Annotated in this window: 55 protein-coding genes, 2 pseudogenes and 1 riboswitch (1 of these 58 running past the window's edge); of the genes and pseudogenes, 27 read left to right on the forward strand and 30 right to left on the reverse strand. The window is 71.9% G+C overall.

Annotated features, from left to right (window positions below; translation table 11 throughout):
• On the reverse strand, window positions 1–475 hold a 475-nt coding region (locus IH80_RS0124885; protein WP_030963428.1), incomplete at its 3' end, for an AAA family ATPase.
• 41 nt (window positions 476–516) lie between these two features.
• Window positions 517–2,694, reverse strand: coding sequence for a trypsin-like peptidase domain-containing protein (locus IH80_RS0124890; RefSeq protein ID WP_030963430.1), 2,178 nt, complete (start codon window positions 2,692–2,694; stop codon window positions 517–519).
• 152 nt (window positions 2,695–2,846) lie between these two features.
• On the opposite strand from IH80_RS0124890, the gene IH80_RS45420 reads away from it, so the two are divergent.
• On the forward strand, window positions 2,847–3,023 hold the full coding sequence (locus tag IH80_RS45420) for a DUF6104 family protein (protein WP_097878907.1): 177 nt from the start codon (window positions 2,847–2,849) through the stop codon (window positions 3,021–3,023).
• A gap of 113 nt (window positions 3,024–3,136) precedes the next feature.
• Here the strand turns inward: IH80_RS45420 and sodN are convergent, their stop codons facing one another.
• Window positions 3,137–3,532, reverse strand: a complete 396-nt coding sequence (gene sodN / locus IH80_RS0124900; RefSeq protein WP_030036761.1) for a superoxide dismutase, Ni — start codon at window positions 3,530–3,532, stop codon at window positions 3,137–3,139.
• A gap of 172 nt (window positions 3,533–3,704) precedes the next feature.
• On the opposite strand from sodN, the gene sodX reads away from it, so the two are divergent.
• The gene (gene sodX, locus IH80_RS0124905; protein ID WP_030963432.1) at window positions 3,705–4,127 is read left to right on the forward strand and encodes a nickel-type superoxide dismutase maturation protease; all 423 of its coding nucleotides are present in this window, start codon (window positions 3,705–3,707) and stop codon (window positions 4,125–4,127) included.
• Here sodX and IH80_RS0124910 read toward each other — a convergent pair.
• Window positions 4,031–4,660 carry a CGNR zinc finger domain-containing protein gene (locus tag IH80_RS0124910; protein WP_030963433.1) on the reverse strand — a complete coding sequence of 210 codons (630 nt, stop codon included), beginning with the start codon at window positions 4,658–4,660 and terminating at the stop codon, window positions 4,031–4,033. The two genes, sodX and IH80_RS0124910, sit on opposite strands and share 97 nt — an antisense overlap.
• Window positions 4,661–4,742: 82 nt before the next feature.
• Here IH80_RS0124910 and IH80_RS0124915 point away from each other — a divergent pair, with 82 nt between their 5' ends.
• Complete coding sequence (locus IH80_RS0124915; RefSeq protein ID WP_030963434.1) at window positions 4,743–5,537, forward strand: class I SAM-dependent methyltransferase; 795 nt, start codon at window positions 4,743–4,745, stop codon at window positions 5,535–5,537.
• A gap of 105 nt (window positions 5,538–5,642) precedes the next feature.
• Here the strand turns inward: IH80_RS0124915 and IH80_RS0124920 are convergent, their stop codons facing one another.
• The 3 genes from IH80_RS0124920 to IH80_RS0124930 are packed head-to-tail and all read right to left on the reverse strand — an operon-like array spanning window position 5,643 to window position 8,347.
• Window positions 5,643–6,404 carry an amino acid ABC transporter ATP-binding protein gene (locus IH80_RS0124920; protein WP_030963436.1) on the reverse strand — a complete coding sequence of 254 codons (762 nt, stop codon included), beginning with the start codon at window positions 6,402–6,404 and terminating at the stop codon, window positions 5,643–5,645.
• On the reverse strand, window positions 6,404–7,345 hold the full coding sequence (locus tag IH80_RS0124925) for an amino acid ABC transporter permease (RefSeq protein WP_030963437.1): 942 nt from the start codon (window positions 7,343–7,345) through the stop codon (window positions 6,404–6,406). The genes IH80_RS0124920 and IH80_RS0124925 overlap by 1 nt, the downstream gene beginning before the upstream one ends.
• Before the next feature lie 39 nt (window positions 7,346–7,384).
• Window positions 7,385–8,347: an ABC transporter substrate-binding protein gene (locus tag IH80_RS0124930; RefSeq protein ID WP_030963438.1), complete on the reverse strand. Its 963-nt coding sequence runs from the start codon at window positions 8,345–8,347 to the stop codon at window positions 7,385–7,387.
• A gap of 526 nt (window positions 8,348–8,873) precedes the next feature.
• Between IH80_RS0124930 and IH80_RS0124935 the strand changes: the two genes are divergently transcribed.
• The 4 genes from IH80_RS0124935 (at window position 8,874) to IH80_RS0124950 (ending at window position 12,088) form a co-directional block, all read left to right on the forward strand.
• On the forward strand, window positions 8,874–10,076 hold the full coding sequence (locus IH80_RS0124935; protein WP_030963439.1) for an NAD(P)-dependent malic enzyme: 1,203 nt from the start codon (window positions 8,874–8,876) through the stop codon (window positions 10,074–10,076).
• 152 nt (window positions 10,077–10,228) lie between these two features.
• Entirely contained in the window at window positions 10,229–11,191 is a 963-nt protein-coding gene (locus IH80_RS0124940) for a zinc-binding dehydrogenase (RefSeq protein WP_030963441.1), read from the forward strand.
• Between the two features lie 121 nt (window positions 11,192–11,312).
• Window positions 11,313–11,522, forward strand: coding sequence for a helix-turn-helix domain-containing protein (locus IH80_RS0124945; protein WP_030013034.1), 210 nt, complete (start codon window positions 11,313–11,315; stop codon window positions 11,520–11,522).
• Window positions 11,522–12,088 carry a Clp protease N-terminal domain-containing protein gene (locus IH80_RS0124950; RefSeq protein ID WP_030963442.1) on the forward strand — a complete coding sequence of 189 codons (567 nt, stop codon included), beginning with the start codon at window positions 11,522–11,524 and terminating at the stop codon, window positions 12,086–12,088. Before IH80_RS0124945 ends, IH80_RS0124950 begins: the two co-directional genes overlap by 1 nt.
• Before the next feature lie 165 nt (window positions 12,089–12,253).
• Here the strand turns inward: IH80_RS0124950 and IH80_RS0124955 are convergent, their stop codons facing one another.
• Together IH80_RS0124955 and IH80_RS0124960 are read right to left on the reverse strand one after the other, a co-directional pair.
• The gene (locus tag IH80_RS0124955; RefSeq protein WP_030963443.1) at window positions 12,254–13,153 is read right to left on the reverse strand and encodes a helix-turn-helix transcriptional regulator; all 900 of its coding nucleotides are present in this window, start codon (window positions 13,151–13,153) and stop codon (window positions 12,254–12,256) included.
• A 1-nt stretch (window position 13,154) separates the two neighbouring features.
• A complete protein-coding gene (locus IH80_RS0124960) occupies window positions 13,155–14,093 on the reverse strand; it encodes a DUF4097 family beta strand repeat-containing protein (protein ID WP_030963445.1) in 939 nt (312 codons plus the stop codon).
• Between the two features lie 155 nt (window positions 14,094–14,248).
• Between IH80_RS0124960 and IH80_RS0124965 the strand changes: the two genes are divergently transcribed.
• Entirely contained in the window at window positions 14,249–15,055 is an 807-nt protein-coding gene (locus IH80_RS0124965; protein WP_030963447.1) for a hypothetical protein, read from the forward strand.
• Between the two features lie 27 nt (window positions 15,056–15,082).
• On the opposite strand, the gene IH80_RS0124970 is transcribed toward IH80_RS0124965, so the two are convergent.
• Window positions 15,083–16,018, reverse strand: a complete 936-nt coding sequence (locus IH80_RS0124970) for a LysR family transcriptional regulator (RefSeq protein ID WP_030963450.1) — start codon at window positions 16,016–16,018, stop codon at window positions 15,083–15,085.
• A gap of 211 nt (window positions 16,019–16,229) precedes the next feature.
• On the opposite strand from IH80_RS0124970, the gene snpA reads away from it, so the two are divergent.
• The gene (snpA, locus tag IH80_RS0124975) at window positions 16,230–16,898 is read left to right on the forward strand and encodes a snapalysin (protein ID WP_030963452.1); all 669 of its coding nucleotides are present in this window, start codon (window positions 16,230–16,232) and stop codon (window positions 16,896–16,898) included.
• A gap of 1 nt (window position 16,899) precedes the next feature.
• On the opposite strand, the gene IH80_RS0124980 is transcribed toward snpA, so the two are convergent.
• The 5 genes from IH80_RS0124980 to IH80_RS0125000 all read right to left on the reverse strand — a co-directional run bounded on the left by IH80_RS0124980 (window position 16,900) and on the right by IH80_RS0125000 (window position 21,001).
• On the reverse strand, window positions 16,900–17,103 hold the full coding sequence (locus IH80_RS0124980; RefSeq protein WP_030963453.1) for a hypothetical protein: 204 nt from the start codon (window positions 17,101–17,103) through the stop codon (window positions 16,900–16,902).
• Between the two features lie 37 nt (window positions 17,104–17,140).
• Window positions 17,141–17,725, reverse strand: coding sequence for a dihydrofolate reductase family protein (locus IH80_RS0124985; protein ID WP_030963454.1), 585 nt, complete (start codon window positions 17,723–17,725; stop codon window positions 17,141–17,143).
• Window positions 17,726–17,822: 97 nt separating this feature from the next.
• Complete coding sequence (locus IH80_RS0124990; RefSeq protein WP_030963455.1) at window positions 17,823–18,416, reverse strand: GNAT family N-acetyltransferase; 594 nt, start codon at window positions 18,414–18,416, stop codon at window positions 17,823–17,825.
• Window positions 18,417–18,545: 129 nt separating this feature from the next.
• Window positions 18,546–19,604: a family 2 encapsulin nanocompartment cargo protein polyprenyl transferase gene (locus tag IH80_RS0124995; RefSeq protein ID WP_078906739.1), complete on the reverse strand. Its 1,059-nt coding sequence runs from the start codon at window positions 19,602–19,604 to the stop codon at window positions 18,546–18,548.
• Complete coding sequence (locus tag IH80_RS0125000) at window positions 19,595–21,001, reverse strand: family 2B encapsulin nanocompartment shell protein (protein WP_030963460.1); 1,407 nt, start codon at window positions 20,999–21,001, stop codon at window positions 19,595–19,597. The genes IH80_RS0124995 and IH80_RS0125000 overlap by 10 nt, the downstream gene beginning before the upstream one ends.
• 236 nt (window positions 21,002–21,237) lie before the next feature.
• Here IH80_RS0125000 and IH80_RS0125005 point away from each other — a divergent pair, with 236 nt between their 5' ends.
• The 4 genes from IH80_RS0125005 to IH80_RS0125020 all read left to right on the forward strand — a co-directional run bounded on the left by IH80_RS0125005 (window position 21,238) and on the right by IH80_RS0125020 (window position 24,856).
• A complete protein-coding gene (locus tag IH80_RS0125005; RefSeq protein ID WP_030963461.1) occupies window positions 21,238–21,693 on the forward strand; it encodes an RrF2 family transcriptional regulator in 456 nt (151 codons plus the stop codon).
• A 158-nt stretch (window positions 21,694–21,851) separates the two neighbouring features.
• Window positions 21,852–23,045 (forward strand): globin domain-containing protein, encoded by a 1,194-nt coding sequence (locus IH80_RS0125010; RefSeq protein WP_030963462.1) that lies wholly within the window; start codon window positions 21,852–21,854, stop codon window positions 23,043–23,045.
• Window positions 23,046–23,173: 128 nt separating this feature from the next.
• The gene (locus IH80_RS0125015) at window positions 23,174–23,764 is read left to right on the forward strand and encodes an N-acetylmuramoyl-L-alanine amidase (protein ID WP_030963463.1); all 591 of its coding nucleotides are present in this window, start codon (window positions 23,174–23,176) and stop codon (window positions 23,762–23,764) included.
• A 198-nt stretch (window positions 23,765–23,962) separates the two neighbouring features.
• Window positions 23,963–24,856 (forward strand): 1-aminocyclopropane-1-carboxylate deaminase/D-cysteine desulfhydrase, encoded by an 894-nt coding sequence (locus IH80_RS0125020; protein WP_030963465.1) that lies wholly within the window; start codon window positions 23,963–23,965, stop codon window positions 24,854–24,856.
• Between the two features lie 211 nt (window positions 24,857–25,067).
• On the opposite strand, the gene IH80_RS0125025 is transcribed toward IH80_RS0125020, so the two are convergent.
• A complete protein-coding gene (locus IH80_RS0125025) occupies window positions 25,068–26,648 on the reverse strand; it encodes a Na+/H+ antiporter (RefSeq protein WP_030963466.1) in 1,581 nt (526 codons plus the stop codon).
• 55 nt (window positions 26,649–26,703) lie between these two features.
• On the opposite strand from IH80_RS0125025, the gene IH80_RS0125030 reads away from it, so the two are divergent.
• From IH80_RS0125030 to IH80_RS0125040, 3 genes are all read left to right on the forward strand, one after another.
• Complete coding sequence (locus IH80_RS0125030; protein ID WP_030963467.1) at window positions 26,704–26,964, forward strand: UBP-type zinc finger domain-containing protein; 261 nt, start codon at window positions 26,704–26,706, stop codon at window positions 26,962–26,964.
• 205 nt (window positions 26,965–27,169) lie between these two features.
• Window positions 27,170–27,583 (forward strand): anti-sigma regulatory factor, encoded by a 414-nt coding sequence (locus IH80_RS0125035; RefSeq protein ID WP_030963468.1) that lies wholly within the window; start codon window positions 27,170–27,172, stop codon window positions 27,581–27,583.
• An 11-nt stretch (window positions 27,584–27,594) separates the two neighbouring features.
• A complete protein-coding gene (locus tag IH80_RS0125040; RefSeq protein ID WP_078906740.1) occupies window positions 27,595–28,605 on the forward strand; it encodes an RNA polymerase sigma factor SigF in 1,011 nt (336 codons plus the stop codon).
• Between the two features lie 24 nt (window positions 28,606–28,629).
• Here the strand turns inward: IH80_RS0125040 and IH80_RS0125045 are convergent, their stop codons facing one another.
• A complete protein-coding gene (locus tag IH80_RS0125045; RefSeq protein ID WP_051809893.1) occupies window positions 28,630–29,076 on the reverse strand; it encodes a hypothetical protein in 447 nt (148 codons plus the stop codon).
• An 84-nt stretch (window positions 29,077–29,160) separates the two neighbouring features.
• On the opposite strand from IH80_RS0125045, the gene IH80_RS0125050 reads away from it, so the two are divergent.
• Entirely contained in the window at window positions 29,161–30,126 is a 966-nt protein-coding gene (locus tag IH80_RS0125050) for a diacylglycerol/lipid kinase family protein (protein WP_030963472.1), read from the forward strand.
• A 324-nt stretch (window positions 30,127–30,450) separates the two neighbouring features.
• Window positions 30,451–30,708, forward strand: a complete 258-nt coding sequence (locus IH80_RS0125055; RefSeq protein WP_003953983.1) for a WhiB family transcriptional regulator — start codon at window positions 30,451–30,453, stop codon at window positions 30,706–30,708.
• Between the two features lie 171 nt (window positions 30,709–30,879).
• On the opposite strand, the gene IH80_RS0125060 is transcribed toward IH80_RS0125055, so the two are convergent.
• Both IH80_RS0125060 and IH80_RS0125065 read right to left on the reverse strand, forming a co-directional pair.
• Window positions 30,880–32,349: a sensor histidine kinase gene (locus IH80_RS0125060; protein WP_030963473.1), complete on the reverse strand. Its 1,470-nt coding sequence runs from the start codon at window positions 32,347–32,349 to the stop codon at window positions 30,880–30,882.
• A 354-nt stretch (window positions 32,350–32,703) separates the two neighbouring features.
• Window positions 32,704–33,294 (reverse strand): TetR/AcrR family transcriptional regulator, encoded by a 591-nt coding sequence (locus tag IH80_RS0125065; protein ID WP_030963475.1) that lies wholly within the window; start codon window positions 33,292–33,294, stop codon window positions 32,704–32,706.
• Between the two features lie 84 nt (window positions 33,295–33,378).
• On the opposite strand from IH80_RS0125065, the gene IH80_RS0125070 reads away from it, so the two are divergent.
• Both IH80_RS0125070 and nagB read left to right on the forward strand, forming a co-directional pair.
• Window positions 33,379–34,140, forward strand: coding sequence for an SDR family oxidoreductase (locus IH80_RS0125070; protein ID WP_030963477.1), 762 nt, complete (start codon window positions 33,379–33,381; stop codon window positions 34,138–34,140).
• Window positions 34,141–34,359: 219 nt separating this feature from the next.
• Window positions 34,360–35,145 (forward strand): glucosamine-6-phosphate deaminase, encoded by a 786-nt coding sequence (gene nagB / locus IH80_RS0125075; protein ID WP_030963478.1) that lies wholly within the window; start codon window positions 34,360–34,362, stop codon window positions 35,143–35,145.
• 112 nt (window positions 35,146–35,257) lie between these two features.
• On the opposite strand, the gene IH80_RS0125080 is transcribed toward nagB, so the two are convergent.
• The 4 genes from IH80_RS0125080 to IH80_RS0125095 all read right to left on the reverse strand — a co-directional run bounded on the left by IH80_RS0125080 (window position 35,258) and on the right by IH80_RS0125095 (window position 40,091).
• Window positions 35,258–36,763 (reverse strand): glycoside hydrolase family 3 protein, encoded by a 1,506-nt coding sequence (locus tag IH80_RS0125080; RefSeq protein ID WP_030963479.1) that lies wholly within the window; start codon window positions 36,761–36,763, stop codon window positions 35,258–35,260.
• A gap of 7 nt (window positions 36,764–36,770) precedes the next feature.
• Window positions 36,771–37,589 (reverse strand): carbohydrate ABC transporter permease, encoded by an 819-nt coding sequence (locus IH80_RS0125085; protein WP_030963480.1) that lies wholly within the window; start codon window positions 37,587–37,589, stop codon window positions 36,771–36,773.
• 74 nt (window positions 37,590–37,663) lie between these two features.
• Window positions 37,664–38,683: a carbohydrate ABC transporter permease gene (locus IH80_RS0125090; protein WP_030963482.1), complete on the reverse strand. Its 1,020-nt coding sequence runs from the start codon at window positions 38,681–38,683 to the stop codon at window positions 37,664–37,666.
• A gap of 127 nt (window positions 38,684–38,810) precedes the next feature.
• Complete coding sequence (locus IH80_RS0125095) at window positions 38,811–40,091, reverse strand: extracellular solute-binding protein (protein WP_030963483.1); 1,281 nt, start codon at window positions 40,089–40,091, stop codon at window positions 38,811–38,813.
• Between the two features lie 289 nt (window positions 40,092–40,380).
• Between IH80_RS0125095 and IH80_RS0125100 the strand changes: the two genes are divergently transcribed.
• From IH80_RS0125100 to IH80_RS0125110, 3 genes are all read left to right on the forward strand, one after another.
• Window positions 40,381–41,145: a GntR family transcriptional regulator gene (locus tag IH80_RS0125100; RefSeq protein ID WP_030026774.1), complete on the forward strand. Its 765-nt coding sequence runs from the start codon at window positions 40,381–40,383 to the stop codon at window positions 41,143–41,145.
• A gap of 127 nt (window positions 41,146–41,272) precedes the next feature.
• Window positions 41,273–43,495 (forward strand): carbon starvation CstA family protein, encoded by a 2,223-nt coding sequence (locus IH80_RS0125105; RefSeq protein ID WP_078906736.1) that lies wholly within the window; start codon window positions 41,273–41,275, stop codon window positions 43,493–43,495.
• Window positions 43,492–43,689, forward strand: a complete 198-nt coding sequence (locus IH80_RS0125110; RefSeq protein WP_030016682.1) for a YbdD/YjiX family protein — start codon at window positions 43,492–43,494, stop codon at window positions 43,687–43,689. Before IH80_RS0125105 ends, IH80_RS0125110 begins: the two co-directional genes overlap by 4 nt.
• Window positions 43,690–43,800: 111 nt before the next feature.
• Here IH80_RS0125110 and IH80_RS46225 read toward each other — a convergent pair.
• Window positions 43,801–43,914, reverse strand: a pseudogene (locus IH80_RS46225) (Uma2 family endonuclease); the annotation flags it as partial.
• 74 nt (window positions 43,915–43,988) lie between these two features.
• Here IH80_RS46225 and IH80_RS0125115 point away from each other — a divergent pair.
• The 3 genes from IH80_RS0125115 (at window position 43,989) to IH80_RS0125125 (ending at window position 48,199) form a co-directional block, all read left to right on the forward strand.
• Complete coding sequence (locus tag IH80_RS0125115) at window positions 43,989–44,486, forward strand: GNAT family N-acetyltransferase (RefSeq protein WP_030963486.1); 498 nt, start codon at window positions 43,989–43,991, stop codon at window positions 44,484–44,486.
• 44 nt (window positions 44,487–44,530) lie between these two features.
• Window positions 44,531–44,660: riboswitch (cobalamin riboswitch) on the forward strand.
• Window positions 44,661–44,795: 135 nt separating this feature from the next.
• Entirely contained in the window at window positions 44,796–47,183 is a 2,388-nt protein-coding gene (locus IH80_RS0125120; protein ID WP_030963487.1) for a ribonucleoside-diphosphate reductase subunit alpha, read from the forward strand.
• Window positions 47,183–48,199, forward strand: a complete 1,017-nt coding sequence (locus IH80_RS0125125; protein WP_030963488.1) for a ribonucleotide-diphosphate reductase subunit beta — start codon at window positions 47,183–47,185, stop codon at window positions 48,197–48,199. The genes IH80_RS0125120 and IH80_RS0125125 overlap by 1 nt, the downstream gene beginning before the upstream one ends.
• Window positions 48,200–48,284: 85 nt before the next feature.
• Here the strand turns inward: IH80_RS0125125 and IH80_RS44895 are convergent, their stop codons facing one another.
• Window positions 48,285–48,512, reverse strand: coding sequence for a hypothetical protein (locus tag IH80_RS44895; protein WP_051809895.1), 228 nt, complete (start codon window positions 48,510–48,512; stop codon window positions 48,285–48,287).
• An 81-nt stretch (window positions 48,513–48,593) separates the two neighbouring features.
• On the opposite strand from IH80_RS44895, the gene IH80_RS0125135 reads away from it, so the two are divergent.
• Window positions 48,594–49,559: a helix-turn-helix domain-containing protein gene (locus IH80_RS0125135; RefSeq protein WP_030963489.1), complete on the forward strand. Its 966-nt coding sequence runs from the start codon at window positions 48,594–48,596 to the stop codon at window positions 49,557–49,559.
• A 19-nt stretch (window positions 49,560–49,578) separates the two neighbouring features.
• Here IH80_RS0125135 and def read toward each other — a convergent pair whose 3' ends face one another.
• The 5 genes and pseudogenes from def to rsrA all read right to left on the reverse strand — a co-directional run.
• Window positions 49,579–50,223 (reverse strand): peptide deformylase, encoded by a 645-nt coding sequence (gene def, locus IH80_RS0125140; protein WP_030963491.1) that lies wholly within the window; start codon window positions 50,221–50,223, stop codon window positions 49,579–49,581.
• A gap of 83 nt (window positions 50,224–50,306) precedes the next feature.
• Window positions 50,307–51,308: a tetratricopeptide repeat protein gene (locus IH80_RS0125145; RefSeq protein WP_030963492.1), complete on the reverse strand. Its 1,002-nt coding sequence runs from the start codon at window positions 51,306–51,308 to the stop codon at window positions 50,307–50,309.
• A gap of 120 nt (window positions 51,309–51,428) precedes the next feature.
• Window positions 51,429–52,688, reverse strand: a complete 1,260-nt coding sequence (locus tag IH80_RS0125150) for an HD-GYP domain-containing protein (protein ID WP_030963493.1) — start codon at window positions 52,686–52,688, stop codon at window positions 51,429–51,431.
• A 254-nt stretch (window positions 52,689–52,942) separates the two neighbouring features.
• Window positions 52,943–54,337, reverse strand: a pseudogene (locus tag IH80_RS0125155) (HD-GYP domain-containing protein); the annotation flags it as partial.
• A gap of 198 nt (window positions 54,338–54,535) precedes the next feature.
• A protein-coding gene (gene rsrA, locus IH80_RS0125160) for a mycothiol system anti-sigma-R factor (RefSeq protein WP_030963497.1) crosses the window boundary here: on the reverse strand, window positions 54,536–54,716 show its 3' portion. 125 nt of this gene lie beyond the right edge of the window; the window shows 181 of its 306 coding nt (coding positions 126–306); its start codon lies beyond the right edge, outside the window; the stop codon is at window positions 54,536–54,538.

Consider the following 54,716-nt stretch of genomic DNA (forward strand, 5'->3'; position numbering starts at 1 on the left):
CAACCCCGCCTCCCGCCACCCCGCCTGCCGCCACCCCTACCGCCGCCGCGCCGCCCGCCGCGAGCTGCACGTCCTGGAGGCGGGCGAGGGCGTCGTAGCGGTAGAGCCCGTCCTGGAGGACGGTCCGCGACACGACCGGCCAGCGCAGTACGCGCCCGAGCTTCAACTCGTGGGCGACGGAGTGCGCGAGGGTGGACTTCCCCGTGCCGGGGAAGCCGGTCACGAGCAGCGGCCGCCGCAGGTACAGGGCCGCGTTGACGGCCTCCAGCTCCTCCGGCTCCGGCCGGTGCAGTTCGGCGGCCTGCCGGTGGGCGCCGAGCCGCCGGGCCACGTTGCCCTCGGCGGCTGCGGCGGCCGGGCCCGGCTCCACGACGGGCCCGCCGTCGAAGTTCCGCCAGGGCGGCGGGTCGGGCAGGGCGTCGATCCCGTCGTGGGGTTCGCCGACCCCGCGGTAGATGAGCCAGTCGTCGTTCATGCTGCGTGTTCCCTCCCTCGAGTCCGGCGGGCCGGGCTCCGTCACAGGTCGCCGTGGAGCGGCTCGACGTCCGGCAGCGGCCGCGCCGGGTCCTCCCACACCAGCCCCGCTCCGGCCGCCCAGTAGGCGTCGGGGTCCGCCCCGTACGCCCGCCCCCGCAACGTCTGGAGCCGTACCGGCAGTACCTCCGCCCGGCCGGCTTCGGCCAGTTCCTCCCGCAGCCCGCGGTGGAACGGCGCGCACGACACCCCGGGGTCCGGCGGCGGCCTGCGGGTCACGGCGACCCCGTAGCCGGCGTCCCGTACCGCGTGCAGCGATCCGAGCGTGGGCTCCTGGTCGGCGGCCCGGCAGTGCACCGGGACGGTGCTGTCCGGCAGGCCCGACAGCCATGCGGCGGAGGGTGCGCGCGGCCGGCCGCCGGCGCAGTCGGCCCGTTCGTCCTGGAGCGGTCCGGCCTGCACCCGGGCCCACCGTGCGGCGGCCCGGCCCGCCCCGTGGTCCGCCTCATGGTCCGCCGGGTGATCCGCGGGGTGGGCGTCCGGCCCGCCCGGGCCGGTGGCCGGACCGTGGGCGCCGCGGCCGCCGGGGTGGCGCAGCACCACGGGCCGCTGCACGCCGAGCGGTACGCCGCCGGCCACCACCCAGTCCTCCACGGCCAGCCCGAACAGCTCCGGGGCCACGGCCACTTCGAGCAGGGCCGCCGCGACGTGGGTGTCGCACCGCCGGAAGGCCTCGGCGAGCGGGGCCCGCAACCGCTCGGGCAGGGCCCCCACGGTGGCCCGTACGCCCGAGTCGACGGGGGTCAGCCGGCCGGGGTGGGCCGGGCCCGCCAGGACGGAGACCCGCCAGTCGTAGAGGTGTTCCCAGCCGTGCGCCCACACCTCCAGCAGGACCGAGGCGCCGGGCGGCAGGCCCCCGGCGCGCCGGGCCGGGCCGCCGGCCGTGCGTCCGGCCGAGGCCCGGCGGCGGCGCTCCCGCTCCGCGAGGCCGCGCTCGTGGCGCTCGCCCAGTTCCCGGCGCAGGGGCCGCCACAGCCGCTCGGCCGTGGCCCGTACCCAGTCCCAGAGCTCCTCGTCGGCGCCCGGTGTCGGGGGCTCCCGGTACTCGGCCACGCTGACGTCGGTCGCGTAACGGAGCATGGCCGCGGCCTCGCCCGTCCCGCCGGGCGGGTCGTGCAGCAGCCCGAGCCCGTCGCGCCAGCTCAGCGGGGCCGGGGGCTGCGGGTCCGGTTCCTCGCCGCGGGCGGCCTCGACCAGGGCCCGTACGGCCTCGGAGGAGCTCGGCGGGGGCAGTTCGGCCAGGAGTCCGCACAGGGTGGTGCGCTCCCCCGGGGTGAGCCGGCCGCGGCCGCCGTACGGGTCGTGCTCCTGCGGTGGGAGTTCGCCGTGCACGTCGGTCCAGGTGCGGCGGTTGTCGAGGTCGCTGAGGTGCTGGTCGTAGTGGTACAGGTCGTGGGCCTGCATGATCCGCCGGTAGAGCCCGGTCTGGCCGCGGGCGGGCATCGGGAGGGTGCGCAGCTGGACGACGGAGACGGCGAGTCCGCCGCCTCCGGCGTGCCGGCGGGCCTTGACGACGCCGACGACCTCCCCGCGGGCCAGGTCCACGACGGGTCCGCCGGACATGCCGGGGTCGATCTCGTCGTCGTCGGCGAGACGGATGGCGGCGCCGTTCCCGGCGGTGCCGCGCAGTCGGGTGGTGCGGCCGGTGATCTCGGGGGTGCCGAGGTCCTCGGTGCAGCCGAAGTAGGCGACCTCGTCGAAGCGGGGCCTGGAGCGGTCGGTGAGCCAGACGCAGGTGTGCGACACGGGGGCCAGGACCCTGATCAGTGCCAGGTCGGGCAGGTCCCACAGGGCGTGCCGGGCGGGTCGCCGCTCCTCCAGGCGCTCGGGCAGTACGCATTCCACGCGGCCGGTGACGGTGCCGGTGACGGCGCCGGGCGCGCCGGGGCCGCCGTAGCGGGGTCTGCCGGAGTGGAAGGTGATGCCGACCTCGCGGCCCGTCAGACGCACGGCGGCACCCCCTTCGCCGACCACGTGCGCGCACGTCAGGACCCAGCCGGGGGCGATGAAGAAACCGCTCCCCCAGGTGGGACCGGTCCGATGGCTGCCGGGGTTGTCATACCCGCCGGGCGGGGCGTGGACGCGTACCGTCGCCGCTTGGACGAGGGGTTCGAGGAGCTCGAAGGCGCGCGCCGTCCCGGTCGTGCGCCCGTCGGTCATCCGCGCCCCCCGCCCGCTGGTGAGACGTCCAGGCTAGCGTCGGCGGAACCGGCAACGGGAGGTCTCGCGGACGCCGCGGATTATCCTGGCGGGAAACATTCCCTGCACATCGACATCCACATCCCCTTCCACATCACGGCACGGAGCCCGACTTGTACTTCACCGATCGCGGCATCGAGGAGCTGGAGAAGCGGCGCGGCGAGGAGGAGGTCACCTTCGAGTGGCTCGCCGAGCAGCTGCGCACCTTCGTCGACCTGAACCCTGACTTCGAGGTTCCGGTGGAACGCCTGGCCACCTGGCTGGCCCGGCTGGACGACGAGGACGAGTAGTTTGGCCGAATCGGTGACGTCCGCCGGCTGCCGATGGTGAGGGCGCCGGCGGGAGACGCCAGAGGGGCCCGTCCGCTGCTGCGGACGGGCCCCTCTGCGCGGGGCGGCAAGGCTCAGGCGGCCTTGGTCTCCCAGAAGATGCGGTCGATCTCGGCGATGAGGTCGAGGGCCTTCTGGCCGGTCGCCGGGTCGTTCGACGCCTTGGCGGCCGAGAGGGCCTTCAGGGTGTCGTTGACCAGGGTGTGCAGCTGCGGGTACTTCTCGAAGTGCGGCGGCTTGAAGTAGTCGCTCCACAGCACCGAGACGTGGTGCTTGGCGAGCTCGGCGCGCTGCTCCTTGATGGTGATGGCGCGCGCGCGGAAGTCGGCGTCGTCGTTGGCCTGGTACTTCTCCTGCACGGCCTTGACGGACTCGGCCTCGATGCGGGCCTGGGCAGGGTCGTACACGCCGCACGGCAGGTCGCAGTGGGCGGAGACCTTCGCCTTGGGGGCGAAGAGGCGGGAAAGCATGGAGTATGTCCTCCTCGTGATCGTCTTCTCAAGGGGGGACATTACTCGCTGGGGAACCGGATTTCGCGGGCGCCCCCATGGGCTTAGGACAAAAGTCCAGGGTCACGGCCGGACCGGTGAGCGAATGTACGGGGCCGTGCGGCAGCATGCGGGAGTGACGAGGAGGACACGCATGGTGGAGAGCGCCCGCCCGCGCAAGCGGTTCGAGGTGGTGGAGGTGACGGGCCCGTCGATGGTGCCCACGCTGCTGGACGGCGACCGGCTCGTGGTCCGCTACGGGGCCCCCGTCCGGCCGGGTGCCGTCGTGGTGCTGCGCCACCCGTTCCAGCAGGACCTGCTCGTGGTGAAACGCGCGGTCGAGCGGCGCCCCGGCGGCTCGTGGTGGGTGCTCGGCGACAACCCGTACAACGAGACCGGCGACAGCACCGTCTACGGGCCGGTGCCCGGCGAGCTGGTGCTGGCGACGGCGGTGCTGCGCTTCAGGCCGCGCGAGGAGGGTCAGCGCTCGCTGAGGGCCCGGCTGTCCTGGGCGGCGTCGTCGCTGCGCGTGCTGCGCGCCGACTCCTCGGCCTCCAGCCGCTTGCGGGCGCGGTAGGCGGCCACGTTCGCGCGGGTGGCGCAGCGGTCGGAGCAGTAGCGCCGGGAGCGGTTGGTGGAGGTGTCGAGGTAGGCGTTGCGGCAGGGCGCGGCCTGGCACAGGCCGAGGCGGTCGGGGCCGTGCTCGGTGAGGTGGAAGGCCAGGCCGAAGGACGCGATGGCGGCGTAGCCGGCGGAGGCGTTAGAGGGGTGGTCGGCGAGGTGGATGTGCCAGTCGGGGCGTCCGGTCTCGTCGAGGGTCTGATGGCCGGAGACCTGCGGGCTGACCGGGAACTCCATGAGCAGGGAGTTCAGCAGGTCGACGGCGAGGACGTGGTCGCCGCCGTCGGCGGCTTCGAAGACGGCCCGCAGCCGGCCACGCACGTTGCGGAAGCGGGTGACGTCGGTGTCCGTGACGCGGCGGGCCATCTGCTGGCTGGCGCCGAACAGGGCGCGGACGGCGTCCACCGAGGTGAGCGCGTCCTTGTTGCGGGCCGGCTCCTCGGTGTTGACCAGGCGCACGGCGAAGTCCGAGTAATGGGCCAGTTCCACTTGTAGTCCTTACGGCTGCGGATTAGGGTCTCTCGTAACAGCTGAGACGCATTCGAGGGTATTACGTAGGGAGGGGTTCGGGATGGCTGATGCGACGGACACGGCGGACGCGACCGGCGCGGGGCGGGCCGCCGGCACCGACTGGCAGGCCTGGCAGGACAGCTGGGACCGCCAGCAGGAGTGGTACATGCCCGACCGCGAGGAGCGGTTCCGGGTGATGCTGGACATGGTCGAGGCGCTGGTGGGCCCCACCCCCCGGGTGCTGGATCTCGCATGCGGTACGGGAAGTATTACGGACCGCGTCCTCAAGCGGTTCCCGGGAGCCACCAGCACGGGCGTCGATCTCGACCCCGCGCTGCTGACCATCGCCCGGGGCCACTTCTGCGGGGACGCGCGCGTCTCGTTCGTGACCGCCGACCTCAAGGATCCCGACTGGCACGCGGCCCTCCCCCACGGCAGCTACGACGTCATCCTGACCGCCACCGCCCTGCACTGGCTGCACAGCGAGGAGCTGGCCGTGCTGTACGGGCAGCTCGCCCCCCTGCTGGTGCCCGGCGGGGCGTTCATGAACGCCGACCACATGCCCGACCCGGCCACCCCGCGCATCAACGCCGCCGAGCGCGCCCACCGGCACGCCGGCATGGACCGGGCCAGGGCCGCCGGGGCGGTCGACTGGCGCGAGTGGTGGGCCCTGGCCGCCGCCGACCCGGCGCTGGCCGAGCCCACCGCCCGCCGCTTCGAGATCTACGGGGAGCACGCCGACGGCGACACCCCTTCCGCGGCCTGGCACGCCGAGACGCTGCGCGCCGCGGGCTTCGCGGAGGCCCGTACGGTCTGGCGCTCGCCCTCGGACGCTCTGGTCCTAGGTCTGAAGTAGGGAATCCGGAACGCGGGCGCACCCAGGACGCGGACACGGCCGAGGGCGGTACGGATACCCGTACCGCCCTCGGCCGTGTCCGCGTGCGGCGCCCGGCGCCGCCGTCTACAGCACCTTGGAGAGGAAGGCCTTCGTCCGCTCGTGCTGGGGGTTGCCCAGCACGTCGCGGGGGTGACCCGACTCGACCACGACGCCGCCGTCCATGAAGACGAGGTTGTCGCCGACCTCGCGGGCGAAGCCCATCTCGTGGGTGACGACGATCATGGTCATGCCCGACTCGGCGAGGTCCCGCATGACGTCCAGGACGTCACCGACCAGCTCGGGGTCGAGGGCCGAGGTCGGCTCGTCGAAGAGCATCAGCTTCGGCTCCATGGCGAGCGCCCGGGCGATCGCCACGCGCTGCTGCTGGCCGCCGGAGAGCTGGGAGGGGTAGTTCCCGCCCTTCTCGCCAAGGCCCACCCGGTCCAGGAGGCGGATGGCGCGCTCGCGCGCCACCGCCTTGGACTCGCCCTTCACCATGACCGGCGCTTCCATGACGTTCTCTACGGCCGTCATGTGCGGGAACAGGTTGAAGCGCTGGAAGACCATGCCGATGTCCCGGCGCTGCGCCGCGACCTCGCTGTCCTTCAGCTCGTAGAGCTTGTCGCCCTTCTGGCGGTAGCCGACGAGGTCCCCGTCGACGTAGAGCCGTCCGGCGTTGATCTGCTCCAGGTGGTTGATGCACCGCAGGAAGGTCGACTTGCCGGAGCCGGACGGGCCGACCAGGCAGAACACCTCACGCGGGGCGACCTCCAGGTCGATGCCCTTGAGGATGTGCGCCGCGCCGTAGGACTTGTGGACGCCCTCGGCCTTCACCATGGCAGTCATCAGGCCACCGCCTTGCTGTTCGAGAAGCTGGACAGCTTCGCCTTGATCTTCTGCAGCGGCGTGGGCGGCAGGGTGCGGAGCGCGCCACGGGCGTAGCGGCGCTCCAGGTAGTACTGGCCGACGCTGAACACGCTGGTCAGCGCGAGGTACCAGATCGAGGCGACGAAGAACATCTCCATGACCGCGAACGAGGTGGAGGCGATGTCCTGCGCGGCGCGCAGCAGGTCGAAGTACTGCACGGCGACGACGAGCGACGACGTCTTGAGCATGTTGATGAACTCGTTGCCCGTCGGAGGCACGATCACCCGCATGGCCTGCGGCAGGACGACACGGCGCATGGTCTGCGTCCGGGTCATGCCCAGCGCGTGCGAGGCCTCGGTCTGGCCCTCGTCGACCGACTGGATGCCGGCGCGGACGATCTCCGCCATGTACGCGCCCTCGTTGAGGCCGAGACCCAGCAGGGCCGCCAGGAACGGCGTCATGACCTGGGTCATCTCGTCCTTGTAGAACCCGAGGTTCAGGATCGGGAAGATCAGGGCGAGGTTGAACCAGATGAGGAGCTGCACGTACACCGGGGTGCCGCGGAAGAGCCAGATGTAGAACCAGGCGATGGTGCTGGTCACCGGGTTCTTCGACAGGCGCATGACGGCGAAGAGGACGCCGAGCGCCAAGCCCAGGGCCATGGCGGTGACGCTGATCCAGATCGTGTTGACGACGCCTCGCAGGATCGAGGGGTCGAACAGCTTCTCCGGCACGGTCGCCCAGCGGACGTTGCCCTGGGAGAAGGCGATGACGAGCGCCACGACCAGGCCGATGACGACCACGGCGCTGATCCAGCGGCCGTAGTGGCGGACCGGGATGGCACGGATCGCCTCGGGGGGGAGGGCCCCGGCCGGCGGGGTGTCCGCCGGGCCCGGGCCCTTGTCGAGCTTGTCAGTCACAGTGACTGCCCTTCAGTGTGCTGCGGTGGTACGCGGAGGTCAGGAACCGGCGTTGATCTTGGCCTCGGTGACGGCGCCGGAGCCGGCGTTCCACTTGTCCAGGGCGGCCTTGTAGGTGCCGTCCTTGATGATCGCGTCGAGGGCTTCCTTGAGCGCGTCGCGCAGCTCGGTGTTCTTCTTGTCCACCGCGATGCCGAAGAGGCCGGCGTCGGTCGGGTTGGCGATGGCCTCGAAGTCGTTGCCGCCGCCGGCGGTCTGCGCGATGTACGCGGCGACCGGGGAGTCGTTCAGGTCCGCGGCGGCGCCACCGGCCTTCACGCGGGTCTGGGCCTCGGCGTCGGTCGGGAAGGACTCGATCTTGAGCTCGCCCTTGCCGTCCGTCTTGCACTTCTCGGCCTGGGTCTTGGCGGACTCCTCGTACGTGGTGCCGCGCTGGACGGCGACCGTCTTGCCACACAGGTCGTCGAGGGTCTTGATGCCCTGCGGGTTGCCCTTCTTGACCAGGATGCCGGTCGAGGCGGAGAAGTAGTCGACGAAGTCGACGCCCGCACCGGTCTTGGCGCCCTTGTCGTCCAGGCCCTCCTGGCGGGCCTTGGTGTCGGTGAGGGAGGACATGACCAGGTCGCTGCGGCCGGTCTGCATGCTGCCGATCAGCGTGTCGAAGGTGCCCGACTCGAACTTGAACGGGACGCCGAGCTGCTTGCTCAGGGCCGCCGCCACGTCCGGGTCGACGCCGACGATCTTGCCACCCTCGGTGAACTCCATCGGCGCGTAGGTCGCGTCGGTGCCGACCTTGATGACACCGGCGTCCTGGATCTTCTTCGGGAGCTTGGAGAAGAGCGGGGCGCTGCTGTTGTTCGCCGCACCCGACGGGGTCGAGGTCGCCTTGTCGGTCTGGTCGCCACAGCCGGTGAGGATCAGGGCGCCGGCGACCGCGATCGCGCCGACCGCGGCGATCCGGGACCGGGCGGCGGTCGTACGACGGGTGGTGCTAGCGGTCATGGCTTGGTTCCTCCGACAGGGGTGGAAAAGCATCGAAAAACGGTCGGACACGCACCATCGAGTGTCGCGACCTTGTGTGATTACGGCATCTTGCCATTCGGACTGAGACATTCAGGCTGCCCGTCAGGTCAAAATCGCATAACGGGCGACCCGGGTAGGCCAACAGGACTGCGGGCAAGGGGGTTCGAGGCCGCAGATACTGCTGTGACCAGGCCTTTTGGGCGCAGTTTCTCCGGGGCGTCTCGCCCACCGGACGGCAAGGTTTGGACTTTTCGCCAAAAGGCGGGCAGTTGACCTACGGTTGAGCCGGAATCGACTCGTCTGAGCGAGTGTTCTTCGGGTAGAACAGATCCTTACACCCCTCATCCGGGGCTCAGGGCGCGCGTGCGGCGCGCCCGCGCGTACGAACCTCCCCTTCGCGGAGACGGGCCAACCGTCGATGCGGAGTACGGACGCGGTGCCCGCCCACCCCTTAACCAGGAGTGGCCACCCTCAACGAACATAAGGAATTAAGGGGTCACACGAAGTGGCAGCGGAGATCGTCAACCCTCGCAGCGACAGTGCGACGGACAACAACCCCGACGCGGTGTTCGCACTGCACCGGGGCGGCAAGATGGCCATCCAGGCCACGGTTCCGGTCAACGACAAGGACGACCTGTCCCTGGCGTACACCCCGGGCGTGGCGAAGGTGTGCACCGCCATCGCCGAGCAGCCGGAGCTGGTGAACGAGTACACCTGGAAGTCCAACGTGGTCGCCGTCGTCACCGACGGTACGGCCGTGCTCGGCCTCGGTGATATCGGCCCGGAAGCCTCCCTCCCCGTGATGGAGGGCAAGGCCATCCTCTTCAAGCAGTTCGGTGGTGTGGACGCGGTCCCGATCGCACTCGCCACCAAGGACACGGACGAGATCGTCGAGACGGTCATCCGTCTGGCGCCGTCCTTCGGCGGGGTGAACCTGGAGGACATCTCCGCCCCCCGCTGCTTCGAGATCGAGCGGCGCCTCCAGGAGGCACTGGACATCCCGATCTTCCACGACGACCAGCACGGCACGGCCATCGTGACGCTGGCCGCACTGCGCAACGCCGCCAAGCTCACCGGTCGCACCCTCGGTGACCTGCGCGCCGTGATCGCGGGCGCGGGCGCGGCGGGCATCGCCATCGCCAAGATCCTGGTGGACGCGGGCATCGGCGACGTCTGCGTCACGGACCGCAAGGGCGTCGTGTCCGCGGACCGCTCCGACCTGACGGACGTCAAGGCGGAGATCGCGGGCCTGACCAACAAGACGGGCCAGACCGGCTCGCTGGAGCAGGCCCTGGCCGGCGCGGACGTGTTCATCGGCGTCTCCGGCGGCTCCGTCGCCGAGGAGGCGGTGGCCACGATGGCGAAGGACGCGTTCGTCTTCGCCATGGCCAACCCGAACCCGGAGGTCCACCCGGACGTCGCGCACAAGTACGCGGCGGTCGTGGCCACGGGCCGTTCGGACTTCCCGAACCAGATCAACAACGTGCTCGCGTTCCCGGGCATCTTCGCGGGCGCCTTCAAGGTGCGCGCCACCCGGATCACCGAGGGCATGAAGATCGCCGCCGCCGACGCCATCGCCGGTGTCGTGGGTGACGAGCTCGCCGCCGACTACGTGATCCCGTCGCCGTTCGACGAGCGCGTCGCGGAGGCCGTCGCCGCGGCCGTCGCCGCGGCCGCGAAGGCGGACGGCGTGGCCCGCCTGGCCTGACCCGGCACCCGAGCGGTACGCGACGAGGCCCGACCGGATCCCCTCCGGCCGGGCCTCTCGTCCTCTGCGGGCCCCGCGGTGCGACGAAGGCCTCACCCGCGCGGTCACGGGAGGTCTGGAACCAGGGCCCTACCGAGCGGTAGCGTCGCGGCATGTTCGCTGCCTACGCCGCCCGAATCGACCGTGACCAGCCGCTGAACGGCCTTGTGCTGGGCGACCGCCCCGCTCCGCAGGCCCGGCCCGGCTGGGTGACCGTGAACGTCAAGGCCGCCTCCCTCAACCACCACGACCTGTGGTCGCTGCGCGGGGTCGGCATCGGGGAGGAGAGCCTCCCCATGATCCTCGGCTGCGACGCGGCCGGGATCGACCAGGACGGCAACGAGGTCGTCCTGCACTCCGTGATCGGCCAGAGCGGCCACGGGGTCGGCCCGGACGAGCCCCGCTCCATCCTGACGGAGCGCTACCAGGGCACCTTCGCCGAGCAGGTGACCGTCCCCGCCTGGAACGTGCTGCGCAAGCCCGCCGAGCTCTCCTTCGAGGAGGCCGCCTGCCTTCCGACGGCCTGGCTGACCGCGTACCGGATGCTCTTCACCAACGCCGGGGTCCGCCCCGGGGACTCCGTCCTGGTCCAGGGCGCGGGCGGCGGTGTCGCGACCGCCGCGATCGCCCTCGGCAAGGCGGCCGGCCTGCGGGTCTTCGCCACCAGCCGGGACGAGGCCAAGCGCAAGCGGGCCGTGGAGCTCGGCGCGGTGGAGGCGTTCGAGCCGGGCGCGCGGCTGCCGCAGCGGGTGGACGCGGTGATCGAGACGGTGGGTGCGGCCACCTGGTCCCACTCGGTGAAGTCGCTGCGTCCCGGCGGCACCCTGGTGATCTCCGGCGCCACGAGCGGCGACCGCCCGGCGCACGCCGAGCTGACCCGGATCTTCTTCCTGGAGCTGAAGGTCGTCGGCTCGACCATGGGCTCGAAGGACGAGCTGGAGGACCTCCTCGCCTTCTGCGCCACGACCGGGCTGCGGCCGGTCATCGACGAGGTGCTGCCGCTGGACCGGGCGCGCGAGGGGTTCGAGAAGCTCGCGGCGGGCGACCTCTTCGGCAAGATCGTCCTCAAGCCCTGACGGCCCGCGGCCCGACGGCCTGACACACGGGCGCACCGACGCACCGACGCACCGACGCACCGACACGCCTGGATGTCAACCAGGGTTGACGAACCTCCCACGTCAACCTACATTGACACGCATGACCGAAGCCACTGATCTCGCCGAGCGGGCCGGTGACCGTGACCCGCGCGTGGGCCTGCGTGCCGTGGCGGCACTCCGAAGACTGCTGGAGCAGCTGGAGGCCGTCCAGGTACGCAGCGCCCGCGCGCAGGGGTGGTCCTGGCAGGAGATCGCGGCCGAGCTGGGCGTGAGCCGGCAGGCCGTGCACAAGAAGTACGGGAGGCTCTGATGTTCGAACGCTTCACCCGTGACGCCCGGTCGACCGTCGTCGGGGCGGTGGCCGAGGCCCGGCAGGCCCGGGCCGCCACCGTCACCGAGGAGCACCTGCTGCTGTCCCTGCTGGCCCTGGGCGCCCTGGACCCCTTCGGCGCGGACCGCGGGGCGGTGGCCGCCGACCTCGCGGCGGCCCGCCGCCGGGGCGGCATGTCCCGGGCGGACGAGGAGGCGCTGGCCGGACTGGGCATCGATCTCACCGAGATCGTCTCGCGGATCGAGGAGGCCCACGGCGAAGGCGTGCTCGCGGCGCCCGCGCCGCGCCGCCGGACCCTGGGCGCCTCGCTCCGCTCGGCGCTGGGCCGGGACGAGCCGGACGACCGCGGCGGCAGCCGGCACGTCCCCTTCACCCAGGGCTCGAAGAAGGTCCTGGAGCAGTCGCTGCGCATCGCACTGGGCCGGGGGGACAAGCACATCGGCACCCTGCACCTGCTGCTGGCCCTGCTCTCGCGCCCCGGCACGGTTTCCGAAGTCCTCACGGACCACGGCATCACCTACGCGAGGGCCGAGGCCCACGGCTAGCGGATCGCTCCTGCGGCGCGGTGGCGGAGGAGCGGCCGCCGCCGTCCGCTCCCACGGGGGGCGGGGTGTCCCGGGCCATCGCTCCCACGGGGGCCCTCGCGGCCCACCAGCCACCATTCCGCCCTGCCGCGCAGCGTCGCGCCCCGCCGACGTTGAGGCGCCGGGTTACGGCTTGGGGGCGAACGTGGTTCCCAGCCGGGCGGCGGCCGCCGCGAGATGGTCGCGGGCCTCGGCCACCCGGGCCGCGGTCACGCCGTGGTCCCGCGCCGCGTCCCGCACCTCGTCGCGGAAGCGGTCCAGCAGCCGGTCCAGGTCACGGGCCGGTTCGCCGGTCGGCGTCAGGTCCGCGGCCCAGCCCGGAGCCCCGTCCGCGTCCGCCGCACCGGGCCTGCCCGCCGTACCGGTGCCATGGGAACCCCCACCGAGCCAGGCGCCGGCCAGACCGCCCAGGACGCCGCCGGACCTGGCGAACTGCTCCTGGAGCTGGCCCACGATCCGCTGGACCTCCTCGCGGGCCCGGTCCTGGGCCTCTTTCGCCTGGCGGCGGGCCGCCTGCGCCTCCTCGCGGGCCCGGCGGCTCTCGTCCTTCGCCCGGCGGGCCTGCTCCTTCCACTCCTGCCTGGCCTTGCGCAGCTCTTCCCTGGCAGCCTTCCAGGAGTCCTCCTCCCCCACCTGGGCCGCCGACGCGGTGGCGGCCGCCCGCATCTCGCGCCGCAGGTCACCCGCGGCGCCCCGTACGTCGTTGCGGATCTCGGCGGCCAGTTCGGTGACCGAGTCGCGGATCTCCAGCTCCAGGTCGGCCAGTTCGCCGCTGCGGTCGGCGAGTTCGGTGCGGCCCGCCTCGGTGATGGAGTACACCTTGCGCCCGCCTTCGGTCGCGTACGTGACCAGGCCCTCCGCCTCCAGCTTGGACAGACGCGGGTAGACCGTGCCGGCGGAGGGGGCGTACAGGCCCTGGAAGCGTTCCTCCAGCAGGCGGATCACCTCGTACCCGTGGCGCGGGGCCTCGTCCAGCAGCTTGAGGAGGTAGAGGCGGAGGCGGCCGTGGGCGAAGACGGGCGGCATGTCAGAGCACCTTCTTGTCGAGCGGGAGCGGGGCGGGGGCGTCGGCGTCCGCCTGCGGGCGGCGCAGCAGCGCGATGGACCCGGAGACCGTGGTGGCCCGCAGGGTGCCGGCGCCCGAGCCGAGCGTGCCGGTGATCCGCTTGGCGCCGAGCTGGCCGGAGACCCGCAGGTCCTCGAAGGCGTTGGAGACGCCTCCGGTGGCGGTGTTGGCCTCGACGCGGGCGTCGGCGGGGTGCGGGAGGCGGATCGCGACCTGACCGGAGACGGAGTTCAGGGCGATGTCCACGGGCCGCTCGGCGGCCGGGCCGGGGTCCAGGTCGATCAGCATGTCGCCGCTGACCGAGTCGGCGCGCACGCTCACGCCCGCGCCGTCGACGACGGTCAGGCCGCCGGAGACCGAGTGGAAGCCGAAGTCACCGGTGACGGACTGGGCCTCGACGCTGCCCGAGACGGTGTGCGCCTTGATCCGGCCGGAGAGCCCGACCAGCGTGGCGTCGCCGGAGACCCCCTTGACGTCGGTGGCGGCCGAGATGCCGGAGACGAAGGCGGTGGCGTCGACCGTGGCCACGTGGACCCGGGTGGCGGCGGGCACGGTGAGGGTGACGGCCGCACGGCGCTCCCACACCTTGCGGCCGGAGGAGGAACCGGACCAGGCCTTCCACGGCTTGTCCTCGAACCACTGCTTGAGGCCCTGGGAGCCGTTCCAGGGCAGGTCCTCGTAGGAGACGGTGAGGACGCCGTCCTCCTGCACGACGTACAGGGGCGGGCCGTCGACCTCGGTGACTTCCAGGCGGGCCGGGCCCTCCTCGGCGGCGACCACGTTGACGGTGCCGCTGACGACGCGCACGCGGAGCTCGGTGACCGGCTCCTCGAAGGTGAGCTTCTGCGGCTCGGCGAAGTGCCACGTCGACCGCGACGGCTGGGACGACTGCTCTGACATGGTGCTGATCCTCCTCGTGCGTTCACGGACGGGGCTCGACGCACGCAACATATCGCGTCTTGTGAAGAACACGATATATCGCGGTTGGGCGAAGTCAAGCAGAGTGCCGCAATCCGCCATTTGGGGGTGATTTGCCTTAGCGTGTGAGCATGTCAATTTCCAGGACCCCGACCGGCGGAATGCTGCTCTGCCGTACCGAACCCGTCGCGGCGCGCTCCCCCGCGCACCTGCTGCGCGTACGCCTGCTGCTCGCCCCGGCCGGTTCGTGGACCGTGCTCGTACCCGAGGACAAGCCGTGGAGGGAGGGCGGGAGCGCGGCCGAGGTGTTCACCGGCTGGGGAACCGCGCTCGCCACCGGTACCAACTGGCCGGTGCTCAGCCTGTGGTGGGAGGGCGGCCGCGCCGGGTTCGTGCTGGCAGGCGGCTTCCGGCGGACCGTCGCCCAGGAGTGGGACGCCGCCGGACGGGCGGCGGGCGAGCCCGATGCGATGCGGACCCTGGCCGCGCGGCTCGGGCTGGATCCCGTACTCGACCTGGAGGAGCTGGAGCGGCTCACCCGCCCCGACGCCGCGCCGGGCGTGGACGGTGCGGTCCGGCTGCGCGGGCTGACGGCGCTGCTGACGCGCGCCGGCCTGTCCCTGCCGCCCGGCCTGACGCCGGGCGAACCGGCCGACCGGCTGCGGGGCGCGGCCCGGGTGGCACCGGACGTCGAGACGGTGGAGTGGTCGGGCTGGCGCGACGCCGTGCGGGCCGAGTGCGACGCCGTGGACGCGGGCCCGCTGGGCCCGTGGGTCCGGGGCCCGAAGGCCCGGCTGCTGGGCGCGGCCCAGATCGTGGCGGGGGCTCCGCTCCTGGCGTGGGCGGCCCGGCGCCACAGCCCCGCGTGGGCCGCGGCGGGCGCCCTCCTGCTGGCCCAGGGGACCCTCTCGCTGGCCTACGACCGGGTCCGCGCGCGGAACTAGCCGGCCGAGCGGCAGGCCCGGCGGAGGTCAGGCCGCCTCCAGCAGGGGGCTCGCGTGGTGGTGGAGCCACGCCCGGTACGGGGGCGTGCGCAGGGCGGCCTCGCGGTAGGCCGCGCGGAGGTCCTCGTAGACCTCGGCGTGCGCGCCCGGGCGGGTCGCCAGCAGCAGCCGCACGGCCAGGGGGTCCCCGCACAGCGGCCTGATCGCCATGTCCTCGCGCGGCCCCGAGGTCGGCTGGCAGGGCGCGACCGCCTCGCCGGAGATGATCAGCGAGGTCGCCGTGTGGTAGTCGGTGTGCAGTACCGGCGGGTCGAGCCCGGCGCCGGCGAAGACCCGGCGCAGGCCGTCCCATTCGCCGTCGACCGAGGGGTCGACGGCCCAGCGGTCGGCGGCCAGGTCTCCTAAGGAGACGATCTCCTGCCGCGCGGCGGGGTGGTCCCTGGGCATCGAGACGAACTGCGGCTCGCGTTCCATCAGCACGTGCGTCTGGAGCCCCTCGGGCACCCGCAGCGGGCTGCCCTCCACCTCGTGCACGAACGCCACGTCCAGCTGTCCCGCCGCCACCATCCTGAGCAGCGCGTTCGCGGAGACGTCCACCAGCAGGGAGGTCTCGGTGTCGGGCAGCCGCCGGTGGAGGCGCCGCAGCCACCCGGGCAGCGCCCGGCTGGCCGTCGAGCCGATGCGCAGCCGGGGGCCGTGGGCCTGGGCGCGGGCCTCCGCCACCAGCGCGGCCATGTCGGCGAGGAGGGGCCGGGCCCGGCCGAGGACGGTGTGACCGAAAGGAGTGGGCCGGCAGCCGGTGCGCTCGCGCAGGAACAGCTCGCCGTCCAGGGCCCGTTCGATGCGGCGTAACTGGGTCGTCAACGAGGGCTGGCTCACGCCGAGTTGCCGGGCGGCCTTGTGCAGGCTGCCGGCGTCGGCGATGGCGCACAGCGCGCGCAGGTGCCTGACCTCAAGCTCCATGCCCCGAGGGTAGGACGGGCCCGTGGGGCCGCACCAGTCACCGATAGCCCCCCGAATCCCGCCATTCTCACGCTAGTTGGGCTGTCGAAATCTCCGCGATAGGCCGGTGCTATCGGCCAGTGACATCATCCGCCGGCCCGTTCCGCTCCCGCAGACTCCGGTACCGAACGACCCACCCCCCACCGCACCGGATGAGTAGGAGCTCCCCCACATGCGCCACTCCCGTAAGGCCCTGCTGGCGACCGCCGTCGGCATCGGTCTCGCCGCCACCCTCGGCGCCGTCCCCGCCGCCGCCGCCGCGCCCGCCCCCGTCGGCAATGCCGCGAGCTACGCGGCGTACGAGCGTTCGCCGCAGAACGAGGCCGCCAACCGGGCCTTCTTCGAGGCCGTGCAGCGCTCGGTCGCCGAGCAGCGCGCCGCGAACCCCGGCGCCCTCGCCGTCACCGTCACGTACAACACCCGCAACGCGCCCAGCTTCCGTACCCAGATAGCCAACTCCACCCGCATCTGGAACAGCTCGGTGACCAACGTCAAGCTGCAGGAGGTGTCCTCCGGCGGGAACTTCTCTTACCGCGAGGGCAACGACTCACGCGGCTCGTACGCGAGCACGGACGGGCACGGACGGGGCTACATCTTCCTCGACTACCGGCAGAACCAGCAGTACAACTCCACCCGGGTGACCTCGCACGAGACCGGCCACGTGCTGGGTCTGCCGGACCACTACTCCGGCCCGTGCAGCGAGCTGATGTCGGGCGGCGGCCCGGGCACCTCGTGTCAGAACGCCACCCCGAACTCCACCGAGCGGGCGCGCGTCAACCAGCTCTGGGCCAACGGCTTCGCCTCCGGCCTGGGCGCGAAGGAGACGGCCCCCGCGGGGTGAGTCACCGCTCCCCGCGCTCCACGTAGTCCGCGCAGTCGGGGTTCCGGCAGGGACCCCGCCTCCACACGGGGATGAAGACCCCGAGGGACTTGCGCCGCCCGACCACCGTGTCGACGCTGCGCCCGCAGGTCGGGCACGTCTGCTGTTCGTGCCCGGCCTGCGGGGCCACCCGCTCGTGCGCGTGCTGCTGCTGCTCACCGGCCATACCTCCACGGTAGGCCGGTTTCCGCATATCCGTCGGGTCAGCGCCTGCGGAGGTAGGTGCTGACGATCTGGCCGCCGCCCAGGGTCGTGACCCCGGTGAGCTCCAGGGGTCGCACTCCGAAGCCGGCCCGCGACATCGGCATCCCGGTGCCGGCGAAGACCGGGTAGGTCTTGACGACGAACTCGTCGATCTCGTCGATCAGCTGGGTGGCGAGATCCGCGCCGCCGCACAGCCAGATGCCGAGTCCGTCGCGGGCCTTGAGCTCACGGACGCGGGCCACCAGGTCGCCGCTGATCAGGCGCACCTGCGGGTCGGGCGGGGTGGTGAGGGAGCGCGAGACGACGTACTGCTCGGGCAGGTGGCCGTAGGGGCTGGTCATGCCCGCCTTGAGGCCCGGCTCGTAGGTGGCCCGGCCCATGAGGACCGCGTCGAAGCGCTTCGGCGGGGCGTCGGCGATCCCGAGCTGGGCACGCCCCTGGGCCGCAATGGTCTCCGGGTACTCGGCCTTGAGGTGCTCGACGAATTCGGCGTCGAGGTGGCTGTAGAAGAAGTCGCCGTCGCCGTCCGGGGCACCGATGAACCCGTCGACGGTGGTGGCGATGAAGTAGGTGAGCTTGCGCAAGCGATTCTCTTCCGTCGGACCGTGCCGCCGCACCGGGGCACGGCGAGTAAAGTACTTCAGATGAAGTGGTTACGCAAGCTCCCGCCCCACGGCGTCCTCAGCCCCTGGGCTTGCGCCACATCGGCCACATCAGCGGCCCCTCGGGAAGCCGGACCGCCTCGCCGGTGAACTCCCAGCCGAGCCGCTCGTACAGCCCCCTGCTGCGCTCGCTGCTCGCCTCCAGGTACGCCGGGACGCCCTCCCGGTCGCAGCGCTCCAGCACCGGCCGCATCAGCTCGGTGCCCAGCCCCTCCCCCTGCCGGCCCGGGGCGACCGCGATCATCAGCAGGTACTCGTGCTCCTCCGCGGTGGGGTGCACCGCGCCCGTCAGCCGGCCCACGAGCTCGCACCGCTCGTTGTCCGGGTCGGCCACCGCCCGCATCTTCGCCGGGACCTCGTCCTCGCCCTCCGGCTCGCCCGCCGGGATCCGCAGCCACAGGGCGGCCGCCGAGCCGTCCACCGCGTAGTCGATCCGGCCCTCGGCCAGTGCGACGTCCACAAAGACGCCCAGGAACCGCCCGTGCACGGCGGCCCGGTGCTCCGGGTCCGGGAAGACCCAGCTGCTCACCGGGTCGGTGCGGAAGGCCTCGTCGAGCAGCCGCGCCACCGCGTCCCGGTCCGACTGATCCGCCTGACGTATCTCCAGCGCCACTGGTCACACCCTTCGCTCACGTGTCAACAACCGTCAGCGATCCTAGAGTTGGCGCACCCATGCGGTAAGGCCCGTTCCGGCACCGCCCGGTGCCGGAACGGGCCTCCCCCCGTCACGCCGGACGCCCGCTCACCTCGTGCGGCGCGTCACGAACTCCGCCAGCGCCAGCAGCCCGCCCGCCGCCCCGAGGTCGGGCACGGCGCGGGACAGCTGCTGGACCGCCCGGCTCATCCGGTCCGCGGCCTGGGCCTGGGCCCAGTCCCGCCCGCCGGCCCGCTCCACCGCGTCGGCCGCCCTGCGTACGTCGTCCCCGGTCATGGGACCCGCGTAGAGGGCGGCCAGCTCCTCGCCCGCCCGGGTGCCCGAGGTGAGGGCGGCCACGACCGGGAGGGACTTCTTGCGGGCGATCAGGTCGGCCCCGGCGGGCTTGCCGGTGTGCCCCGGGTCCCCCCAGATGCCGATCAGGTCGTCGATCAGCTGGAAGGCCAGGCCCGCCTCCCGGCCGAAGGCGTCCATGGCGTCCACCTCGTCCGCTCCGGCCCCCGCGTACAGCGCGCCCAGCGCGCACGCGCAGCCCAGCAGGGCCCCGGTCTTGGCCGTCGCCATGGTCAGGCACTCGTCGAGCGCGACGTCCGGGCGCCGCTCGAAGGCGCAGTCGGCCTGCTGGCCCGCGCACAGCTCGATGATGCAGGCCGAGAGCCGGGACGAGGCCGCCGCGGCGGCGGGGTGGGGGTCGTCCGCGAGCAGCCGCTGGGCGAGCGCCATCATGGCGTCGCCCGTGATGATCGCGTCCGGTGTCCCGAACACCGTCCAGGCGGTGGCGCGGCCGCGACGGCGGACGTCCTTGTCGATGACGTCGTCGTGCAGCAGCGTGAAGTTGTGCGCCAGCTCCACCGCGACCGCGGCCCGTACGGCCTGGTCGACCGGCCCTCCGCCCGGACCCTGCAGGGCCTGGGCCGCGGCCAGCACCAGCGCCGGCCGGATGGCCTTGCCGGGGCTGCCCGCGGCCGGGGTGCCGTCCGCGTTCACCCAGCCGAAGTGGTACATCGCCACCCGCCGCATCCCGCCGGGCAGGCTCTCCACGGTGCGGCGCAGTTCCGGGTTGACCGTTTCTCTCGTCCGTTCCAGCAGGGCCGCGGCCTCCTGGCCCTCACCGGTCGCGATGGCGTTCACCTCGATCAGCGCCAGCGGCCGATCTCGACGTTCTCCAGCACGCCGAGCGCGTCCGGCACCAGCACCGCGGCGGAGAAGTACGCCGTGACCAGGTAGGAGATGATCGCCTGCTCGCTGATCCCCATGAAGCGGACCGAGAGGCTCGGCTCGATCTCGTCCGGGATGCCCGGCTGGTGCAGGCCGATCACGCCCTGCTCGTCCTCGCCGGTACGCATGCACAGGATGGAGGTGGTGCGGGCGTCGCTGATCGGGATCTTGTTGCTCGGGAAGATCGGCACCCCGCGCCAGGTGGTCACCCGGGTGCCGTCGACGTCCACCGTCTCCGGGTAGATCCCGCGCTTGTTGCACTCGCGGCCGAAGGCGGCGATCGCCTTGGGGTGCGCGAGGAACAGCTTGGAGCCGCGCCGCATGCTGAGCAGCTGGTCCATGTCGTCGGGGGTGGGGCCGCCGTCGTGCGGCTGGATGCGCTGGTCGTAGTCGGCGTTGTGGAGCAGGCCGAACTCGGGGTTGTTGAGCATCTCGTGCTCCTGGCGCTCGCGCAGCGCCTCGACCGTGAGCCGCAGCTGCTGCTCGGTCTGGTTCATCGGCTGGTTGTAGAGGTCGGCGACGCGCGAGTGCACCCGCAGGACCGTCTGGGCGATGGAGAGCTCGTACTCGCGCGGGCGCGCCTCGTAGTCCACGAAGGTGCCGGGGAGGACGGCCTCGCCCCGGTGGCCGGCCGAGAGGTCGATCTCCGCCTCGCCGTACTTGTTGGTGCGCTGGGCGGGTGCGGAGCGCAGGCGGTCCAGGTGCTCGCGCAGGGAGGGGACCCGGTCGGCCAGCAGCTGGAAGTCCTGCCGGGACAGGGCGAGGGCGGTGCCGGGGGTGGCGGCGCGGGCGGTGTACTCCCAAATCGATTCTTCATCGACGAGGGAGTCCTCGCCGAAGTACGCGCCGTCGGCGACGGTCCGCAGGACGGCGTCGTCGCCGTAGGGGCCCGGGCCGATCTGGTCGACGCGGCCGTGCGCGAGCAGGAAGACTTCGTCGGAGGGGCTGCCGAAGGAGGTCAGCTCCTGGCCTGACTCGAAGTCGATCTGGCGGCACCGCTGGGCGAGTTCGCCGAGGACGTCGAGGTCGTCGTAGTCGCGCAGCAGCGGGAGTTCGCCGAGCTCTGCGGGGATCACCTGGACCTGGGTCCCGGTCTTGATGAACTCCACGACGCCGTTGCCGACCGAGTAGCTCAGTCGGCGGTTCACCCGGTAGGCGCCGCCCTGGACCGACACCCACGGCAGCATCTTCAGCAGCCACCGCGAAGTGATCTCCTGCATCTGCGGCGCGGACTTGGTCGTGGTTGCCAAGTTCCGTGCGGCCGCCGTCCCCAGACTGCGCTGCGGTGTCTGGGCCTCGGACTCGGAACCTGCCTGGACCGACATGTCTTTCCCTTTCGATCACTCCATGGGTCTGCGGCACCAGCCTTTCAGCACGCAACGTGGTGGAACCATTACACAAAAGGGTGTGACTACTCCGTCCGGGGACGGGGCACTCTCTCGGATCGAACTCCTCGCCCGTGGGCAGCGAGAGCTCCGTACGCCCCATCGGTTTCGGCCAAGTGATGATCCCGCCCGGGGCTTAATTTGTATCTCGTATGCGAGTTTTCTACGGTGACCCCATGCGGCTGACGCGATTCACCGACCTGGCGCTGCGCACCCTGATGCGCCTGGCCGTCGAGGAGGAGGACCTCCCCACCACGCGGGACGTGGCGGCGACCATGGAGGTCCCGTACACCCACACGGCCAAAGTCGTCGCCAGGCTGCAGCATCTCGGCCTGGTCGAGGCGCGCCGCGGCCGCGGCGGAGGGCTCACCCTGACCCCCGCCGGGCGGGCGGCCTCGGTGGGCGCGGTGGTGCGCGAACTGGAGGGCGCGGGCGACGTCGTGGACTGCGACGGCACCACCCCCTGCCCGCTGCGGAGCGCCTGCCTGCTGCGCGGCGCGCTGCGCCGCGCCCAGGAGGCGTTCTTCGCCGCACTGGACCCGCTGACGGTGAACGACCTGGTGGCAGCCCCGACCGGCCCGCTTCTCCTGGGCATTTCGAGCAGGGCGCCCGCGGGGGCCGAAGGTCCCTGACCATCAGGGCCTTATGGCCGGTTACCGCCGTCCGCCGGGCCCCATAGCCTCACCTCCGGCGGGAGTTCGAACAGAAGTCCGCACCGCGGCGGGCCTCTGCGAGCAAAAATACGCATCTAACATGCCAATTAATGGACCATCCACGCGAGGAGTTCCCCATGCTGTCCGAGAAGTCGACCGCGACCGTCCGAGCCACCCTGCCCGCCGTCGGAGCGGCCATCGGCGACATAACGGAGCTCTTCTACACCAAGCTCTTCACCGCACACCCGGAGCTGCTCCGCGACCTCTTCAACCGCGGCAACCAGAACGCCGGCCTCCAGAAGCAGGCGCTCGCCGGCTCCATCGCCACCTTCGCGACCCACCTCGTCGAGCACCCGGACACCCGGCCCGACGTGATGCTGGGCCGCATCGCGCACAAGCACGCCAGCCTCGGCGTCACCCGCGAGCAGTACGCGGTCGTCCACCTGCACCTCTTCGCGGCGATGGCCGAGGTCCTCGGCGAGGCCGTCACGCCCGAGGTCGCCCAGGCCTGGGACGAGGTCTACTGGCTGATGGCGAACGCGCTCGTCGCCATCGAGGAGCGCCTCTACGCCGGGCACCGGATCGCGGCCGGCGACGTGTGGCGCGAGTGGACCGTCATCGGCCGCTCGGAGGAGACGGCCGACTGCACCACCTTCCGCCTCACCCCCGCGGACGGCGCCCCCGCGCCCGCGCACCTGCCCGGCCAGTACGTCTCGGTCCAGGTCGAACTCCCGGACGGGGCCCGTCAGATCCGCCAGTACAGCCTGTCCTCCTCGCCCGGCCCGGCGGTCCGCGCGATCACCGTCAAGCGGGTCCACGGCGCGGCCGCGGGCCCCGACGGCGAGGTCTCCAACCACCTGCACGCCCACGTCCGCACGGGCGACACGCTGCGGGTCTCGGCCCCGTACGGCGACCTGGTCCTGGAGGACTCCGACGCCCCGCTCCTGCTCGCCTCGGCGGGCATCGGCTGCACCCCGATGCTGTCGATGCTGGAACACCTGGCCGAGGCCGGGCACAGCTCCCCGGTGACGGTCCTGCACGCCGACCGCTCCCCCACGGACCACCCGCTGCGGACGGACCACCGGGCGCTGGCCCTCAAGCTGGCCGACGCCACGGCCAGGTTCTGGTACGAGGAGTCGGCGGAGCCGGGCGACGCCACCGGCCTGATGGACCTGTCCGAGGTGGCCGTCGCCCCCGGCACCCGGGCCTACCTCTGCGGACCGCTCCCCTTCATGCGGTCCGTGCGCGAGCAGCTGATCGCCAAGGGCGTGCCGGCCGCCGACATCCACTACGAGGTCTTCGGCCCCGACCTGTGGCTCGCTTCCGCGTGAGCCGTGTCCGGATCCGCTCGCTAGCCGTACGAAAACACTAGCCGCGGAAGGGACGCCTCCGCTAAACCGGAGCGTGACGATTCGGACACACTGGGTGTCCGTAGCGCACCGCACGAAGGGAGGCGGCCATGGCCGCACCCATGTCCGCGGACCGGTTCATCAACGCACTGAGGAACGAAGGCCTGACCGTCGTCGAGGTCGGCGCCTGGCGCACCCACAACCGCAACCACAAGGGGCCCTGGGGCCCGGTGCACGGGGTGATGATCCACCACACCGTCACGCGCGGCACCGCGTACTCCGTCGAACTCTGCCGCAACGGCCACAGCGCCCTCCCGGGGCCGCTCTGCCACGGCGTGATCGCCAAGGACGGCCGGGTCCACCTGGTCGGCTACGGCCGCGCCAACCACGCCGGCCTCGGTGACCCCGACGTCCTGGCGGCGGTGATCGCCGAGCGGCGGCTCCCCCCGGACAACGAGGCGACCACCGACGGCAACCGCCACTTCTACGGCTTCGAATGCGTGAACCTCGGCGACGGCGAGGACCCGTGGCCCCCGGCCCAGATCGACGCCATGGCCCGTGTGTCGGCGGCCCTGTGCCGGGTCCACCGGTGGACGGCCCGCTCGGTCATCGGCCACCGCGAGTGGCAACCGGGCAAGGTCGACCCCCGGGGCTTCACCATGGACTCCCTCCGTGACCGCATCGCCGAACGCCTGAAGTAGCCCCCGGGCCCGGCACCGGGAGGACACCTCTCCCGGTGCCGGGTCCCGGGAGCAGGCAGAGACTCAGGGCTGGCGCTGCGGCACGCCGGGCGGACCGGGCACGACCTGTTCCGGCGAGTGTGCACCGATCACGCCCGCGCCACCCGCGCGCCGTAGCCCCCGCCCGCACGACGACACGGGACGGCTCACAATGGACGGGTGGACCACCCCGAACTGCAGTCACGGCCGGCGTCTCCGCTCGTCGAGGCGGTGGACGAGCGGTTCGCGCGGCACGGGGTGCGGCTGCTGTTGAAGCGGGACGACCTGGTGCATCCGGAGCTGCCCGGCAACAAGTGGCGCAAGCTCGCGCCGAACCTGCGGGCCGCGCTGGAGGCGGGGCACGAGCGGCTCGTCACCTTCGGCGGCGCGTACTCGAACCACCTGCGGGCCACTGCGGCCGCCGGGCGGCTGCTGGGCATCGGGACGGTCGGCGTCGTGCGCGGTGACGAGCTGGCCGGCCGGCCCCTGAACGACTCCCTCGCCCGGTGCGCGGCGGATGGCATGCGCCTGCACTTCGTCACCCGCTCGCGCTACCGCGCCAAGGCCGACCCGCAGGCCCTGGCCCTGTTGCTGGACGAGGCCGGCGCGAGCGGGGCGTACGTCGTCCCGGAGGGCGGCAGCAACGCCCTCGCCCTCGCGGGCTGCGCGGAGCTGGGCCGCGAGCTCCGCGGCGTGACCGACGTGGCCGCGGTGGCCTGCGGCACCGGCGGCACCCTGGCGGGCCTGGCCGCGGGCCTCGCACCCGGGCAGCGGGCGCTGGGCGTCCCCGTCCTGGCGGGCGGCTTCCTGTCCGGGGAGATACGTTCCCTCCAGACCGAGGCCTATGGCGGCCCGGTCGGGGACTGGACGCTGGCCGAGGACTTCCACCACGGCGGCTACGCCCGCGTCCCGGCCGCCCTGGAGTCCTTCGCCGCCGACTTCGCCTCCCGCCACGGCTTCCCGGTGGAACGGATCTACGTGGCCAAACTCCTCTGGGCCCTGACCACCCTCACCGAGGCGGGCACTTTCCCGCCCGGCACCACCCTCACCGCCGTCGTCACCGGCCGCCCGTAAGGGACGGCCTGCCGGGGACGGGGACGGGGTGGGGTGTTGTCCGGGACGCAGAACGTGATGGGCTGGCGCGGCAGCGACCCGTACGGGCCGCCACGGTCCGGGCGCCGCACACAGGAGTCCAGGACGACACCCCGCTCCGGCACCGGCCCCGACCTCCACCGCCGCCCCCTGGGCACCGCCGCTCACCCCGCCGGCCCCCGTAGGGGCGGGGCTACGTCGACTCGCGGTACGCCGCCGCCTCCTCCAGGTCCAGCCTGCGCAGCAGCACCCGCAGCATCTCGTCGTCGATCCGCCGCTCGTCCCGCAGCGCGACGAACACCTCCCGCTCCGACTCGATCATCTCGCCCGCGAGCCGCCGGTAGATGTCGTCCGCGGACTCCCCCGTCAGCGGATTGACCTCGCCCAGCCGTTCCCACACCGCGTTGCGCCGACGTTCCAGCACCGTCCGCAGCCGGTCCGCCAGCGGCGGCGGCAGCGTGGAGTTCTCCGGTTCCGCCAGCAGCTCCGCCAGCCGCTCCTCCGCCGCCCGCGAGGCCTCGCTCTGCGCTTGCGCCTCCGCCAGCGTCTCGGCCTGCACGTCCCTCGGCGGCAGCTTCAGCATCCGGATCAGCGGCGGCAGCGTCAGCCCCTGCACCACCAGCGTCCCGATGACCGTCGTGAAGGTGAGGAACAGGATCAGATTCCGGTGCGGCACCGAGATCGGCACGGAGAAGGCGATGGCCAGCGAGACCACGCCCCGCATCCCCGCCCAGCCCACGATCACCGGGGACTTCCAGTCGGTCTCCGGCTCCCGCGTCCGGATCCGGGGCGACATCCAGCGCGGCACGAACGTCGCCGGGAACACCCATACGAAGCGGGCCACCACCACCACGACGAAGACGGCGACCGCGTACCAGGCCGCGTCCACGCCCTGGTACTCCCCCAGCCCCTTGAGAACCACCGGCAACTGGAGGCCGATCAGCGCGAAGACGACCGACTCCAGGACGAAGGCGACCATCTTCCACACCGCCTCCTCCTGGAGCCGGGTGGCGAAGTCGACCTGCCAGTTGCGGTGCCCGAGGTACAGCGCGACCACGACCACGGCCAGCACACCGGAGGCGTGCACCCGCTCGGCCGCCGCGTACGCCACGAAGGGGATCAGCAGCGAGAGGGTGTTCTGGAGCAGGGGTTCCTTCATCCGTTTGCGCAGCTGGTGGATCGGCACCATCAGCAGCAGGCCGACGCCGACGCCGCCCACCGAGGCCAGCAGGAACTCCGCGATCCCGCCCGCCCAGCCGGCGCTCACCCCGACCGCCGCCGCCAGCGCCACCTTGTACGCGGTGATGGCGGTCGCGTCGTTGACCAGGGACTCGCCCTGCAGGATGGTCGTCAGCCGGTTCGGCAGCCCCAGCTTGCGGGCGATCGCGGTGGCGGCCACCGCGTCGGGCGGCGCGATCACCGCGCCCAGCACCAGCGCCACCGGCAGGGACAGTCCGGGCACCAGCAGGTACGCCGCGTAGCCGACGACGACCGTCGCGAAGAGCACGTAGCCCACCGACAGCATCGCGATCGGTCTGATGTTGGCCCGCAGGTCCAGGTACGAGCTGTCCACGGCGGCCGTGTACAGCAGCGGCGGGAGCAGCAGCGGCAGCACGATGTGCGGGTCGAGGGTGTACGCGGGCACGCCCGGGACGTACGAGGCCGCCAGGCCCGCGGCGACCAGCAGGAGCGGCGCCGGGACCGGCGTGCGGCGGGCGAGTCCCGCCACGGCCGCGCTGCCCGCGACCAGGGCCACCAGCTGCAATACGTCCATCGAAGATCCGTCCTCCGTCGTCGTGCGCCCGTCCCCTGGTCGTACGCTGGCCATCATGAGCGAGTGCACCCACGTTGCCGAACTGCCGCGCCCCGAGCCGGTCCCGTCTGCACAGACCTGCGCCGAATGTCTGGCGGTCGGCAGCCACCCCGTGCAGCTGCGGATGTGCCTGGGCTGCGGGCACGTGGCGTGCTGCGATTCCTCGCCGTTCCGGCACGCGACGGCGCACCACGGCGAGACCGGCCATCCGGTCATGCGGAGCTTCGAGCCCGGCGAGACCTGGCGCTGGTGTTTCGTCGACGGTTCGATCGTCTGAGGCGGGGTAGTTCAACCCTCCGCCGGCTCCCCCGATTTGACCCCCGCAGACCCCTACCCACTGTGCGTACCCATGGGCTTACCATCAGTCACTGGCAGCAGGGCAGGGTGCTCACGGCGGTCGTCACGAGGGGTGCCGCGACACAATCGCCCGGATCGCGGTAGCGTCACCGGCGAAAAGAGCTCGTACCACCTTGGAGGTGAGGGTGTCCCAGATCGCAGGCGAGCCCGGGACTCAGGACTTCGTGGAAGTCCGGCTGCCCGCTGCGGGTGCCTACCTGTCGGTGCTGCGGACGGCCACGGCCGGCCTCGCGGCACGTTTGGACTTCACCCTCGACGAGATCGAGGACCTCCGCATCGCGGTGGACGAGGCCTGCGCGATCCTGCTCCAGCAGGCCGTGCCGGGCTCCGTCCTCAGCTGCGTCTTCCGGCTGATCGACGATTCGCTGGAGGTGACCGTCTCGGCGCCGACCACGGACGGACGCGCGCCGGAGCGTGACACGTTCGCGTGGACGGTCCTGTCGGCACTGGCCGGCAAGGTCGAGGCCACGGTCGAGGAGAACCAGACGGTGAGCATCAGCCTCTACAAACAACGCGGCGCGGGGCCAGGCCCGGCGTGAGCGGCGGGGAGATCCCGGTGCGGGGCGGGGATCGGCCCCGGGTACGGCATGAGGTCGACGGCGGCATCCCGGAGCAGCTGCACGCCCGGCCGCACCCGGCTGACGCGGATGCGGAAGACGGCTTTTTGGACTCGGCGGAGCGACGGGCGGGCCCTATGAGCGAGAACCAGCACGACCAATCACAGCCGGCACAGCCGCCGGAGGCCGCTGCGCCGGCCCCGGCGGTGGGGTTCCCGGCGCCTCCGGCCCCGGCGGCGCTCCCCGATCCGCGCGACCGCAGCAGCGCGCGGGCCCTGTTCGTCGAGCTGCGGGCGCTGCCCGACGGCTCGGCGGAGAAGGCGGAGCTGCGCAACCGGCTGGTACGGATGCACCTGCCCCTGGTCGAGCACCTGGCGCGGCGCTTCCGCAACCGCGGTGAGCCGCTGGACGACCTGACGCAGGTCGCGACGATCGGCCTCATCAAGTCGGTGGACCGGTTCGATCCGGACCGCGGGGTCGAGTTCTCCACGTACGCCACGCCCACGGTGGTCGGCGAGATCAAGCGCCACTTCCGCGACAAGGGCTGGGCGGTGCGGGTGCCGCGTCGCCTGCAGGAGCTGCGGCTCTCGCTGACGACGGCCACGGCCGAGCTGTCCCAGCAGCACGGGCGTTCTCCGACGGTGCACGAGCTGGCCGAGCGGCTCGGCATCTCCGAGGAGGAGGTGCTGGAGGGGCTGGAATCGGCCAATGCCTACAGCACCCTCTCCCTGGACGTCCCGGACACCGACGACGAGTCGCCGGCGGTCGCGGACACCCTGGGTGCGGAGGACGAGGCCCTGGAGGGCGTCGAGTACCGCGAGTCCCTCAAGCCGCTACTGGAGGGGCTCCCGCCCCGAGAGAAGCGGATCCTGCTCCTCCGCTTCTTTGGCAACATGACGCAGTCGCAGATCGCGCAGGAGGTCGGCATCTCCCAGATGCACGTCTCCCGCCTGCTGGCCCGCACCCTGGCCCAGCTCCGCGAGAAGCTCCTCGTCGAGGAGTGAGCCGGGCCCGGCCGCGCGCCGGGCTCAGGAGGAGGACGGCCCTCCGATACCGAGGGCCTCGGTCGCCGTCGGGTTCACGAGCAGCGCGACGACGGCCACCGCGGCCGCCGCGAGAGCCACGGCGGCGGCGGTCACGGCACCGCCGGTGGTGTAGAGCGTCCAGGCCACCGGCAGCGCCATCAGCTGGGTGATCAGTGCCGGGCCGCGGCTCCAGCGGCGGCCCAGGCGCAGTCCGCGGGCGGCGATCAGCGGCAGCGCGGCGAGGGCGAGCAGGGTGATGCCGCCCGTCTCGGCCTGCTGCGGGGAGTCGGGGTCGCCGGCGATGCCGACGAACAGCATGTACACGCCGAGGCCGGCGAGCGCCAGGCCCTCCAGGGCGGTGAGCGCGGCCGCGGCGGTCAGTCGGCGGGGCAGCGCGGTGGGCGCTTCGACGGTGGGGGCGGGGGCCTTCACGGGCTGCTTCTTACTCACCCATGCAGGGTAGCGGCGCCCTCCGCAGGCCGGAGGGGACGGGCAGTAGGGTCGGCTCACGGAGGGGTGGGTAGTCTGGCGCTCATGCGTGCACTTCTCGTGGCCAACCCAGCAGCGACGACCACCAGTGCGCGCACGCGCGATGTCCTGATCCATGCACTGGCCAGCGAGATGAAGCTGGAGGCGGTCACCACCGAGTACCGCGGGCACGCCCGGGACCTGGGGCGCAGGGCCGCGCACGAGGGGCTGGACCTGGTGGTCGCCCTGGGCGGCGACGGCACGGTCAACGAGGTGGTGAACGGGCTCCTGCACAACGGACCCGATCCGGACCGGCTGCCCCGGCTGGCAGTGGTTCCCGGCGGCTCCACCAATGTGTTCGCCCGCGCCCTGGGGCTGCCGAACGACGCGGTCGAAGCGACGGGCGCGCTGCTGGACGCGCTGCGCGAGCAGCGCGAGCGCACGGTCGGCCTGGGGCTGGCGGCGGGGACCCCGGGGACCGAGGACGAGTCGGTTCCGGCGCGCTGGTTCACCTTCTGCGCGGGCTTCGGTTTCGACGCGGGCGTCGTGGGGCGGGTCGAGCAGCAGCGCGAGCGCGGCAAGCGTTCGACGCACGCGCTGTATGTACGACAGCTGATGCGCCAGTTCTGGGAGGAGCCCAACCGGCGGCACGGCACGGTCACGCTGGAGCGGCCCGGAGCGGATCCGGTGACGGACCTGGTGCTGTCGATAGTGTGCAACACCTCACCATGGACGTATCTGGGGAATCGCCCGCTTTACGCCTCCCCGGAGGCATCGTTCGATACTGCGCTTGACGTACTGGCGCTCAATCGTTTGTCAACTCCGGCCGTCGCCCGCTACGCGACACAGCTCCTGACCTCCACTCCTGAGCGGGGTCCGCACGGCAAGCATGCGGTGTCTCTGCACGATCTGACCGACTTCACCTTGCATTCGAAGGTTCCCCTCCCGTTCCAGATGGACGGTGATCACCTCGGACTGCGCACCAGCGTTCGGTTCACAGGCGTACGCCGTGCACTGCGTGTGATTGTGTGAGTAGAAGGGCCCGCGGGCCTTTCACTCGAACGTTTACACGCCGGTCCACCCTCACGATGTAGGGCTGTGACCTAGTAGACACCGACGAATCAAAAAAAACTTTCCGGAAGGGGTTGTATCCCCGTCCGAGGTTTGCGAATCTCTTCATGGCGATCGGGACAGCCCGCAGGACCCGGCACCCACACAGACCGCCAGAACCCCTCCACGAATCTCAGACTGATCACCCGCGTGAAACCGGGCGGTCGCCCTTCCCTCACGGGGGGATTCGTGAAAGCGTTCACATTCACAAGCAAAGTGCCCGCAATACAAGGAGATGGAGCAGCCATGGACTGGCGTCACAACGCCGTTTGCCGCGAGGAAGACCCGGAACTCTTCTTCCCCATCGGCAACACCGGTCCTGCGCTGCTGCAGATCGAGGAAGCCAAGGCCGTCTGCCGCCGTTGCCCCGTCATGGAGCAGTGCCTGCAGTGGGCGCTCGAGTCCGGTCAGGACTCCGGCGTCTGGGGCGGTCTCAGCGAGGACGAGCGCCGCGCCATGAAGCGCCGCGCCGCTCGCAACCGGGCGCGCAACGCCAGCGCCTGACAACGACTTTCGAGCCTCGACGCGCAGCGCGCAGTAACCGAAGAAGCGCTCAGCAACGTGCTCTTGAGCCCCGGACCGAAGCATTCGGTCCGGGGCTCAGTGCTGCCGTGCGACTACGCTGCGTGCACGCGACCCCGAAGCCTTCGCTGACGCTGAGTCACCGTACGGCTGCTACTTCTGCGGGCTGGACGGCAGGTCGAGGACGACCTTGGTGCCGCGCGGCTCGGCCCGGACCATGTCGAAGGTGCCGCCGAGTTCCCCCTCCACGAGGGTCCGTACGATCTGCAGCCCGAGGTTGCCGGCCCGCTGGGGGTCGAACCCCTCGGGCAGGCCGTTGCCGTCGTCGAGGACGGTGATCAGCAGGCGCCCGTCCTTGCGGCCGGTCCCGCTGCGCAGCGCGGCCACTTCCACGGTGCCCCGCTCCCCCGGGGTGAAGGCGTGCTCCAGGGCGTTCTGCAGGATTTCGGTCAGCACCATCGACAGCGGGGTGGCCACCTCCGCGTCCAGGATCCCGAAGCGGCCGGTGCGCCGGCAGTCGACGCGGCCCGGTGAGATCTCCGAGACCATCGCGATCACCCGGTCGGCGATCTCGTCGAACTCGACCCGCTCGTCGAGGTTCTGGGACAGCGTCTCGTGCACGATCGCGATCGAACCGACGCGGCGCACCGCCTCGTTGAGCGCCTCGCGGCCCTGGGGCGAATCCATGCGGCGGGCCTGGAGCCGCAGGAGAGCGGCCACGGTTTGGAGGTTGTTCTTCACCCGGTGGTGGATCTCCCGGATGGTCGCGTCCTTGGTGATGAGTTCACGTTCGCGACGGCGCAGTTCGGTGACGTCGCGGCAGAGCACCAGGGAGCCGATCCGGGTGCCCTTCGGCTTGAGGGGGATGGCGCGCAGCTGGATGACGCCGCCGTTGCCCTCGACCTCGGTCTCGCGAGGGGCCCAGCCGCTGGCGAGCTTGACCAGCGCCTCGTCCACCGGACCGCGGGAGGGGGCGAGTTCGGCGGTGGTGGCGCCGAGGTCCTGACCGACCAGGTCGGAGGCGAGGCCGAGGCGGTGGTAGGCGGAGAGGGCGTTGGGGGAGGCGTAGGTGACCACGCCGTCGGCGTCGAGCCGGATCAGGCCGTCGCCGACGCGCGGCGAGGCGTCCATGTCGACCTGCTGGCCGGGGAAGGGGAAGGCGCCCGCCGCGATCATCTGTGCGAGGTCGGAGGCGGACTGGAGGTAGGTCAGCTCCAGCCGGCTCGGTGTACGCACAGTGAGCAGGTTGGTGTTGCGGGCGATCACTCCCAGTACCCGTCCCTCGCGGCGGACGGGGATCGACTCGACGCGGACCGGCACCTCCTCGCGCCACTCCGGGTCGCCCTCGCGCACGATGCGGCCCTCGTCGAGCGCGGCGTCGAGCAGGGGGCGCCGGCCGCGCGGCACAAGGTGTCCGACCATGTCGTCCTGGTAGGAGGTGGGGCCGGTGTTCGGGCGCATCTGGGCGACCGAGACGTACCGCGTGCCGTCGAGGGTGGGCACCCACAGGACGAGGTCGGCGAAGGACAGGTCGGAGAGCAGCTGCCACTCCGAGACCAACAGGTGGAGCCACTCCAGGTCGGTTTCTCCGAGAGCGGTGTGCTGGCGTACGAGGTCGTTCATGGAGGGCACGGTGCGAGCGTACCCCGGGTACGCACGATGACTTTCCCCACGCGGGTACTCAGGAGTATCCAGGAGGGGCACGGGCCGCGTACTGTTGGAGGAAGTGACGGGTTTCCAGCTACCGTCATTGGATGGACAGAACAGATTGGTCTAGTCCAGAATTGGCTTACAGTCTCCGCCCTCCCCGCACAGGAGGACGGAACGAGGTGGCCGCGCGCTCTGCCCTGACCGCGCAGGCGCCTCTCACCGGCCGCCGGGAACCGCACACCTGACGGCCGTAAGTACTCCGGGCTACGGTGCCGGACGGGTTGAGGGTCCCGTCCTGCACCGTGGCCCAGAGGAATCCGCGGGTGTCTACGGCCAGGCCAGCAGGGCCCGCTCCGCCACCGCCTCCAGCTCTTCCCGGGTCGCCCCGTCGCGCGACTGCTGGGACATCCCCTGAAGCACGGCCCCGGCGTACCGGGCCAGCGCCCGCGCGTCCGTGTCCGCGGGCAGCACGCCGGTCGCGACGTCGGCGCGGATCCGGCGCTCGAAGAGCTCCAGGTTGGCGTTGCGGCGCTCGCGCAGCGCCTGGGCCACCTCCTCCGAAGTGGTGTTGATCGCGGCACTGATCACCATGCAGCCCGGCGGGTGGGCCGGGTCGGTGTAGACCTCGGCCGCCTCGCGCAGGATGCGCTCGACGGCGTCGCGGGCGGTGGGCTCCTCGGCCAGCGCCACGCCGGCGAAGTCCCCGTACCGGCTCCCGTACACCACGACGACCTCGTCGAAGAGCTTGCGCTTGTCGCCGAAGGCCGCGTAGAGGCTGGGTGCGCTGATGCCGATCGAGGCGGTGAGATCGGAGATCGAGGTCGCCTCGTAGCCGCGCTCCCAGAAGGCCGTCATCGCCTTGTCGAGGGCGGCGTCGCGGTCGAAGGAGCGGGGCCTGCCGCGCTGTCCGGTCACCATCCGCACATTCTATAGCGGCCGCTAGAGAATCTGGTACGGTCCCTTTCTGTAGCGACCGCTATCAATTGTGGAGGGGGGCGCGTCATGGGCGTGCTCGAGGGGAAGACGGCACTGGTCACGGGCGGCAGCCGGGGCATCGGCCGGGCCGTGTCGCAGCGGCTGGCACGCGACGGGGCACTGGTCGCGGTGCACTACGGGCGCAACGCGGAGGCCGCCGAGGAGACCGTGGCCGCGATCGGGGCGGCCGGCGGACGGGCCTTCGCCATCGGGGCCGAGCTCGGGGTCCGGGGGGACGCGAAGGCCCTCTGGGCGGCGTACGCGGCCCACCCCGCGCACACCGAGGCCGTGGACATCCTCGTCAACAACGCGGGTGCGGCGGCCTTCGCGGGGATCGGGGACACCGACGAGGAGGCGTACGACCGGGCTCACGCGCTGAACGCCAGGGCGCCGTTCTTCGTGATCCAGCACGGACTGGCCAGGCTGCGGGACGGCGGCCGGATCGTGAACGTGACCGGCACCCCGGACATCGCGCTGCCGGCGATCCTCGCGACGGTCATGCCGAAGGGCGCGGTGAACGCCCTGACGCGCTCGCTGGCCGCCGAACTCGCCCCGCGGGGGATCACCGTGAACTCGGTGGGCCCCGGGATCACCGAGACGGACCTGAACGCGGCCCTGCTCACGGATCCCGCGACCCGGGCCCACCTGGCCTCCCGGTCGGTCTTCCACCGGGTGGGCACGGCGGAGGAGGTGGCGGACGTGGTGGCCTTCCTGGCCTCGGCGGACTCCCGCTGGGTCACCGGCCAGCACCTGGACGCCACGGGCGGCCTGCAGCTGGCACTGGTCTAGGACGCGGGGAGGGGCGGGCACGGGAGGGGCGGGCGCGGGAGGGCCCGCCCCGGACTACGGGGCGCAGGGCGGACTCCGTCCCGGCGGTGGACGGGGTCCCGGGAGGCCGGAGGCCGGGACCGGGATCAGCATGGAAAGTGGCGGGACCCCCGCCGCACCCGGCCCGCTCTGCTAGATTGGTCTATACCACATCACCCACTCCAGATCGGCAGGCCCCGCGTGGAAGTTGTCATCGTCCCGGACGCCAAGGCAGGCGGCGAGCTCATCGCGGAGGCCATGGCCGCCCTGGTACGCCGCAAGCCCGACGCCCTGCTCGGTGTGGCGACCGGCTCGACCCCGCTGCCCGTCTACGAGGCCCTCACGCGCAAGGTGGGGGCGGGCGAGGTCGACGTCTCCCGGGCCCGGATATGCCAGCTCGACGAGTACGTGGGCCTGCCGGCCGGGCACCCGGAGTCCTACCGGGCCGTCGTCCTGCGCGAGGTCGTCGAGCCCCTCGGCCTGACCGAGGGCTCCTTCATGGGCCCCGACGGTGCGGCCGAGGACCTCGTCGCCGCGTGCGAGGCCTACGACCGGGCCCTGGCCGGGGCCGGCGGCGTCGACCTCCAGCTGCTGGGCATCGGCACGGACGGGCACATCGGCTTCAACGAGCCCTGCTCGTCCCTGGCCTCGCGCACCCGCATCAAGACGCTCACGGAGCAGACCCGCGTGGACAACGCGCGCTTCTTCGACGACGACCTCGAGCAGGTGCCGCACCACGTCATCACCCAGGGCATCGGCACCATCCTCGACGCCCGCCACCTGGTGCTGCTGGCGACCGGTGAGGGCAAGGCCGAGGCCGTCGCGCAGACCGTCGAGGGGCCACTGTCCGCCCTCGTCCCGGCGTCCGCGCTGCAGCTGCACCGGCACGCGACCGTCGTCGTGGACGAGGCCGCCGCCTCGAAGCTCAAGCTGGCCGACTACTTCCGCCACGCCTACGCCAACAAGCCGTCCTGGCAGGGGCTGTAGCACCCGGAACGGACGAAGGGCCGGGCTCCCGCTGGGGAGCCCGGCCCTTCGCCGTGGGCGGCGGAGCCGGGCACCACCCCTGTGACGGGTGCCCGGCTCCGGTACCGCGGCGTCACACCCCTGTGACGGCCTCCGCGACGACCTCGGCGGCGGCGCGTCCGCAGACGCGCGCGGCGCCGTGCGTCGCGATGTGCAGGGCCCCGCGCGGCTCGGCGCGGGGCAGCCCCATCTCGACCACGACCGTGTCCGGCCGGGCTTCGACCAGGGCGTCCAGTACCTCGGTCATCCACGGGTGGCGGTGCGCGTCGCGGACCACCGCGACGACGGTGCGCTCCCCCGCTGCCGCCAGGATCTCCCCCGCCGTGGCGCCCTGCGGGTAGAAGCCCGAGGCGGTGCCCGGCAGCAGCTCGGCCAGTTCGGCGGCCGGACCCCACGGGGTCTCGTCACCGACCGCGATGTTCGCGACGGGGGTCAGCGTGGCGACGTACGGGCGCCCCGCCGACGGCACCGCCGAGCCGGTGACGACCAGGGCCCGGCGGGCGGCGGTCAGGCCGATGCCGGACGCGCGGCTCCCCTCCGGCCGCGCGCCGGGCCGGGCCCCCCGGGTCCAGGCGGCCAGCGCCCGGACCCTGGCGGCGGCGTCGGCGAGGCGCTCCTGCGGGAGCGTGCCCTCGTGGACGGCCGCGACCAGCGCGTCGCGCAGCCGCAGGACGGTGGCCTCGTCGGCGAGTCCGCCGCCGACGCAGATGGCGTCGGCGCCCGCCGCGATGGCGAGGACCGAGCCGCGCTCGATCCCGTACGTCCCGGCGATGGCGTGCATCTCCATGCCGTCGGTGACGATGAGGCCCTCGTAGCCGAGTTCCTTGCGCAGCAGGCCGGTCAGGATCTGCGGGCTGAGCGTGGCCGGGCGGGTCGGGTCGAGGGCGGGCACCAGGATGTGCGCGCTCATCACGGCCTTGGTCCCGGCCTCGATGGCGGCCCTGAACGGTACGAGTTCCCGTGCGGCGAGGGTGTCGAGGTCCACGTCGATGCGCGGCAGGGCGTGGTGGGAGTCGACGTTGGTGTCGCCGTGGCCCGGGAAGTGCTTGGTGCACGCGGCGACGCCGGCGGCCTGGAGGCCCTCGACGTAGGCGGCGGTGTGCCGGGCGGCGAGGTGGGTGTCGGCGCCGAAGGACCGTACCCCGATGACGGGGTTGTCCGGGTTGGAGTTGACGTCGGCGGAGGGGGCCCAGTTGAGGTTGACGCCGCACTCGGCGAGGCGGCGGCCCAGCTCGTGGGCGACGTCCCGGGTCAGGCCGGTGTCGTCGACGGAGCCGAGGGCCAGGTTGCCGGGGAAGGACGAGCCGCCCCGGACCTCCAGGCGGGTGACGTCGCCGCCCTCTTCGTCGATGGCGACGAGGACGTCGTCCCGCTCGGCGCGCAGCTGCGCGGTCAGTGCGGCGAGCTGCTCGGGCGAGGCGATGTTGCGGCCGAACAGGCCCACCGAGGCGAGGCCTTCGCCGATCCGGCGGAGCAGCCAGGCGGGGGCGGTGGTGCCCTCGAAGCCGGGCTGGAGGACGGCGAGTGCGTCGCGGGTCACCTCGTCGGAGGCGGTGGCGCGGTGCGCAAGGACAGTCATGACGGCGTCATCCCTTCACTGCGCCGGAGGTCATGCCGCCGACGGCCTTGCGCTGGAGGAAGATGAAGATCAGCAGGACCGGGACCGCGAAGAGCGAGGACGCGGCCATGGTGGCGCCCCAGTCGTTGCCGAAGGCCGACATGAACTCGGTCAGCCACAGCGGCAGGGTCTGCGCGGTCTTGTCCTTGTTGAGGATCAGGACCATGGCGAACTCGTTCCAGGCGGTGATGAAGCCGAAGAGCGAGGTGGACATCAGGCCGGGGGCCAGCAGCGGGAAGATCACCTTGCGGAAGGCCTGGCCGCGGGTGCAGCCGTCGATCTGGGCGGCCTCCTCCAGGGTCACCGGGACGGCGGCGATGAAGCCGCGCAGGGTCCAGATGGTGAAGGGCAGGATCATCACGAAGTAGATCGCGGTGAGCAGCGGGAGGCTGTTCAGCATCTCGGCGTCGCGGGCGATCATGTACATCGCGATGACCATGACCTCCCAGGGGGCCATCTGGGCCATCATCACGGTGAGGACCAGGCCCTTGCGGCCCTTGAACCGCATGCGGGCGATGGCGAAGCTCGCGGCGAGGGCGACGAGCAGGGCCAGCACCACGGCGCCGACGGTGACCAGCACGCTGTTGGTGACGTACGTCCAGAAGTTCTCGACCCCGGTGGCCTTGCCGAAGTTGGCCGTCGTCGGCGTGAAGACGAAGACGGGGTCCTTCGTGAGCATCTGGTCGGCCGGCTTGAGGGCCGACGAGAACATCCAGTACACGGGGAAGACGAAGACCAGGGCCAGCAGGAGGGCGCCGAGGTTCTTGGCCACGGCTCCGGGGCGCACCGGGCGGCGGGTGCGGAGCTGCTGTGCGGGCCTCTGGGGAGCCGCGGGCTTCGGGGCGGTGGTCGTGCTCGTGCTCACTGCTCCTCCTCCTGCTTCAGGATCAGGCGGAAGTAGAAGGACATGACGACCACGAGGATCACGATCGTCAGGACGGAGATCGCGGCGGCGAGGCCGTAGTGGGCCTGGCTCTGGCCCTCGACGTAGGCGAAGACCGGGAGGATCTCGGAGGCGCGGTCCGGGCCGCCCTTGTTCATCGCGTAGACCTGGGTGAAGGCCTTGAACACCCAGATCACCTCGAGGAAGGTGGTGATGAGGAAGAAGGGCTTCAGGTTCGGGAAGACGATCTTCCAGAAGGTCTGCCAGCCGTTGGCGCCGTCCATGCGGGCGGCCTCGTACAGCTCGGCGCCGACCGTGGTGAGGCCGGCGTACATGTTGAGGGCGACGAAGGGGATGGAGCCCCAGACCACCAGGATGGTGACGATCACCATGGTGGAGAGACCGGTCTCCATCCAGTTGTGCTGTTCGTAGCCGGAGAAGCCGGCGGTGCGCATGACCCAGTTCATGACGCCGAACTGCTCGTCGAACAGCCAGCGGAAGACCTGCACGGAGGCGACGATCGGCATGGCCCAGGCCATCACCAGCGCCATCGAGAGGACCAGGCGCATCTTCTTGCCGAGCTTGTTCAGCAGGATGCCGATGAGGCTTCCCAGCACCATGATCAGCGCGACGTTGGCCAGGGTGAAGGCGAAGCTGCGGACGACGACGGTCCAGAAGGCCGAGTCACCGAGCAGCTCGGTGTAGTTGGCGAGTCCCGCGAAGGGGTACTTCCGCTGGATGAACTCGACCTTGTTGATGTCCTGGAGGGACAGGATCACGTTCTTGATCAGCGGGTACAGCAGGAGCGTCGCGAGGGCGAGCACCGCGGGCGCGACCAGCAGATAGGGCAGCCACCCCGTGGGGAGCGACTTCCCGCCCCCGCGAGGCGGCGTGGGGCCGGTGCCGGCTGCTGGGGCCGGCGTCTCGGGCAGTCCGGCGGACTTCTGTGGTGCGTCCTGTGGAGCGCTGGTCACCGCTCCCTGGGAGTGCACGGTCATGGCTTGGCTTCCTCGCGGTTGACTGTGGAGTCAAATGCGCGACCGGGGGCGCGGCGGGTGTCCGGGCACCTGCCGCACTCCCCGGTGCGATCACACTGCTGGGTCGTGCGGGTACTGCGGGGCGGGACTACTTGTTGATGCGCTTCGCGATCTCCGCGTCCGCCTCGGCGCCGGCCTTGGCCGCGTCCTCACCCTTGAGGACCTTGGTCATGAACTCCTTGATGGGGTTCGGCTCGGTCTCGACGTTCGCCCAGCCCGCGGTGACCGGGGTGATCTTGCCGTTGACGCCGGCCTTGCCCATGGCCTCGGCGAAGGAGCCCGCGGCGGGGGTGAAGTTGGCCGCGGCCTGGTTCGGGAGCAGCGCGCCCTTGGTCTCGGCCGCGTACTTGGTCATCTGGTCCTTGCCGGCGGCGAGGGCCAGCCACTCCTTGGCGAGCTCCTTGTTCTTGGAGCGCTCGGCCACGGCGAGGTTCGAGCCGCCGAGGAAGACGGTGCTGGTCTTGTCGGCCGTCTTGCCCGGGATCGGGAAGTAGCCGAAGTCGGCCTCCTTGCCCGCTTCCTTCAGCGCCTTCTCGGCACCGCCGGCCTCCCAGCCGAGACCGATCCAGGAGGCGACTCCGCCCTTGGGGACGATGTCGGTGGACTGCTGCGGGTTGGCCTCGTCCTTGTCCTTGGGGGCGGTGGAGTAGGACTGGAGCTTCTTGTAGAACTCCATCGCGGCGCCGGCCTGCGGGGTGCCGAGGCCGCCCTTCCACTTGGCGCCGTCCTTGACGGCGAGGTCGCCGCCCTCGTCCCAGATGAGACCGGCGAGGACGTACCAGCTCTGGCCGGGGAGGTAGATGGGCTGGGTGGCCGGGTCGGCCGCCTTCAGCTTCTCCAGGCCGGCGATCCACTCGTCGCGGGTGGTGGGCGGGGTGACGCCGGCCTTGGCGAAGGCCTTCTTGTCGTAGACGACGACGCGGTTGGCTGCGTACCAGGGGGCGGAGTAGAGCTTGCCGTCGACCTCGGCCGAGGCGAGCATGCTCTTCTGCCAGGCGTCGGCGCCGAGGGCGGCCTTGTCCTTCGTCAGGTCGGCGAGGCCGCCGGTGACCGCGTAGCCGGCGGTCTGGGTGTTGCCGAGCTCAAGGACGTCCGGAGGGTTGTTCTCGGAGAGGGCCGTGGTGACCTTCTCCTGGATGCCGGTCCACTTCTGCTCCTCGACCTTGACCGTCACACCGGGGTGCTTGGCCGAGAACTCCTTGTTGACCTCGTCGATCCAGGCCTTCGGCGCGGAGCCGTCCATGACCCAGACGGTGATCTCCTTGGGACCCGCGTCGGCCTTGGCCTTGTCGTCGTCCCCATTGCCACACGCCGCGAGTCCGACCATCATGCCCGCGACACCGACCGCCGCGATGAGCTTGCGCTTCACGCCACCCTCCTCAGGGATGCCTGCCTGCACTTCCCTTGCCCGCCGCGGTGACATACGCGAAGTACTGCCGTGGGGCTGGGATCTGATCCATATTGGTGTAGACCAGTAGCTGGAGCTTGGCCTAGACCTTTAGGGGTGTCAAGGGTCTAATGAGCGGGTGCCCGGTCCGTTATCGGACCGACACCTGGGGAGAGAGAAGGCCTGTCCCCCCAGTCGTGTCACCATGTGACCGCACATATCGGAGGAGCCGGTGACGGCAGCGAAACTGGAGTCGGGAAGGCGGGCGGCGATGGCCACCGAAGGGGCACTCACGGAGCCGGACGGCGGGGCAGCCACTCGCACGGCACGTGTACCCAAGTACTACCGACTCAAGCGGCACTTGCTCGACATGACGGAGACGCTGCCGCCCGGCACCCCGGTACCGCCGGAGCGGACGCTCGCGGCCGAATTCGACACCTCGCGGACCACGGTCCGCCAGGCCCTCCAGGAACTGGTCGTAGAGGGACGACTGGAGCGGATCCAGGGCAAAGGCACCTTCGTCGCCAAGCCGAAGGTCTCGCAGGCCCTGCAACTGACCTCGTACACGGAGGACATGCGGGCCCAGGGCCTGGAGCCGACCTCACAGCTCCTCGACATCGGCTACGTGACCGCCGACGACACCCTCGCCGGACTCCTCAAGATCAACACCGGTGGACGGGTGCTGCGCATCGAGCGGCTGCGCCTGGCCAGCGGCGAGCCCATGGCCATCGAGACCACCCACCTCTCCGCCAAGCGGTTCCCCGCGCTGCGCCGCTCGCTCGCCAAGTACACCTCCCTCTACACCGCCCTCGCCGAGGTGTACGACGTCCACCTGGCCGAGGCCGAGGAGACGATCGAGACCTCGCTGGCCACCCCGCGCGAGGCCGGCCTGCTCGGCACGGACGTCGGGCTGCCGATGCTGATGCTCTCCCGGCACTCCCTGGACGCCGACGGCGAACCGGTGGAGTGGGTGCGCTCGGTGTACCGCGGCGACCGCTACAAGTTCGTCGCCAGGCTCAAGCGGCCCGCCGTCTGATACACCCGCACCCCGCCCCGCGTACCGGAATACCGCGACGGAATGCGGACGGGGTCTTACGTTCACCAGGCAATCCCCCGTAGATTCCGCCTGCTTACGCAGATGATCGACGAGGGGACGAGAGATCATGCCTGAACCGGAAGCAACAGGGACACAACGGGACACGGCGGGTCCGGGAACCCCATCGGGCTCGCCCTCCCCCAAGTCCATCGCCGTGTGGGTGCTCGTCGGCCTCGTCGGCGCCATCGGGTGGGGCGTGCTGGCGCTCTCGCGCGGCGAGGAGATCTCCGCGGCCTGGCTGCTCGCCGCCGCGCTGGGCTCGTACGCCATCGCCTACCGCTTCTACGCGCGCTTCATCGCACAGCGCGTGCTGAAGGTCGACGCCACGCGGGCCACTCCCGCCGAACGCCTCGACAACGGCGTCGACTTCCATCCCACCGACCGCCGGGTGCTCTTCGGCCACCACTTCGCCGCCGTCGCCGGCGCGGGCCCGCTCGTCGGCCCCGTGCTCGCCGCGCAGATGGGCTACCTTCCCGGGACCATCTGGATCGTCGCGGGCGTGATCTTCGCCGGCGCCGTCCAGGACATGGTGACGCTGTTCTTCTCCACCCGCCGCGACGGCCGCTCGCTCGGCCAGATGGCGCGGGACGAGATCGGCCCCGTCGGCGGAGCCGCCGCCCTGGTCGCCGTGTTCGCCATCATGATCATCCTGCTGGCGGTGCTGGCGCTGGTCATCGTCAACGCCCTCGCCCACTCCCCCTGGGGCGTCTTCTCCATCGGCATGACCATCCCGATCGCCGTCTTCATGGGCTTCTACCTGCGCGTCCTGCGGCCGGGCAGGGTCACCGAGGTCTCCCTGATCGGCGTCGCCCTGCTGCTGCTCGCCATCGTCGCGGGCGGCTGGGTCGCCGAGTCCTCCCTCGCCGGGACCTTCACCCTGGAGAAGGAGACGCTCGTCATCTGGATGGTGGTGTACGGCTTCCTGGCGTCGGTCCTGCCGGTGTGGATGCTGCTCGCACCCCGCGACTACCTGTCCACCTTCATGAAGGTCGGCACGATCGCGCTCCTCGCGATCGGCGTGGTCATCGCGATGCCGACGCTGAAGATGCCGTCCATCACCGACTTCGCGGCCCGCGGGGACGGCCCGGTCTTCGCCGGGTCGATGTTCCCGTTCGTCTTCATCACCATCGCGTGCGGCGCGCTCTCGGGCTTCCACGCCCTGGTCTCCTCGGGCACCACACCGAAGATGATCCAGAAGGAGACCCAGGTCCGCATGATCGGCTACGGCGCCATGCTGACCGAGTCGTTCGTCGCCGTCATGGCGATCATCGCGGCCTGCATCATCGAGCCGGGCCTCTTCTTCGCGGTGAACTCCCCTCCCGGCGTCATCGGCACCACGGTCGAGTCGGCCTCACAGGCGGTGACGAACTTCGGCTTCGCCATCTCACCCGAGGCGCTCACCCAAGCCGCCAAGGACGTCGAGGAAGCCAGCCTGCTGTCCCGTACCGGCGGCGCGCCGACCTTCGCACTCGGAATGTCGGAGATCTTCTCCTCGGTCATCGGCGGCGCCGGGATGAAGGCCTTCTGGTACCACTTCGCGATCATGTTCGAGGCCCTCTTCATCCTGACGACGCTCGACGCGGGCACCCGCGTGGGCCGGTTCATGCTCCAGGACACCCTCGGCAACGTCCACAAGTCCTTCAAGGACGTCAGCTGGAAGCCCGGCGTGTGGTTCGCGAGCGCGATCGTGGTCGGCGCGTGGGGCTACTTCCTGTGGGTCGGCATCAAGGATCCGCTGGGCGGAATCAACCAGCTCTTCCCGCTCTTCGGCATCGCCAACCAGCTGCTCGCCGCGGTCGCGCTGGCGGTCTGCACCACGCTGCTGGTCAAGTCCGGCCGGCTCAAGTGGGCCTGGGTGACGGGCGTCCCGCTGGTCTGGGACGCCACGGTGACCCTCACCGCCAGCTACCAGAAGGTCTTCTCCGAGGACGTGAAGGTCGGCTTCTTCGCCCAGCGCGACAAGTACCAGGCGGGCATCGACGCCGACAAGGTGCTGGCCCCCGCGAAGAACATGGACGACATGCACACGATCGTCACCAACGCCACGGTCGACGGCGTGCTGTGCGCCCTGTTCGCGGTCCTGATCATCGTGGTCCTCGCGGACGCGCTGCGTACCTGCGTCAAGGCCGTCCGCGACCCGGGGGCGGCGACGCTGTCGGAGGTTCCGTGGACCGAGTCGAAGATCGTCGCCCCGGCCGGCCTGATCGCGACCGCCGAGGAGCGGGCCCAGCTCGCCGCCGCGGCGGACCGCGGCTCCGGCGGCGGGCAGGTCAAGGAGCCGGTGGCGTGAGCACCGTGCGCAGCGTGCTGGCCAGGGCCCGGTTCTACGTACGGGAGTTCTCGGGGGAGGCCGCGTACGACCGGTACGTGGCCCACGCCCGCTCGCACGACCCGGACGCGGAGGTCCTCACCCGCCGCGCCTTCGAACGCGCCCGTACGGACGCCCGCGAGGCGGACCCCCGCGAGGGCTTCCGCTGCTGCTGACACGAACGAAGGGCCCCGCCGCGTCCTGTGGCGGGGCCCTTCGGCGTACCTCAGCGCACCCAGTCCTTGAGGGGTTCGGCCGGGAGGGTGATGGCCGTGCGGACGACGCCGGTGGACGGCGATGCCTGTCGCCGCGAAGGTGCGCGGCTTCTCGATCCGGTCGCGCCGCTCGGTGTCGGAGGCCCACGAGGTCACCTCAACGGCCATGAGGACCGGCCCGGGATCCACCCGCTTCCTCGACGGCGCTGTCTTTCGACGACGGCGCCGGGTCCCGACAGCCGTCCTGCACACTCGACCGCATGGACATGGTGATCAGAACGGCGGTGCCCGCCGACTACGCGGAGCTGGGCGAGATCACGGCGCAGGCCTACCTCGCCGACGGGCACCTGGACTTCAACGAGGACGACGCGTACCTCAACGTGCTGCGCGACGTGGCCGGCCGGGCCGCCCGGGCCGAGGTGCTCGTCGCCGAGCGCGACGGGCGCGTGCTCGGCGGGGTGACCTTCGCCGCACCCGGCAGCCCGCTCGCCGACATCGCCGGCCCCGACGAGGCCGAGTTCCGGATGCTCGCGGTGGCCCACGCGGCCCGCGGCCAGGGCGCCGGCGAGGCCCTGGTGAAGGCGTGCGTCGAGCGGGCGCGGGCCGTCGAGGGCGTCACGGCCCTGGTGCTCTCCACCCAGCGCGGCATGGCCGGGGCCCACCGGATCTACGTACGGCTGGGCTTCGAGCGCACGCCGGAGCGGGACTGGGCGCCCATCGAGGGCCTGAAACTCCTCACGTACCGACTCAAGCTGTAGCCACGCCGACACTACATGTGGGGGTTGCCGCACAAGGGCGCCCCCACATGTATGCTCATGCCTGCTGTCGCCGCAGGGGAATCCGGTGGGAATCCGGAACTGTCCCGCAACGGTATGAAGTGTCCGGCATCCGGACACCAAGTCCGATGACCTGCCGTCAGCGCGCCCGGATCGACCGAACCGGGTGCCGACACGTCCGGGCCTCGCGGTTGGGCCGGTGGACGCCATGCGGTGTGCCCGTTCCTGCCACGCCCGCATGCGCCCTCGCCCACCGCCGATGACCGGGCCGAGCGAGGGAGAGCTCCCGCCGTGACCATCGCGCCTTCCGCACCGCGCGCCGAGTCCGTTTCTGGCGACAACACCGAGGGCCCGGGGGCCACGCTGCTGCGTACCCTCACCGAACTGACGGCGGACCTCCCCGACACCGACCCCGGCCGCGTCGCCGCCGCCGCGCTCCGCGGCCGCAGCTCCGCCGCCGACGACGCCGAACTGCGGGGGCTGGCCACCGAGTCCGCCGCGGGCCTCATCTCCGAGGACCCCGCCTACTCCAAGCTCGCCGCCCGCCTGCTGACGCTGGCCGTGCGCGACGAGGCCGCGAGCCAGGGCTCCACCTCCTTCTCCGCCTCCGTCGAGGTCGGCCACCGCGAGGGCCTCATCGCCGACCGCACCGCCGAGTTCGTGCGCACGCACGCCGTCCGCCTGGACGCGCTGGTCGAGCACACCCTCGCCGAGGGCGCCGACGACCGCTTCGGCTTCTTCGGCCTGCGGACCCTGCACAGCCGCTACCTGCTGCGCCACCCCATCACCCGTCAGGTCATCGAGACCCCGCAGTACTTCATGCTGCGCGTGGCCTGCGGTCTCGCCGCGGACGAGAGCGTCCAGGCCGTCGAGGAAGTGGCCTCGCTGTACCGGCTGATGAGCCGCCTCGACTACCTGCCCTCCTCCCCCACCCTCTTCAACTCCGGCACCCGGCACCCGCAGATGTCCTCCTGCTACCTGCTGGACTCCCCGCTGGACGAGCTCGACTCGATCTACGACCGCTACCACCAGGTCGCGCGCCTGTCGAAGCACGCCGGCGGCATCGGCCTGTCGTACTCCCGCATCCGCGCCCGCGGTTCGCTGATCCGCGGCACCAACGGCCACTCCAACGGCATCGTGCCGTTCCTGAAGACCCTCGACGCCTCCGTCGCCGCCGTGAACCAGGGCGGCCGCCGCAAGGGCGCCGCCGCCGTCTACCTGGAGACCTGGCACGCGGACATCGAGGAGTTCCTGGAGCTCCGCGACAACACCGGTGAGGACCAGCGCCGTACGCACAACCTGAACCTCGCCCACTGGGTGCCGGACGAGTTCATGCGCCGCGTGAACGCCGACGCCGAGTGGTCGCTGTTCTCCCCGGCCGACGTCCCCGAGCTGGTCGACCTGTGGGGCGACGCGTTCGACGCCGCCTACCGCAAGGCCGAGGCCGACGGCCTGGCCCGCAAGACCATGCCCGCCCGCGACCTGTACGGCCGGATGATGCGCACCCTCGCGCAGACCGGCCAGGGCTGGATGACCTTCAAGGACGCCTCCAACCGCACGGCCAACCAGACCGCCGAGCCGGGCACCGTCGTCCACTCCTCGAACCTGTGCACCGAGATCATCGAGGTCACCAACGACGGCGAGACGGCCGTCTGCAACCTCGGCTCGGTCAACCTCGGCGCCTTCGTGCTCCCGGAGACGGGCGAGATCGACTGGGAGCGCCTCGACGAGACCGTCCGCACCGCCGTGACCTTCCTCGACCGCGTGGTGGACATCAACTTCTACCCGACCGAGCAGGCCGGCCGCTCCAACGCCCGCTGGCGCCCGGTGGGCCTGGGCGCGATGGGCCTCCAGGACGTCTTCTTCAAGCTGAAGCTGCCCTTCGACTCGCCCGAGGCGAAGGCCCTGTCCACCAAGCTCTCCGAGCGCATCATGCTGGCCGCGTACGAGGCCTCCTGCGACCTCGCCGAGCGCAGCGGCCCGCTGCCGGCCTGGGAGCAGACCCGCACCGCGCGCGGCGTCCTGCACCCGGACCACTACGACACCGAGCTGAACTGGCCGGAGCGCTGGGACGCGCTGCGCGCCCGCGTCGCCGAGACCGGCATGCGCAACTCCCTGCTCCTCGCCATCGCCCCGACGGCCACGATCGCCTCGATCGCCGGCGTCTACGAGTGCATCGAGCCGCAGGTCTCCAACCTGTTCAAGCGCGAGACGCTGTCGGGCGAGTTCCTCCAGGTGAACGGCTACCTGGTGGAGGAGCTGAAGCAGCTCGGCGTGTGGGACGCCCAGACCCGTGAGGCGCTGCGCGACTCCTCGGGCTCGGTGCAGGGCTTCGGCTGGATCCCGGCCGAGGTGCGCGAGCTGTACCGCACGGCGTGGGAGATCCCGCAGCGCGGCCTGATCGACATGGCGGCGGCCCGTACGCCGTTCCTCGACCAGTCGCAGTCGCTGAACCTGTTCCTGGAGACGCCCACCATCGGCAAGCTCAGCTCGATGTACGCGTACGCCTGGAAGCAGGGCCTGAAGACCACGTACTACCTGCGCTCGCGCCCGGCGACGAAGATCGCCCGCGCCGCCCAGGCCGCCACCGCCGCTCCGGTGGCCCTCCCGCAGGCCGTCGACGCCGAGGCGCTGGCCTGCTCCCTTGAGAACCCCGAGTCCTGCGAGGCCTGCCAGTAATGAGCTCCAACGACCACAAGAACCTCCTGGACCCGGGCTTCGAGCTCACGCTCCGTCCGATGCGCTACCCGGACTTCTACGAGCGCTACCGGGACGCGATCAAGAACACGTGGACGGTGGAGGAGGTCGACCTCCACTCGGACGTCGCGGACCTCGCGAAGCTGACGCCCGCCGAGCAGCACATGATCGGCCGTCTGGTCGCGTTCTTCGCGACGGGCGACTCGATCGTCGCGAACAACCTGGTGCTGACGCTGTACAAGCACATCAACTCCCCGGAGGCGCGCCTGTACCTGTCGCGCCAGCTGTTCGAGGAGGCCGTGCACGTCCAGTTCTACCTGACGCTGCTCGACACCTACCTGCCCGATCCGGAGGACCGCGCGGCGGCCTTCGACGCGGTGGAGAACATCCCCTCCATCCGTGAGAAGGCGCAGTTCTGCTTCAAGTGGATGGACTCGGTCGAGAAGATCGACCGGCTGGAGACGCAGGCCGACCGCCGCCGCTTCCTGCTGAACCTGATCTGCTTCGCCGCCTGCATCGAGGGCCTGTTCTTCTACGGCGCCTTCGCGTACGTGTACTGGTTCCGCTCGCGCGGCCTGCTGCACGGCCTGGCCACCGGCACCAACTGGGTGTTCCGTGACGAGACCATGCACATGAACTTCGCGTTCGAGGTCGTGGACACGGTCCGCAAGGAGGAGCCCGAGCTCTTCGACGACGCCCTGCAGCAGCAGGTCACCGACATGCTGAAGGAGGCCGTGGAGGCGGAGCTGCAGTTCGGCCGCGACCTGTGCGGCGACGGCCTGCCGGGCATGAACACCGAGTCGATGCGCGAGTACCTGGAGTGCGTCGCGGACCAGCGCCTGGTCCGTCTCGGCTTCCCGCCGGTGTACGGCTCGCAGAACCCGTTCTCCTTCATGGAGCTGCAGGGTGTCCAGGAGCTGACGAACTTCTTCGAGCGCCGCCCGTCGGCCTACCAGGTCGCGGTCGAGGGCACGGTCGACCTGGACGAGGACTTCTGACCCCCTCGAAGCACCGGGAGCCGGGACGCGAGCCGATCGCGTCCCGGCTCCTCGCGTTCCGGGGCGGTGCGTACGCCGCGGGGGCTCAGTGGGCGAGACGGCCCCGGCGCCAGTCGGCGGACCGGAGGCCGTGCCGGGGGCGCGGGGTGGGCGGCATGCCGCCCGCCTTCTGCCGCGGCAGCCACACGAGCCGCGTCTCGACGGCCCGCAGCTCCCGGTCGATCCGCCGCTCGCGCAGGGCCCCGTAGAGGCTGGGGGCGAGCAGCAGGGTGGCGACGGCGAGGACGGCGAGGTAGCTCAGGAACGTGTTCATGTATCCACTGTCGCCCCGTTCACCGAACCCGGCCACTGGCAGGACTGCCATGAAAGAACGAATTACTGCCACACTGGATCCATGATGACCAACGTGGCCGTGGCCCTCCTCGACGAAGTGGCCCCCTTCGAGTTCGGGATCTTCTGCGAAGTCTTCGGGATCGACCGCAGCGACCACGGACTGCCGGTGTACGACTTCGCCGTGTGCGCGGCCGAGGAGGGCCCGCTGACCATGGCCGGAACGGGTTTCGCGTTCGCCCCCGCCCACGGGCTGGAGCGGCTGGAGAGCGCCGACCTGATCTGCGTGCCCGCCTTCCGCAACGCCTCCGAACGGGCCTACCCGGAGCCGCTCATGGCCGCGCTGCGCCGCGGTGTGGAGCGCGGCGCGCGGGTGCTCAGCGTGTGCAGCGGGGCCTACGCGCTGGGCGCGGCGGGGCTGCTGGACGGACGGCGCTGCACCACGCACTGGATGCACGCCCCGGCCCTGGCACGGCGCTTCCCGCGGGCACTGGTCGACCCGGACGTGCTCTACGTCGACGAGGGCCCGGTGATCACCTCGGCCGGCACCGCCTCCGGCATCGACGCCTGCCTCCACGTGGTCCGCCAGGAGCACGGCGCCGAGGTGGCCAACGCCATCGCGCGGCGGATGGTCGTACCTCCCCACCGGGACGGCGGGCAGGCTCAGTACATCCAGCGGCCGCTGCCCCGCACGTCCTGCGACACGGTGGGCGAGGTGATCGAGTGGATGGGCCGCCATCTGGCGGAGGAGATCACGGTCGAGCAGCTCGCGGAGCGGGCGCACATGTCGCCGCGCACCTTCGCCCGCCGCTTCCTGCAGGAGACCGGCACCACCCCGTACAAGTGGGTGCTGCGCCAGCGGGTCCTGCTGGCACAGGAGTTGCTGGAGTCCACCGACGAGACGGTCGACGCGATCGCCGGCCGCTCCGGTTTCGGCAACGCGGCCGCCCTGCGCCACCACTTCCTGCGGACCCTGGGCACCACGCCGAACTCCTTCAGGCGTGCGTTCCGGGGCCCGCAGGTCGCGTAGGACCGGAGGGGGACGCCCCTCAGTCGTTGGGGACGGTCTCGTAGCGCGGGGTGCCCTCCGCCATCTGACGCAGGGCGTCCTTGCGGTCCCGCTTCGAGAGCCGGTCGATGTACAGGTAGCCGTACAGGTGGTCGGTCTCGTGCTGCAGGCAGCGGGCGAAGTAGCCGGTGCCGCGGACCTTGATCGGGTTGCCCTGGGCGTCCTGCCCCTCGACCTCGGCGTAGTCCGGGCGGGCGAGCGAGGCGTAGGCCGTCGGGACGGACAGGCAGCCCTCGTTGGAGTCGTCCAGCACCCGCGAGCCCGCCGGGAGCTCGACGAGCTTGGGGTTGACCACGACACCGGTGTGGCGCACGCCGTCGTCGTCCGGGCAGTCGTAGACGAAGACCTTGGCGTCCACGCCGATCTGGTTCGCGGCCAGGCCGACGCCCTCCGCCGCCTTCTGGCTGGCGAACATGTCGTCGATCAGCTGGGCCAGCTCGTCGCCGAACTCGGTGACGTCCTTGCACTCGCGGTGCAGGACCGGGTTGCCGACGACCGTGATCGGGCGGGCGGTGCCGCGCTCCCGGTGGGCCAGCTCGCGCGCCGCACAGTCCTCGGTGTCCACGACGTACCCGTCGTTCACGACCTCGCCACCATCGACAACCTGGTTCTCCTGCTGCGCCATGTCCGCCGTACGCCTTCCGTAAGTCCCGGTCACCGGTGGTCGTCGATGGCCACCGATGTGCCCGTACAGCCTACGGCCCCGGCTCAGCAGACTTCTTCGAGATCCCGCCACTCGCGGCTGTCGGGGCTGTCGGAGACCCAGCTGTCAAGGAGACCGCGGACCAGTCCGGCCGGTGCCGCGATGCCGCATTCGCGCTCGGGCACCCACAGGGAACCGGAGCCCGCCGTACGGTGCCCCAGCGGCCCGGGGTGTCCCGGCTCGCTGTGGTCGTGCGGATCCAGGTGCTCGCCGTCGCCCTCGTCGCTGGGCATCTCGCTCTCCGAGCAGGTCCGGCACAGCAGCCGTACCGACGAGGACCAGTCCTCGGCGGCGAAGCCCGCGTCCGAGGCGAGCTGTTCCAGCGCGTCGCGGTCCGCCTCGGTGGCCGCCTCCAGCAGCACCACCCAGGTCGGCACCGGGGACGGCGCCCACAGCTCGATCTCGTCGAACACCGGGTAGGAGGGTCCGGCCGCGGTCACCCGTTCGCCGTGCGGGACTCCGTCGTGGAGGACGACCTCGCCCCAGCGCCGCCCCGACGAGGGCAGCGGGATCGACAGGACCTCCAGCCGCGCCGGGTCCAGCCTGCGGCCCCACACCACCTCGGCCTCGCCCTCGGGCGAGAGCCGCACGGCGGCGCTGCCGAGTTCCATGCCGACCGGCTCGCCGTTCCCGCCGCCGTTCGCGCCGTGCGGGTCCCCGGGCACCTTCAGCCCGTACGCCTGCCAGGCCCGCCGGGCCAGCGGCCAGTCCTGGAGGGCGGTGGCGGCGATCCCGACGTTCCACCAGTCGGGGGCCCCGGTCTCGCGGTCCAGCAGGGCCACGGCGCGCAGTCCGGCGGCCCTCGCCTGCTCCCAGTCGTGCCGGAACTTGTGCAGCAGGGCCAGGTTGAACCAGGACTCGGAGAGCCAGGGCTCCAGGTCCGCGGCTCTGGTCAGCAGCGCGCCCGCGTCCTCGTACCGCCCGTCGCCGATCAGCGTGAACGCGCGGTCGGTGGCCTGCCGCCACGAGGCGGAGGGCCGATGCCGTACCTTCCCGAAGATCCTCACGATTCCCGCCTGCCTGGGGGCACCCTCCCAGCGGTGGCTGGGGGACTACGGTGCAGCCTTGCGGACACTCTTACTGGCATCCAACCATGCCCGCTCGGACGGCCGCTCATTACCCATGGGTTACCCCGGTGGGACGGGCACCACTCTGCCACGTCCGCCCCTGGCCAGAACCCTCGCCAGGCACTCCACGACCTCGGGCTGGTAATCGTGCCCGGTGCCCAGGCGGAGCTGTTCCAGCGCGGCCAGTGAGCCGCCCGGGTGACGGTTCCCCCCGACGAGGTCGTCGTACGCGTTCACCGCGCGCACGATCCGGGCCAGCGCGGGCTGCTCCCGGTACGGGTCCGCCTGCCGCTCCACCACCACGGCGACCTCGTCGGGGACCCCGGCCTGCCGGGCCACCTCCCCGCCCAGCCCGGCGATCCGGCGGGCCTCGGCCGCGGGCAGCTCGGCGGTGGCCCCGTCCGGCACCGGGTCGACCAGGGAGAGCTGGCCGATGTCGTGCATCAGAGCGGCGTACTCCAGCACCGTGAGCTCCCGTTCCGACAGGCCCAGCTCCCGGCCGACGGCGCAGCTCAGGGCCGCCACCCGGCGGGCGTGTCCCGGCGGGGTGTATCCGGCGATCTCGGTGGCCCGGGCCAGGGAGGTGATGGTCTGGCGGTAGGTGGTGCGGATCGCGGTGATCCGGTGGAAGGACAGCTGGGTCAGCAGCAGCGGAACACTGAGGACGGGGACGGCCCACAGCCCCGCGGCGGCCGCGCCGAGTGCCATGACGACGCCGGTGGCGCAGATCGCCGGGCCGATGCCGAGCTGGGCGCGCAGGCCGTCGCGCAGCAGCGGCCCGTACGGCCAGCCCGTGCGGGCCCCCTCGAGGGCGGCGCCGAGCACGGCGTCGCACAGGGCGACGAGGACCAGCAGGAGCAGCAGGAAGACGACGAGGTAGGGCCCCTGGCCCACCCGCTGCTCCAGGCGGCCGGAGGGGTGGAGCGGCTGGAAGCAGGCGGCGGCGAAGGCGACGGTGAGCACCCGGCGGGACAGGTGGTCGAGGGCGGGGCCGCGGCCGCGGGCGACGTGCGGGACGATCCCGGCGAGGGCGGCCGCGGCGACGACGGCGACGGTCTCCAGCACCCCGTGGTGGGTCGGCAGGCCCGCGTTCCGGCCGAGCAGGGCGTAGGCGAGGGCGCCGGCCGAGCCGAGCGGCGCACCCAGGTGGTCGGGAGCGCCGGGCCGGTCCCTGCGGGCGAGCTCGCCGACGGCGACCAGGACGCCGAAGGCCAGGGCGACGCCGGGCTCGGCCAGGCCGTTCCACAGGGTGTGGGCGAGGCTGACGGCGGCGAGCACGGCCGCGGCCCCCCGCACCGCCCACCCGCCCGCGGCCCTCATGCGCCCGCCCCGGCACCGTCCGTGTCGCGGCCGGAGCGTCCGTCGGCGGGCGGGGCCGGGCTACCGGGGCCGTGGGCGCCGGGGGGCGCGGCGTCCTGCGCGGGCAGGGCGCGCAGCACCGTCCGCCCCGCCGACCGGGTGGTGCGAGGACCCCGGGGGCGGAGGCCGCCGCCCCCGCCGGCGGCCGGAGCCGGCGCGGCCGGGCCCCGGCCCGACGGGACCTCCAGCCCCTGGCCCGACCGGGCCGCCGGCTCCCGGCCCGCCGACCGGGCCGCCGGCCCTCGCACCCCGGGACCGGGCACCCCGGCGGGAGCGGGGTCCTTGATCACCTGGAGGTCGTCGTCCGAGGTGACCACCGGATGCCAGCCGTGCCGGCCGACGGCGTCGGTGAGGGCCCGGACCATCGCCGGATCGAACTGGGCCCCCGCGCACCGCTCCAGCTCGGCGAGGGCGGCGGGCACCGGCCGGGCCCGGCTGTACGAGCGGGTGGAGGTCATGGCGTCGAAGGCGTCGGCCACCGCCACCACCCGCGCCAGCACCGGGATCTGCTCGCCGGTCAGTCCGTACGGATAGCCGGTGCCGTCGACGCGTTCGTGGTGGTGCAGGATCGCGGACCTGGCCTCTCCCAGGAAGCCGATGCCGCGCACCATCTCGTGCCCGTACTCGGGGTGCAGTTCGATGATCCGGCGCTCCTGCGGGGTCAGCGGTCCGTCCTTGCGCAGCAGCCGGGTCGGGACGCCGATCTTGCCGACGTCGTGCAGGATGCCGGCGAAGCGGACCACTTCCAGCCGGTCCTCGGGCATCCCCAGCTCGCGGGCGATCATCGTGGAGGCCTGGCCGACCCGTTCGCTGTGGCCACGGGTGTAGCGGTCCTTGATGTCCACGGCCTGCACGAGGGCCCGGATGGTGGCCTGGTGGGCGGCGTGCTCGCGGTGGTACTGGGCGAAGACCCAGCAGGAGACGTACATCGGGAGCAGGACGAGCAGCGCGGCCGGGACGCCGTACGGGCTGCGCCACATGGCGGCCATCATCAGCCCGGCGAGGCCGTGGACGCAGTGCGCGGCGAGGGTGAGGGGGACCACGCCGTGCCAGGCGGTGGCGGCGTGCCTGCGCTCGGCGGCGGCCAGGATGCCCCCGTCGAGGGCGGTGATCACCAGGCAGAAGACGGTGGCCGCCGCCGTCGCGGGGAGCATCGCGCCGGGGAGGTCGGCGGGCCACGCGGGGGGCCCGGAGCCGCCGTCGGGCCCCCCGCCGAGTGCGGCCGGGCCGCCGAGCAGCCCGAACACCTGCCCCGCCGCCCACGCGCCGATGGACTGCTGGGCCCCGTGCCACACCCGGCGCACCGCGGCCGGCGGCTGGACCACGGTGGCGGCGAGCCCCCCGGGCAGCGCCACGAGCGCGGCGGCGGCGGGCGGCAGCAGGAAGACGGCGGCGAGCACCACGGGGAAGAAGGAGCCGATGCCCTCGGGGGGCCGGCTGCCCGGCAGCGGGCAGTACCTGACGAGTTCGCAGCCGAGGTAGAGCACGGCGAGCAGGGTCACGGCCGGCCAGGGCGTGGCGGAATCCGTGAGGGCCGGGGCGGTGCAGGCGAGTGCCGCCAGTACGGCGCAGAAGACGAATCCGCGGGCGGCCGGCGGAAGACCCCGCATGGCACTCTCCTCCCCTGGCCCGTGCAAGCCGGGCACCGAATCGGACCGGTACCGATTGGGGAGAATAGGTGGGGCCCCGAGCGGGGTGGGCCACATCTTCGAATTGCGCTGTGCGGACGCCCCCGGATTAGCACATTCGGGTGAATGAACTGATTTTCCGGGGGCGGGTGTTCAGCAGTTCGACCAATATCCGGGCGGTCAGCCGGACGCGGGATTGTCGGCGGTGACGTCATGGTCGGGGACGGCCTGCCCCGACCGGATCAGCTCGATCCGGCCCATCACCTTCGACCGCAGGTCGGACGGCACGTCGTCCGACCCGCAGCAACGCTTGACGAGCTTCTTCACGGCCTGTTCCAGGCCGTACTTCTCCAGACAGGGG

Source organism: Streptomyces sp. NRRL S-378 (assembly GCF_000720645.1).
Classification (GTDB): domain Bacteria; phylum Actinomycetota; class Actinomycetes; order Streptomycetales; family Streptomycetaceae; genus Streptomyces.

What these genes read in the sequence shown, in the direction of transcription:
- IH80_RS0124890 (WP_030963430.1), bottom strand. Translation starts at nt 2,694, where the DNA reads ATGACCGACGGGCGCACGACCGGGACGGCGCGCGCCTTCGAGCTCCTC.
- sodN (WP_030036761.1), bottom strand. Translation starts at nt 3,532, where the DNA reads ATGCTTTCCCGCCTCTTCGCCCCCAAGGCGAAGGTCTCCGCCCACTGC.
- sodX (WP_030963432.1), top strand. Translation starts at nt 3,705, where the DNA reads ATGGTGGAGAGCGCCCGCCCGCGCAAGCGGTTCGAGGTGGTGGAGGTG.
- IH80_RS0124915 (WP_030963434.1), top strand. Translation starts at nt 4,743, where the DNA reads ATGGCTGATGCGACGGACACGGCGGACGCGACCGGCGCGGGGCGGGCC.
- IH80_RS0124920 (WP_030963436.1), bottom strand. Translation starts at nt 6,404, where the DNA reads ATGACTGCCATGGTGAAGGCCGAGGGCGTCCACAAGTCCTACGGCGCG.
- IH80_RS0124930 (WP_030963438.1), bottom strand. Translation starts at nt 8,347, where the DNA reads ATGACCGCTAGCACCACCCGTCGTACGACCGCCGCCCGGTCCCGGATC.
- IH80_RS0124940 (WP_030963441.1), top strand. Translation starts at nt 10,229, where the DNA reads ATGTTCGCTGCCTACGCCGCCCGAATCGACCGTGACCAGCCGCTGAAC.
- IH80_RS0124945 (WP_030013034.1), top strand. Translation starts at nt 11,313, where the DNA reads ATGACCGAAGCCACTGATCTCGCCGAGCGGGCCGGTGACCGTGACCCG.
- IH80_RS0124950 (WP_030963442.1), top strand. Translation starts at nt 11,522, where the DNA reads ATGTTCGAACGCTTCACCCGTGACGCCCGGTCGACCGTCGTCGGGGCG.
- IH80_RS0124955 (WP_030963443.1), bottom strand. Translation starts at nt 13,153, where the DNA reads ATGCCGCCCGTCTTCGCCCACGGCCGCCTCCGCCTCTACCTCCTCAAG.
- IH80_RS0124960 (WP_030963445.1), bottom strand. Translation starts at nt 14,093, where the DNA reads ATGTCAGAGCAGTCGTCCCAGCCGTCGCGGTCGACGTGGCACTTCGCC.
- IH80_RS0124970 (WP_030963450.1), bottom strand. Translation starts at nt 16,018, where the DNA reads ATGGAGCTTGAGGTCAGGCACCTGCGCGCGCTGTGCGCCATCGCCGAC.
- snpA (WP_030963452.1), top strand. Translation starts at nt 16,230, where the DNA reads ATGCGCCACTCCCGTAAGGCCCTGCTGGCGACCGCCGTCGGCATCGGT.
- IH80_RS0124980 (WP_030963453.1), bottom strand. Translation starts at nt 17,103, where the DNA reads ATGGCCGGTGAGCAGCAGCAGCACGCGCACGAGCGGGTGGCCCCGCAG.
- IH80_RS0125000 (WP_030963460.1), bottom strand. Translation starts at nt 21,001, where the DNA reads ATGTCGGTCCAGGCAGGTTCCGAGTCCGAGGCCCAGACACCGCAGCGC.
- IH80_RS0125005 (WP_030963461.1), top strand. Translation starts at nt 21,238, where the DNA reads ATGCGGCTGACGCGATTCACCGACCTGGCGCTGCGCACCCTGATGCGC.
- IH80_RS0125010 (WP_030963462.1), top strand. Translation starts at nt 21,852, where the DNA reads ATGCTGTCCGAGAAGTCGACCGCGACCGTCCGAGCCACCCTGCCCGCC.
- IH80_RS0125015 (WP_030963463.1), top strand. Translation starts at nt 23,174, where the DNA reads ATGGCCGCACCCATGTCCGCGGACCGGTTCATCAACGCACTGAGGAAC.
- IH80_RS0125025 (WP_030963466.1), bottom strand. Translation starts at nt 26,648, where the DNA reads ATGGACGTATTGCAGCTGGTGGCCCTGGTCGCGGGCAGCGCGGCCGTG.
- IH80_RS0125030 (WP_030963467.1), top strand. Translation starts at nt 26,704, where the DNA reads ATGAGCGAGTGCACCCACGTTGCCGAACTGCCGCGCCCCGAGCCGGTC.
- IH80_RS0125050 (WP_030963472.1), top strand. Translation starts at nt 29,161, where the DNA reads ATGCGTGCACTTCTCGTGGCCAACCCAGCAGCGACGACCACCAGTGCG.
- IH80_RS0125055 (WP_003953983.1), top strand. Translation starts at nt 30,451, where the DNA reads ATGGACTGGCGTCACAACGCCGTTTGCCGCGAGGAAGACCCGGAACTC.
- IH80_RS0125060 (WP_030963473.1), bottom strand. Translation starts at nt 32,349, where the DNA reads ATGAACGACCTCGTACGCCAGCACACCGCTCTCGGAGAAACCGACCTG.
- IH80_RS0125065 (WP_030963475.1), bottom strand. Translation starts at nt 33,294, where the DNA reads ATGGTGACCGGACAGCGCGGCAGGCCCCGCTCCTTCGACCGCGACGCC.
- IH80_RS0125070 (WP_030963477.1), top strand. Translation starts at nt 33,379, where the DNA reads ATGGGCGTGCTCGAGGGGAAGACGGCACTGGTCACGGGCGGCAGCCGG.
- IH80_RS0125080 (WP_030963479.1), bottom strand. Translation starts at nt 36,763, where the DNA reads ATGACTGTCCTTGCGCACCGCGCCACCGCCTCCGACGAGGTGACCCGC.
- IH80_RS0125090 (WP_030963482.1), bottom strand. Translation starts at nt 38,683, where the DNA reads ATGACCGTGCACTCCCAGGGAGCGGTGACCAGCGCTCCACAGGACGCA.
- IH80_RS0125100 (WP_030026774.1), top strand. Translation starts at nt 40,381, where the DNA reads ATGGCCACCGAAGGGGCACTCACGGAGCCGGACGGCGGGGCAGCCACT.
- IH80_RS0125105 (WP_078906736.1), top strand. Translation starts at nt 41,273, where the DNA reads ATGCCTGAACCGGAAGCAACAGGGACACAACGGGACACGGCGGGTCCG.
- IH80_RS0125115 (WP_030963486.1), top strand. Translation starts at nt 43,989, where the DNA reads ATGGACATGGTGATCAGAACGGCGGTGCCCGCCGACTACGCGGAGCTG.
- IH80_RS0125125 (WP_030963488.1), top strand. Translation starts at nt 47,183, where the DNA reads ATGAGCTCCAACGACCACAAGAACCTCCTGGACCCGGGCTTCGAGCTC.
- IH80_RS44895 (WP_051809895.1), bottom strand. Translation starts at nt 48,512, where the DNA reads ATGAACACGTTCCTGAGCTACCTCGCCGTCCTCGCCGTCGCCACCCTG.
- IH80_RS0125135 (WP_030963489.1), top strand. Translation starts at nt 48,594, where the DNA reads ATGATGACCAACGTGGCCGTGGCCCTCCTCGACGAAGTGGCCCCCTTC.
- def (WP_030963491.1), bottom strand. Translation starts at nt 50,223, where the DNA reads ATGGCGCAGCAGGAGAACCAGGTTGTCGATGGTGGCGAGGTCGTGAAC.
- IH80_RS0125150 (WP_030963493.1), bottom strand. Translation starts at nt 52,688, where the DNA reads ATGAGGGCCGCGGGCGGGTGGGCGGTGCGGGGGGCCGCGGCCGTGCTC.